We start from the raw sequence: 57,671 nt of genomic DNA on the forward strand, positions 1-57,671 counted from the left end.
GGGTGGGACGGTCGTGACGTGTGCGTCGACGAGTGGGTTCATGCACGAGTACGACAACCGGTATCTGTGGATGAGTCTGAAGAGGATCGTGGGGTCGCATTTCGCGAACTATCGGGAGGCGTGGGAGGCGAACCGGTTGGTGGCGCGGGGGTTGATCCATCCGACGTTGTCGAGGGTGTATGCGTTGGAGGAGACGGGGCAGGCGGCGTTCGATGTGCATCGCAACGCGCATCAGGGGAAGGTCGGGGTGTTGTGTCTGGCGCCGGAGGAGGGGCTGGGTGTTCGTGACGAGCAGACCCGGGCTCGTCACCTGACGGCAATCAACCGCTTCCGCGGCGTGTAGTCCGGAGTCCGGCGCATCGGCCGGAGTGGCCGGAGTGGCCGGAGTGGCCCTACACCGAGCCGGCCGGACCGCTCGCGATATCAGCGGTCCGGCCGGCCCTGTCGTCAGCGAGTGTCAGCCCTTGCGTACCAGGCCGTTGTTGGTCCAGCCCCTGACCACGCCCGCGCTGTCGGACACCAGGTAGTCGTCGCGGCCGTCACCGTTGTAGTCGGTCAGGTGGAGCTGGTCGCGGGTCGCGCCGACGCCGGTCGCGATCTCACCCTGGGTGAGCCACGTCGCGCCGCCGCCGCCGCGGTTGTTCCGCCAGGCCCAGATCCGTCCGCTCTCGCTGACGGCCAGGTAGTCGCCCCGGCGGTCGCCGTCGATGTCGGCGAAGGTGATCATCGAGGCGGGCAGGCCGACCCCCGCGGCGATCTCGCCCTGGGCCTGCCAGGACACCCCGCTGCTGCCGCCGGCGACGTTGCGCCAGGCCTGCACCTGCCCACCGGTGCCGACGACGAGGTAGTCGTCCCGGTTGTCGCCGTCGATGTCGCTGAACCGGATCGTGTCACGAGCCCCGGAGCCCGCGGCGACCACGCCCTTGGCCTGCCAGGACACGCTGTTGCCGCTGCCGGCGTTGAACCAGGCCTGCACCTGCCCTGATGTGCTGACCACGAGGTAGTCGTCCCGGTTGTCGCCGTTGAGGTCGGCGAAGCGCACCGACTCCCGCGGCCCGGCCCCCGCGGCGACCTGGCCCAGATAGGTCCACGGCGAGCCGCTGCCGCCACGGTTGTTCAGCCAGGCCCGCACCGCGCCCTGCTCGCTCACGACCAGGTAGTCGTCCTTGCGGTCACCGTTGAGGTCGGCGAACCGCACCTCGGGCAGGGTGGCGCCGACCCCGCTCGCGACGGTGCCCTGGTAGTCCCACCGGTCCTCCTGGCCGAAGACGTCGTTGCGCCACGCCGTGACCTGGCCGGTGCTGTTGACCACCAGGTAGTCGCTGCTGCCGCCGCCGGTGAGGTCGGCGAACTCGACGTCGGCCCGGGAGGCACCGACACCGCCGGCGATCTCGCCCTGGACCAGCCAGCCCGCGCCGGACTCGCTGAAGGTGTTCAACCAGGCCCGCACCTGGCCCTGGGCCTGCACGACCAGGTAGTCGTCGCGGCTGTCACCGTCGAGGTCGGTGAACCGCACCTCGTCGCGGGTCGCACCCACACCGGCGGCGACCACACCGGCGTAGCCCCAGGACATCCCGCTCGCGCTGCGGTTGTTGAGCCAGCCCTTCGCCACGCCCGCGCCGTCGAGGACGAGGTAGTCGTCGCGGCCGTCACCGTTGATGTCGGCGAAGCGCACCTCGTCGCGGGTCGCGCCGACACCGGTGGCGACGACGCCCTGGGAGTCCCAGGACACCCCGCCGCCCCCGCCGGGGACGTTGAGCCAGCCCTGCACCACACCCGCGCTGTCGACGACGAGGTAGTCGTCGCGGCCGTCACCGTTGATGTCGGCGAAGCGCACCGAGTCACGCGGGCCGGAGCCCGAGGCGACCTGGCCCCTCGACTGCCAGGAGATGCCACCGCTGCCACCGGGAGTGTTGAACCAGGCCTGGACCTGGCCCTGGTCACCGACGAGGAGGTAGTCGTCCCGACCGTCGCCGTTGAGGTCGGCGAACCGCACCTGCGCCCGCGGTCCGGCGCCGGAGGCGACGACCCCCATCGGGCTCCAGCCGTTGTCAAGGTTGGCTGACGGGTCGACGGCCCCGGTGGTGCCACCGGCGCCGCCCGTCGTCCCACCGCAGGCGTCGACGAAGAAGTCGGCCGGCTGCGTGACGCCGAACCCGCCCTTCGTCAGGATCTCGTTGATCGCGCCGTTGAAGGCGTCGCCCATCTTCCGGTAACCGGTCGCGTTGGGATGCAACGAGTCGGTCATGTCCCCGGGGGTGACCGCGCCCATGTCGACCACGTGGACCATCCGCCCGGTGGCGCGGAACTCGGCCGCGATCCCCGGGATGGCGGCGTTGTACGCCTGGATGCGGTTCATGGTCGCCGGTGTCGTGGACGGAATGAGCGTGGCGAGCATGACCGTCGTCCTCGGGGCGGCCTCGAAGATCCTGCGCAGCAGGGTGCGCAGCCGGTCCGGGGCACCGGCCACCGAGACGTTGCGCGCCATGTCGTTCGTGCCGATGTGCAGCGTGACGATGTTCGGCTGGTAGGTGCGGACCGTGCAGGCCGCGATCTGGCTGATCTGGCTGATCGTCCAGCCGGGGTGGCCCTCGTTGTCCGTGTCGGGCAGCTGGCCGGTATCCACCGAGCCGACGAAGTCCAGGTCGTCCACCCTGGGGTCGAGCAGGCTCCACAGCCTGGCCCGGTAGCTGGAGTTGTCCGACGTCCCCACGCCGTAGGTGATCGAGTCACCCAGCGGCAGCACGCGCAGGTTCGTCGGGTTGGCGCCCGCCTGTTCCACACCCTCCACGATGCCGAGCGCGATGTCGTCGGCGTTCGCGGCCAGGCCGTCACCAGTGCTGGCGATCGCATCCCCGGTCGCGGGCGCCCAGAATTTGATCTTCTGCCCGAGATTGCGCAGGACCCCACCGGCCGAGGCCATCCAGTTCGGGCCCTGCGCCTTGACCAGGGGGTTGAGCCAGCCTTCCCAGCCGTAGCCCAGAACGGCGGCCCCGACGGCGGCGCCCAGAACGATGGCCCATGCCTTCCAGTTGTGCAGCTGGCCGGTGACCGCGTTCCTGATCGCACCGCCGATGAGCGTCCCGAAGAATCCGCCGAGCGGCGTGCAGAGCACGGGGGCGGCCGCCCCCAGCGGTCCGGTGGCAGCGGCCATACAGGCGAAACGGATGGCATAGACCATCGCGGCGGTGGCGAGGAGGAGGCCGATGTCCCGCAGCCACTCGAGGTCGGTTGCCTGCACCTCGTTCACCTGAACCGTGAGCGACAGTCCGGAGCCCGTCACGGCGGCGGAGCCGTCGAAGTCGTGCCAGGTCTCGGTCGGCGCGCCCGGCAGGTCCGCCCGGTAGGCGTCCAGCTGCTCCTTGATCGAGTCGCTCAGGAGCGCGTGGCGGGTGTTGAGGTCGTCCGCCCAGGCCTGTGCCGTCGCGTGGTCCCAGTTGTCGGGGAGCGGGATGTCGACCGTGAAGCTGGCCGGTGGCGGGTCGGCGGCCATGGCGGGCCGGGTCGAGCCCATCACCACCGCGACGGCGACCAGCACCGCGACGGCGATCATCCCCCATCCGCGACGGACCGTCGCCGGCCCGACGCCATGAGCACTACCAGCGGCCACGCTTCCTCCGATTGCGCGAACAGCCCCCATCAACGGTTGTCGGGGGCAAAACGCATCAGACCACCGCAGGACCACTGGACGGTGTCCGCGACATGAACGTCGGCGTCAGACATAACGGCATCGTGCTGGACGCGGAGTAAACCTGCGACTGTCCTGGGCGGCGACAACCTGACCCGTCCCACCGCGGCGCCACTGGACAGTGCGCGAATTCAGCTGCGCAATTCTGCTGCGCCCGGATCCGGTTCGCAGTAGCGTTACTCGGCTCGGCAGTCCCGTTTGTATGCTCGGGCAAGTTCAGGGGGCGGGCGTGGCAGGGTATGTCTGGCGGCGTTCGGCGGCCGGGCTGTCGTTGTTGGGCGGCGTACTGATTGTGGGCTGCTGGCTGCTCACCTTCTTCACCCCCGTGCCTTTCCTCGTGCCGCTGGCCGTGGTGGCGGTCCTCGCCGTCGTGCAGTTCCTGGTGGGGCCGCGGCTGGTGGAATGGCTGGTGCCGGCGCACGAGCTGGCACGAGGCGAGGACGGGTATCTCAGCGACGAGCCGGTCGCCACGATGGTCGCCCGGCAGTGCCAGCTGGCCGGAGTTCCGCTGGTCCGGCTCGGCATCGTCGAGGACGGCGACCCGAACGCCTTCACCTTCGRCCACACGCGGCGGGGCGCCCGGGTGTGGATCAGCCGCGGGTTGCTCGACCGCCTTGACGACCGCGAGGTCGAAGCCGTGGTGGCGCACGAGATCGGCCACATCCGCAACCGCGACTTCGCGGTGATGACGGCGGCGTCGGTGGTGCCGGCCCTGCTGTACTACGTCACGGCCGGAGCGCGCGGTGGCGACCAGTCCGGCGGGAACGACCCGGTCAGGATCCTCGGATTCGTCGTCTACCTGATTTCCGAGCTGGCGCTGCTCGGCCTTTCCCGGGCCCGGGAGCTCGGAGCCGATCACGCCTCCTGCGCGGCGACCGGTGACGGGGACGCCCTGTGCTCGGCGCTGGTGAAGATCGTGTACGGGATGGGGGAGCGGGACCGGGCTCTCGCCGAGCGCGTCGCGGACCTCCGCGAGAACGACCACCATCGGGAGGCCCGGCGTCTGGCCCGTAAGGAGGGCCGGACCCGAGCGGTCGGCGCGCTCGGCATCGCCAGTGCCGGCTCGGCGCCGTCGCTGGACCCGGCCGGGCCGCAGCTGCCACCGGAGCGGCTGGTACGGGCGCTGCGCTTCGAGGTCACCAGCCCCTGGGCCCGCTGGCAGGAGCTGCTGTCCACCCATCCGCTGGTCGCGACCCGGATCGCGGCCCTGGAGGCGAGTGGCCTGCCCGGCGCTCCTCGGGTGTGGCGCGGGGTGCGGACCGCGGCGCAGGCGAGTGCCGAGGAGCGCCTGCGGGCCCGAGCGCAGTTCCTGGCGGAGCTGCCGGTGCACTTCGGCGGATGGCTCTGCCTGGGCGCCGCCTTCCTCGCCTTCAAGGGCGATCCTGGCCAGGCCAACCTGACACTGGTCTCCGCGCTGGTGGCGGCCGCCGGGGTGCTGCTGGTGATCCGCGCGACGCTGCGGGCGCCGCTGGGCACCCCGGAGCCGGTCGCGCGGGTCGCCGACCTGTTGGACCGCCTCGACGCCGGCCCGGTCTCCGCGATACCGGTCAGGCTGCGGGGGACGATTGTCGGCCGAGGCGGATTCGTGGCCTCATCGGATCTGGTTCTCGACGACGGCAGCGGGATCGTGACCCTCGAATACGACAATCCGCTGCCGGGGGCCGGCCTGCTGTTCGGAGCCACCCGTGCCAGCTCCTTCGTCGGCGAGGACGTCGAGGTGACCGGTTGGTATCTGCGCGGTCCCGAACCGTACGTCGAGCTGCGCGCGGTGAGCGGCACGGCGGCGGGCACCGTCCAGTGCTGGACGTTCGTCTCCCGCTACGTGCTCTCCGCCGCGGTGCTGGTCGCCGGCGCGCTGGCGCTCACTTTCACGCTCTGAGCACGGGACTCGCCTTCACCGGCCGAGTCCCGTGCTCCGAAACGTTCGCGGGCCGGAGGCGCTCGCGGGCCGGGGGTGTTCGCGGGCCGGGGGTGTTCGCGGGCCGGGGTGTTCGAGGGATCAGAGGCGTTCGAGGATGAGGGCCATGCCCTGGCCGCCACCGACGCACATCGTGATGAGACCGGTCGTCCTGTCGTGCCAGTCGAGGCTGTTGAGCATGGTGTTCTGCAGGCGGGCGCCGGTCATGCCGAACGGGTGGCCGACGGCGATCGCGCCACCGTTGACGTTGAGCCGGTCGATGTCGATGCCGAGGTCCCGGTAGGACGGGATCACCTGTGCGGCGAAGGCTTCGTTGATCTCCACGAGGTCGATGTCGTCGATGGTCATGCCCGCGTGGGCGAGTGCCCGCCTCGAGGCTTCCACCGGGCCGAGGCCCATGATCTCGGGTGAGAGGCCGGAGACGCCGGTGGCGACGATCCGGGCCAGCGGGGTGAGGCCGAGCTCGGCGGCCTTGCTGGCGGACATGACGACGACCGCCGCGGCGCCGTCGTTCAGCGCGCAGCAGTTGCCTGCCGTGACGGTGCCGCTCTCGCGGAAGACGGGCTTGAGCTGGGAGACGGCCTCGTAGGTCACGCCCGCGCGGGGGCCGTCGTCGGCGGTGACGACGGTGCCGTCCGGTGTGGTGACCGGGGTGATCTCCCGGGCCCAGAATCCGTCCGCGATGGCCTTCTCCGCGAGGTTCTGCGAGCGGACGGCGAACTCGTCCATCTCCTGGCGGGAGATGCCGCGCAGCGTGGCGACGTTCTCGGCGGTCTGGCCCATCGCGATGTAGACGTCGGGGAGCAGCCCGTCCACGCGCGGGTCGTGCCAGGTCTCGTTGGATTTGGCCGTCGCCGCGGTGCGTGTCTGCGCGTCGTCGAAGAGGTGGTTGACGGTGTCGGGGATGTGGTCGGAGGTGCCCTTGGCGAACCGGGAGACGGTCTCGACGCCGGCCGAGAGGAAGATGTCGCCCTCCCCGGCCCTGATCGCGTGGAAGGCCATCCGGGTGGTCTGCACCGAGGACGAGCAGTAACGGGTGATGGTGGCGCCGGGAACGGCATCCCACCCGTTGAGGACGCCGACCACGCGGCCCATGTTGTTGCCCGCCTCGCCGCCGGGCAGCCCGCAGCCGAGGAGCAGGTCGTCGATGCTGTTCGGGTCGAGCCCGGGCACCTTCTCGACGGCGGCCCGCGTGATGAAGGCCGCGAGGTCGTCGGGCCGGAGGTCCTTCAGGGACCCTTTGCCCGCGCGACCGATCGGCGTGCGAGCCGCAGCGACGATGACTGCCTCAGGCATGCGACCGTCTCCCATCCGTGATCAGCTTTGGTGGGCGCCTTAGGTAAGCGCCCGCTTAGGATGGCGCCGGGTGGCCGCGCTGTCCAGCGGTGCTACTGCTGCTTCGCAGGTCACGAATCCGCAGATGCGGAGCAAAACTGCTGCTAGAGTTCGCCTCTGCGGATATGGATCACCTGTGTCGTCGCAGCCGACACGTTTTCGGCCCGAACGGCACGCCTCGTCCGACCCGCCTGTTCCTGCGTGCCCTGATCGCGGGGCATGGCAGACCCGGCCCCTGGCGATGCCTCAGGAAAGGACGCGATGCCGCGAAACGTTCTGGTGACCGGCGGGTCGAGTGGAGTGGGGCTGGCCACCGTGGCGCGGTTCGCCCGCGCCGGGGACAACGTGTGGTTCACCTATCACTCCAGGCGGGACGCCGCGGAATCGATCACGAAGGACCTGCGCGGCGGCAGTGGCGGCGAGGTGCGTGCCTTCGAGTTCCGCCAGGGGGAGCGGGAAAGCCACGACAGCCTGCTCGCGGCGCTCCCCGGGCCGGTCGACGTACTGGTCAACAACGCGGCTGTGGGTACCCGCAGCATCGACCGGTACGTCGCGGATCCACTCGACCGGGACGAGGCGTTTCTGCGGATCAACAGCATCGGCCCGCTGTGGCTGATCCGGCAGGTTCTGCCGGGGATGCTGGAGCGCGGCCACGGGAAGATCATCAATATTTCCAGTGTCGGCGGCGGCCTGGCCCAGTTTCCCGGTTTCGACATCGTCGACGGAATGAGCAAGGCGGCGCTGACCTACCTCACTCGCCATCTCGCGGCCCAGACGGCGCATTCCCCGGTCGATGTGATGGCGGTCTGCCCGGGCGCGGTCGACACCCCGATGCTGCGGGAAAGCACGCTTGACGGGCTGTCGCCGCGGGCCCGGCTCGACCTCGAGGCGAATCTGCCGAAGGGCAGGCTGATCCGGCCGGAGGAGATCGCGGAGCTGGTGTGGTGGCTGTGCGCCGACGGCTCCGGTGTTCTGCACGGCGCGGTCGTCGACGCGTCGATGGGCCTGGGCGTGCATCCGGGGCTGCTCACCGGGCGGCAGCTCACCGGGCGGCACGCGGAGACGGGAGCGGAGACCGGAGCGGAAGCCTACGAGGCCCCGGGTCGACGCCCGGTGGGTCTGTGATGGTGTCGAGGCGCGCGGCGGCGCTGGCCGCCCAGCCACCGGCGATCGCCGTCGCCCACTTCCGCGCCGAGGCGTACCCCTACGACGCGCGGCTGCGCCCCGACGGGTACATCAACCTCGGGACGGCGGAGAACCGCCTGGTCTGGGACCTGCTGGCCCCGCGGCTGACCGCCCGCCGGCCGCTGACCGCCGCGGACACCCACTACGGCCCGCTGCACGGCACCGACGCCTTCCGTCAGGAGCTCGCCCGCTTCCTCACCGGCGTCTGCCGGACGGAGATCGACCCCGACCACCTCGTCGTCGTCAGCGGCGTGACCGGTGCCCTCGACGTCATCGCCACCGTCCTGTGCGACCCGGGCGAGGCGATCGTCGTGCCCGCCCCCTACTACAGCGCGTTCGACGTCGATCTGGTCGGGCGTTCCGGAGCCCGGCTGCTACCCGTGCCCGTGCGGGCTGACCAGGGCTTCCAGGTAGCGCCCGACGTGCTGGACGAAGCCCTGGCCGAGGCGCGGGCAGGTKGGGTCACCGTCCGTGCCGTGGCCCTCGCGTCACCCGGCAACCCGGTCGGTCACGTCCTGCCCCCGCGGGTCCTGCGCGAGATCGTGGCGGTCGCGGCGCGGCACGGGGTGGACGTCGTCGTGGACGAGATCTACGCGAACTCGGTGTTCGGTGACAACAGCGGGTTCGTGAGCGCCCTCGACCCCGAGGTGGGGGCGGCCGGAACCGGACGGGTCCACGTCGTGTGGGGCTTCGCGAAGGACTTCGGACTGCCCGGCCTCAAGATCGGCGTCCTGTGCAGCCCGGACCCGCAGGTCTGCGCCGCGGCGCGGGCGCTCGCCTACTTCGCCGCGACCTCGACCGACACCCAGGCCCTGCTGCGGGACCTGCTCGCCGACCGGGAGTGGGTGGCCKGTTTCCTCGCCCAGAGCCGTCGCCGGCTCGGTCGCGCCTACGGCTCGGCGGCTGGTCTGCTGACGGCCGCGGGCCTTCCCTTCGTCCCGGTGGAGGCGGGTTTCTCGCTGTGGGTCGATCTGCGCGGGTGGCTGACCGAGCCCACCTTCGCCGCCGAGGACGAGCTGTGGGCGCGGATCCTCGACGAGGCCCGCGTCAACGTGCTGCCGGGCCGCCTCTTCGCCAGCCCGGATCCGGGCTGGTTCCGGCTCTGCTTCGCGACCTCGACGGCGGTCGTGTCGCAGGGCGTCGACCGCATCGCCCGCCTGCTCGGCAGCCTGCGCGCATCCGCATCCGCATCCGCATCTGTGGCCGAGCCCGAGCCCGCTTTCGCGTCCGGTTCCGCCCCCGGCCGCCGGTATGAGCGCGCCGAGGGCCCGCGATGACGGCGAAGCCGCACCGATCGGGCGCGGGTGCGCCGATGAAGGACTGGTACGACGCGGCCGGGGTGCGCGGCGGAACCCGGCGGACCTTCCACCGGGAGCTGGAGGAGGGGCTGGTGTTCTTTCCCCCCGAGCTGGTTCCCTACCTGGCCCACGAGGCCGTCCGTACGCTGCCGGACTCCGCGTCGCGGGAACTCACCGTCCGGCATCTGTACCAGTTCCTGCTGTCGGCCACCGAGCTGGAAACCCGGGTCGTGAACCGCGGTGCGGAGCTGATCGCCGGTAACCGGCTCGGTTTCGAGGTGCCCCGTTCCCACCGGCTGGACGCCTACAGGATCTACTGCGACGAGGGCTATCACTCCCTGAACAGCCTCGACCTGGCCGACCAGATCGCCACCGTCACCGGGATCCCGATTCCCCGGTGGGACTACGGCGGTTTCGTCGAACAGCTCGACCTGGCCGCGGACACCATTCTCCCCGAAGAGCCGGTGCTCGCCCACCTGCTGCAGACGGTCGTGTTCGAAACGCTGATAACCGCGGTTCTCAACGAGGTTCCGACGAATCCCGCGGTGGTCACCGCGGTCCGGGACGTCACCCGGGACCATGCCCGTGACGAGGGTCGCCACCATCGTTTCTTCGCGGGCTTCTTCCACCTGCTGTGGTCTCAGCTGGAACCCGCCCTGCGGACCCGGGTGGGCCACGCGCTGCCACCCCTGATCGAGGCCTGCATCGCCTGGGACGCCGCCCCCGTCCGATCGTCCCTCCTGCTCGCCGGCCTCGACGAATCCACCGCCGACAGCGTGCTCCGGGACGTCTACGGCGGCACCGCCACCACCAGCCGGATCGGCACGGTCGCGCAGGCCACCCGGCGTATGTGCGAATCCGCCGGTGTTCTCGACCTTCCCGCAGTGAGAGAGACCTTCGCCGCCCATGGAATCGAGTGAGGACATCGCCATCGTGCAGCCTTCTGCCGGCCAGGTTTCTGTCGGCCAGGTTTCTGTCGATCAGGCTTCGGTCGGCCAGGACGACGGTCTCACGTACGCCGGCTATCTTCGTCTCACCGAAATGCTCGACCAGCAGCGCTGCAGGAGCCTTCCGGTCGCCCACGACGAACTGCTCTTCATCGCCGTTCACCAGGTGTACGAGCTCTGGTTCAAGGTTCTGCTGTTCGAGCTGGCCGATGTCCGGGACAGAATGCTCGGCGGCGACACGTACCGCGCCCGCCTGCGGCTGCGCCGCTGCCATGAGATCGAGCGCGTGCTGGTGAACCAGATCGATGTCGTCGACACGATGACCCCGCACGGTTTCCTGGAGTTCCGCGGCTCGCTCGGGACGTCCAGCGGCTTCCAGTCGGCACAGTTCCGTGAGATCGAGTTCCTTTCCGGCGCCGACGACCACGGCTGGCTGGCCCGGGCCGGCTGGCTGACCGCCGAGGACCACCGGCGGCTGAGCCGGCGGCTGGCCGAACCGGATCTGTGGGACGCCTTCGTCGTCCTGCTGACCAGCGCCGGCTTCCCCGCCGCCACCGCGTCGCAGCGATCCGCGGCGCTGTGCGAGATCGCCGCCGGCGGTGATCGGTACAGCGAGCTGTGGGAGCTCTCCGAAGCCCTGATCGGCCACGATCAGATGTGGTCGAGCTGGCGTCAGCGCCATCAGCTGACGGTGCTACGACAGCTGGGGGTGAGACCCGGGACGGCTGGCAGCGCGGGCGCGACGTACCTGGCGGGCCGGGCCCAGCTGAAGTTCTACCCGGAGCTCTGGGAAGCGCGAACCTGCTTCAGTGGCCCGGCCCCGGCATGACCGGCCCCCGTATGACCGACGCCGACGCGGCTGACTCCGACGCGGCTGACTCTGACGCGGCTGGTGAACGAGCCCTGCGCGACCGGGCGTACTCGCCCAGCCTCACCGTGCCGGACCTGCGGGCCTGCCTGCGCGGGTACGCGGACGGTTCGGCCCGGGCCCGCGCCGACCTGGCCTGGCGGGAGATCCCCTACGGCCCCGGCCCCGACCGGATTCTGCACTTCTTCCCCGCGTTGCCCGTGTTGCCGGCACTGCCGGCGGCTGTGCCCGGTCCCGAACCCGGAGCGCCGCTGCAGATGTTCATCCACGGGGGCTACTGGCAGGAGCTGAGCGCGGCCGAGTCGTCCTTCGCCGCTCCGGACTTCGTCTCGCGCGGCGCGGCCTTCGCCGCGCTCGGCTACGGTCTCGCGCCAGCGAACCGGCTGGACGAGATCGTCGCGATGGTCCGCGAGGCCGTGCTGTGGCTGTTTCGGAATGCCGCCCCGCTGGGTGTCGACCCTCGGCGGATCTTCCTGAGCGGTTCCTCCGCCGGGGCCCATCTCGCCGCGATGTGCCTGGTGGACGGATGGCTCCCCGCCCCGCTGCGCCCCACCGGCGTGATCCGTGGTGCCTGCCTGCTCAGCGGGATCTACGATCTGGAACCGCTGCGCCACACGTACGTGGGTGAGCAGATCAGGCTCACCGCCGCCGAGGCGGCCCGCAACAGCCCGGTCCACCGGCTCCGCGGAACCGGCTCCCTCCCATCGTTGGTCATCGCTCGGGGCGAGAACGAGACGTCCGCCTTCGCCGCCCAGCACCGGCAGTTCCTCTCGGCACTGACCGAATACGGCACCGCGCCGGTCGATCTCGTGGTGCCCGGCCGGAACCACTTCGATCTCCCTGAGACCCTCGGCGATCCAGGCGAGCCGTTGGGGCGGGCAGTTCTCRCACAGATGGGCCTGCCTCAGCGTGTCAGCGGGGTGCGATGATCGCTCTCGCCGGTGGGCGGCCCGGCCCGGTCGATGTCAGGGCGAGGCTCAGTGCCTCCCACAGATAGTCCGGACGCCCCCACACGGGGTCGATGGCCGTGACCTGGCAGGCATGACCCAGGCTCGCCACGGCGCGCCGGCTGCATCCGCCGCACATGCCGTAGAGATACTTGATGTCCGCATAGGTATGGCAGTTTCCGGCCCGAGTGAGTGGCATGCCGGCGCTGATCTCGACCGTGATTTCGGCGGGTCGCGCGGGCCGGATGCTCCTGTGCGTCGCCGACCATGCCGGGGGCCTGATGAGAAGAATGATGTCCGTGCCCAGCAGCATGCGGCTGACCGTCAGCGCGCGGGGTTCGTCGATGAACCCCTCGACAAACGCACGTCTGCCGTATCCGTCCGCAATGCGTTGAGCGGGCTGGGAGGCGAGGGTCACCAGGCCGCGGCGGTTGATCGAGGCCAGCCGTGGTGCGATTGTCCGGGTCTGTTCGTCCAGCGCCCCGCCGAAAGCGGGCCCGGTGGCGACGGTGCCCTCGAGCCAGCGTGCGGTCAGCTCGCCGAGATCGGAAAGATTTCGTGCGGTCAGCCAGTTCAGCGGTGCGACCCGCGTGGTTCTCGTCGGGTCGGCACCCCGTGTGGCGGGAGCTGCGTCACCCAGGGTCATCGGAATGTCCTCTCTGTTCGTCATCGCCGACGGGCAGCGAGTATTGGACTTCCCGTGGGCACGCGAAGGAAAGGGCTTCTCACAGAACTCTCACGCCGGCGCCGCGAATTTCAACAGACTTCTAACATCGCCGGCGTGCGGGTATGCCGAACGTGCGTGCTGTGCGCCGGAACCGGCGGCGCGAAACGGATCACCCGCCAGGCGTCACCCGGTACCTGCTCGATCGGTTCATCGGACTGGTTCGCATTGCAGCGCCTGTGTGCCCACGACGGTCAGCAGCGCGAGCTTCTCGGCGGTGTCGGTCCCGGCACGTGGGGTGAACCAGAGCAAACGCTGGCGGCCGTCCTCGCTGAAGAGGCTGAGGCAGTTGAGGTCGAGCAGGCCAACGGCGGGGTGGACGATTCGCTTGCGCTCGTCTCTGCGCACCTCCACGTCCTGGTCGGCCCAAAGCGCCTGGAACTCCGGCGACTGCTGCAGTAGCTCGTCCACCAGCCTGGTCGCCTCGGTGTCTCCTGGGCTGCGTCGCCCGACTGCCGCGCGCAGGTCGGCGACGAACGAGCGTGACTGCGGGGCGAGGTCCTCCCGCGGGTAGATCTGCCGCGCGGTCGGGTCGGTGAACCATCGGTAGATGAAGCTCGCCGCGCGGCCGTGGTGCGCGGACAGGTCGCCGAGCATCGCGATGGCGAGTGGGTTCTGGACCAGAACGGTGTGCAGGTCGGTGCTCACCATCGCCGGGGTCCCGTCGATTCGCGTCAGCAGGTCGAGCATCGCGGGGTGGACGTGTGCCGCCGTCCCGCCCTGGTGCGGGATCGGGCGGTTCGCCAACCGGTACAGATGGTCGCGTTCGTCGCGACTGAGGCGCAGGGCGCGGGCGAGCGCGGCGAGCATCTGGTCGGAGGGCTGCGAACCGGCACCGCGCTCGAGTTCGGTGTAGTACTCCACCGAGGCACCGGCGAGAACGGCGACCTCGTCGCGACGCAGACCGGGGACGCGGCGCCGCGGGCCGGGCGCGAGCCCGACTTCCTCGGGGCGGATCCGCTCGCGTCGCGAACGCAGGAAGCCACCGAGCTGGGAGTACCTCGCGTTCGCCATAACCGTAGCCTCCCTGGGCGACCCGCTGCCTGCCAGGGGATGGCGTCCCCACCTTTGGAAGCAACTGTCGGGGGTCCGCGCCGCGCCACAGAGTGGACGCCATGAGCACCTTCCTCACTGACACACTCACTGACTCGGGCGCATCGCCGGTCGCTGGAAAGACGGTCCTGATCACCGGTGGCACGAGCGGGATCGGCGCCGCGACCGCTCGGCTCCTGCTCGGGCGTGGCCACCGGGTCGCCGTCACCGGGCGCGACCCCGGTCGGCTCAAGGCCTTCCTAGACGAAGTCGGCCACGCGGACCGCGTGCTGGGTCTGATAGCGGATGCCTCCGACTGGGACTCCACGAACACGGCGGTCACCAGCACGGTGGAGCGCTTCGGGTCGCTCGACGCGGCAGTCGCGAACGCGGGCGGCGCGTCCGCGGATCATTTCCGGACGGGCGGTGCCGGCGTCATCGACGGCGGCGATCCGCGGCTTTGGGCACCGATGGTGCTCACCAACGTGCTCGGCCCGGCTCTGCTGGCCGAGGCGACCCTGTCCCACCTCGAGCGGTCCCGCGGCCGGCTGGTGCTCATCGGCAGCGTGGCCGGAATCAAGAACAGCCCGGGCAACCTCTACTCCGCCACGAAGTGGGCAGTGGTCGGCCTCGCCGAGAACCTCCGCCTGCACGCCACGACCCGCGGCATCGGAGTCACGGTCGTGAACCCAGGCATGATCGACACCGCGTTCTGGCACGGCCAGGCCCCCCCCATCGCGATGAGCCCGGATTCGGTGGCCGAGGCGATCGGCTTCGCGCTCGACCAGCCGGCAGGCGTCGACCTCAACACGGTGACGATCCGTCCGATCGGCCAGCCCGTCTGACGGTGGCGCTGGCGGCGGAGTCGGTGGACCTCCGTGACGGCCGGCGGGCGAATAGCATCGTGCCCGCGCTGGGTTAGCCACCACTTGCATCGCCTGCAAGAGTGAATGCATACTCAGCAACGCTGGCCAACTGAGGGGACGTCGTCATGCGTGATGCGGTGATCGTCGAGGCGGTGCGGACGCCGGTCGGCAAGCGGAACGGAGGGCTGTCGGGTGTGCACCCGACGGACCTGTCGGCGCATGTGCTGGCCACGCTGGTCGAGCGCGCGGGCGTCGACCCGGCTCTCGTGGAGGACGTCGTCTGGGGCTGCGTCGGCCAGGTCGGCGAGCAGACATTCGACATCGGCCGTAACGCGGCGCTCGGCGCAGGCTTCCCGGAGACGGTGACCGGTGTGACCGTCGACCGGCAGTGTGGGTCGTCCCAGCAGGCGGTGCACTTCGCCGCCGCCGGGGTGGTCGCCGGCCACTACGACTTCGTCATCGCCGGTGGTGTCGAGTCGATGTCCCGGGTGCCGATGGGCAGCGCGCTGATGGGCCAGGTGCCGTTCGGCGAGCGCTACCTCGCCCGCTACAACAACGCCTTCCCCGACCAGGGCGTCGGCGCCGAGATGATCGCCGAGCGCTGGGGCTTCTCCCGGGCGCAGTGCGACGAGTTCGCGGTCAGCTCGCACGAGAAGGCCGCCGCCGCCCAGGACGAGGGCCGGTTCGACGCGCAGATCGCACCGGTCACGCTGGCCGACGGCACGGTCATCAGCAAGGACGAGGGCATCCGCCGCGGCGGCACCGTCGAGGGGCTCGCGAAGCTGAAGACCGTGTTCAGGACGGTGGAGGACGGCGGCGTGATCACGGCCGCGAACTCCTCCCAGATCTCCGACGGCTCGGCGGCGCTGCTGATCACCACCAGTGAGAAGGCCGCCGAGCTGGGCCTCCGGCCGATCGCCCGGATCCACACCGCCGTCCTCGCGGGCAGCGACCCGGTGATCATGCTGACCGCGCCGATCCCCGCCACCCAGAAGGCGCTCACCAGGTCCGGGCTCAAGCTCGACGACATCGGCGCGTTCGAGGTCAACGAGGCGTTCGCCCCGGTACCGCTCGCCTGGCTCGCCGACATCGGCGCCGATGCCAAGGCGGTCAACCCGCTCGGCGGCGCGATCGCGCTCGGCCACCCGCTTGGTGGCTCCGGTGCCCGGATCATGACGACGCTGGTCAACCACATGCGTGACAACGGCATCCGCTACGGCCTGCAGACCATGTGCGAGGGCGGCGGCCAGGCCAACGCCACCATCCTCGAGCTGCTCTGACCCGTCGGGCCCTGCTCCACGGATGTCGGTCTTCCCGACGTCTGCCCCACCGGCCCCGCGTTCCGCCTCCTGGTCATCCGTGACCATGCGACGGCTGCGCGGGTGCTGGTGACGGGCGGAGATCTAAGTAGTGAGTATTTACTCTATGCCGGAGAGTCGGCTCAGTACCGCGTAGGCCTGTCGTGGCGTCGCGGGGCCGGTAGGAAGCGGGCCGCGGGCGGCCCCGGTGCGCAGGCCGTCCAGGAGGAAGGCGACGCTGCGCCGCCAGACGTCGGGGGCGGTGTCAGCGCCGGTGTTGGTCCCAGCGCTGGCACGGGCCAGGCGGGCGATGGCGCCGAAGGTGAGGGCGAGGTCCTCGCCGGTGAAGTCGGGGCGCAGCTCCCCGGCGTCCTGCGCACGCTGGATGATTCGCGTCGAATCGGCGCTCGCCCGGCTGCACAGGTCCATCAGGCGCTCGGCGCCGGGGTAGCGGCCGCTCAGCACGTCGGCGAGCGCGGGGTCGGTGGCCTGTAGCTCGCAGAGCTTCTCGATGTAACAGGCGAACCCCTCCCAGGCGTCCTCATGGGCCAGTGCGTCCCGGGCCGCCGCTGCGAGCCGGTCGGCGGCCAGGTCGACGACCACCTCATCGATGAGCGCCTCGCGGCTGCCGAAGAGGTTGTAGAGGGTGCCGTGGCTGACGCCGGCCCGGCGCGCGATCTCCTTCAGGGGTACCTGCAGGCCGCGCTCGGCGAAGAGCTCGGCGGCGGCTTCCCGTAGCTTGCCCGCGTTTCGTTGCGCGTCGGCCCGCATCTGGTCTCTCCCTGGTCCCGGCTGCCCCGGCACCGGGCTAACTTGGCACTACGGTCAAGTTCCATGCTACCGTTCGACCTGAAATTGACCCATGGGTCAACTTAGTCGAATGAGAAAGCAAGGAGAGTCGCCGTGTCCAAAGTGATTGCGATCTTCGGTGCCGGGACCGGGCTTGGTGTCTCGCTGGCGCACCGTTTCGGGCGCGAGGGCTTCCGGGTGGCCCTGGTGGCCCGTCGCCGGGACCGCCTCGACGCGCTCGCGGCGCGACTGGCCGACGAGGGCATCGAGGCGGCCGTCTTCCCCGCCGACCTGACCGACCCCGCCCAGGTGCCCGCGCTGGTCGAGGCCATCCGGGAGCGTTTCGGTCGCATCGACGTCGTGGAGTACGGGCCGGTACCGGCCGGTCTTGACTTCACCCCCGCGGCTGGCCTGGACGCGGCCACCCTGCGGACGCTGATCCCGTTGTTCCTGCTCACCCCGGTGGAGGTCGTCCAGGCCGTGCTGCCGGAGATGACCGAACGCGCGGACGGCGCGATCCTGCTGACACAGGGCTTCTCGGCGGTGCACGCGATGGCGAACCTCAGTGGTCCGGGGCCGGTGATGGCCGCCGCCCGCAACTATGTGTACTCCCTGCACGCGGAGCTCGCCGGCACCGGCGTCTACGCCGCCACGCTCGCCGTGGCGGCGGCCATCGCCCGCAGCGAGAACGCCCCGGCAGCCGACGCCACGGGCGACCTGACCGTCGACGGCATGCGGTTCCCCGTGGTGGACCCCGACGATCTGGCCGAGTGCTACTGGGAGATGTACACCCACCGCGACCGCGTCGAGCAGGTGTATCCGCCGGCTGTGATCCCGGCTGCCGCAGCAGTCTGAAGCGGTCGGCGGACGCTGCCCGCGGCCGTCCGGTCGCGCGATGATGGAGCCGTGACGGATCCGCGGCCGGGTGGGCCGGTGGTGCGCGTCGAGCCCCTCGGTGCCGAGCTCACGGTCGAACCCGGGGAGACGGTCATCGAGGCCGCGTGGCGGCTCGGGTACCACTGGCCCACGACCTGCCATGGGCAGGGGACGTGCACGGTCTGCCGCCTGGAGGTCGTCCGTGGCGCCGAGCATCTCGTCCCGCCCGACGACGCGGAGTGCGGCGCCCTTGAGCCCCTGCTCTCCGGCGGGCTGCCTCGCGGTCTCCAGGGCGTCGCGGGTATCGAGGGCGCCGCTGCTCCTGCGGACGTCGTGGACGCACCCGACCTCACGGGTGTCGGCAACCTGCGGCTCGCCTGCCGGGTCCGGGTGACCGGTGACGTCGTCGTCCGCAGGAGGGGCGTCCACCGCGTGCAGACCGTGACGTTGTCGGACGACGGCCTGCTCTGACCCGGCGTACCGCCCCGCCCGGCACTGTCGCCCCGTCGGGGCGACCTGACCGCACGGTCCTGCCCGTCGGCTGCAGCGGTGTATCGCCTGTCACTCGGCCTGATCTGACGTCGGCACTACATGTATGTACTATGCATACATTGCTTGTATCAAGTATGTAGGCGCGGACGAAAGTTGGATCATGTCGCTTGCCTCGGGTGCCAGGAAGGCGCCGCCGATCGTGTCGGTGATCGCGTTGTGCATCGGTGGGATGGCCACCGCCTTCACCCAGACGCTGGTGATCCCGCTGCAGACCGAGCTGCCCCATCTGCTGGGCACCTCGGCGTCCAACTCGGCCTGGGTCGTCACCGTCACCCTGCTGGCCGCTTCGGTGTTCATGGTGGTCGCGGGTCGACTCGCGGACCTGTTCGGCAAGCAGCGGGTGCTCATGGCGAGCGCGGGTGCGCTCATCGTCGGGTCGTTGGTGTGCGCGCTGTCGAGCTCGCTCACACCGATGCTGGTGGGCCGTGCCCTGCAGGGCATGTCGATCGGTTTCATCCCGGTCGGCATCTCGCTCATCCGGGAGATCACCCCGCCGCGGATGGCGCCGACGGCCCTGGCCGCGATGAGCGCCACCCTGGGTGTCGGCGGTGCGATCGGCCTTCCGCTGGCCGCCTGGATCGTCGACGTCGGTGGCTGGCACACCGTGTTCTGGGTGTCGACGGCCGTGGCCGCGGTCGTGTTCGTGCTCGCGGCTGTCGCCATCCCGCACATTCATGACGGCCACGAGGGGCGCTTCGACGTACTGGGCGCGCTCGGCCTCGCGGTGGGCCTGGTCGTGTTCCTGGTCGGTATCTCCAAGGCCACCGCCTGGGGCTGGGGCGACGCCCGCACCCTCGGTGCGATCGCCGGCGGCCTGGCCGTCCTGGTGCTCTGGGTCTTCGCCGAGCTGCGTCAGGACGAGCCGCTGGTCGACCTGAGGGCCACCGCGAAGCGGCCGGTGCTGATGACCAATATCGCGGCCCTGGCGGTCGGCTTCGGCATGATGGCGCAGTCCATCGTGATTCCGCAGCTGCTCCAGCTGCCGGCGGCCACCGGCTACGGTCTCGGCCAGTCGTTGCAGGCCACCGGGCTGTGGATGGCTCCGGCCGGCCTGATGATGCTCGCGTTCGCCCCGATCTCCAGCAGGCTGATCCGCAGTACCGGGCCGAGGATCACCCTCGTGATCGGCGCGCTGGTCCTGGCCGTCGGCTACAGCCTGGGCGTGGTTCTCATGGACGCCCCGTGGCAGCTGCTGATCGTCATGTGTGTCGGCTCCGCCGGTGTCGGCATCGGCTACGCCGCGATGCCCACCCTCATCCTGGACGCCACACCACCCCAGGACGCGGCGGCCGCGGTCGGTCTCAACGCCCTCACCCGCTCGGTCGGCGGCAGCGTGGCGGCCGCGCTCATGGGCACCGTGCTCGCCAGCAACACCACCGCGTTCGGGGGGATTCGGCTACCCAGCGAGGGCGCGTTCACGCTCTGCTTCGGCATCGGTGCCATCGCGGCGTCGGCCGGTGCCGTGCTCGCCGCGTTCCTTCCGCGCCGCCGGCGGTCGACCACGGCCACGGCCACGGCGGTGCCGGCAGCGCCGGCCACCGAGGCAGACGTCGTCACCGCCGTCTAGCGTCTGGTACTGCTTGTGTTCCACGTACTGGAGGATGCTATGGACGGCAGCCACACCGCCGGCCCGCCGCACCCTGACCACGGGGCCTGGTCGGAACCCGAGGTCTCGGGGGATCTGAGGTCGGCGGGGGGCCTGGGGGAGTCGATCGACGACGAGGCGCTGCGGGCGCTCGGGAACGAGGTTCTGCGGCTCAGCCGGCGGCGGGTCCAGCTACCCGAGGAGTCGACCCTCGACCGGTCGAGCTTCCGGATCCTCTGGGCGCTGGCGGAAACGGGCCCCCTCTCGATGCGGGAGCTGGAGGAGATGCTGCAACTGGAGCAGTCCACGGTCAGCCGCCAGGTGAAGGCCGCGATCGGCCGTGGTCTCCTCGAGTTCCTGCCGGCCCCCGGTACCCGGCGCCGCCTGCTGCGGGCGACCCCGGACGGCGAGCGGGTGTACGCGCATGAAGGCGCTCTGCGGGCCGAGGTCTTCAAGAAGGCGCTGGCCGAGTTCGGGCCGGACCGGGTGCGGGCCCTCGCCGCCGAGCTGGGCGCGCTCAACGACGCCGTTGACCGGCTGACCGCCGCCGAGCCCGCCCGGACGCCGGGACGTCAGTAGGCCTGCCAGGGGTCCGGGTCGATGCCGCCGGGAATGTCCACCCCGGGGTCGTAGGGCGTGCGGGTGAAGACGAAGGTGCCGATGTCCAGGTGGGCGGCGGTGCCGTCTGCCGCGCGGACGACGCGCAGGGTCTCGCCCGCGTAGTAGCCGTCCAACCCCGTCCAGGTGCCGTCCGGCTCGGCGCGGAAGCGGGAGCCGCGGCCCGTCTGGCCCTGCGGGATGAGCTCCAGCCCGCCGTCGGCGCGCAGGTACATCAGGTGCGGTGCCGGGCCCCAGTGCCACAGGCCGGTGAGCGCCAGCAGCTCCGGGTCGACGGCGGACACCGGGCGCCAGGGCTCCGGGATGCGCGGCTCGTGCTCGGCGACGATCCGGATCAGGTCCGCGGCGATCTGGGCGACCGCGGGCCCCGCCGTCGCGTTCGCCAGGACGACCGCGGCGACGTCGTCGCTTCGGCTCACCCAGACCCCGGCCAGGAATCCCGGCATCGAGCCGGCGTGGCCGTACAGCAGGCGGCCGTCGTGCCGCCGCAGCTGCAGGCCGAGCCCGGTGGCGGTGGTCCAGCCGTCGGCCTTGTCGGGGCCCGAGGTGGGCTGGCGCATCTCGGCCAGGGTGTCGGCGCTCAGGATGTCCTTGTCACCGCGGGTCAGGAACACCGCCCAGCGGGCCAGGTCGGCGGCGGTCGACCAGAGCTGGCCCGCCGGCGCCATCACACCGGTGTCCTGCAGAGGCTCGGGCAGCATCACATCGGCCCAGGGATGGACCGCGAAGCCACCGGCGTGCGGCGCCTGCGGGAGCAGCGTCGTCCGGCTCAGGCCGAGCGGTGCCAGCAGCTCCTGGTGCAGCGTGTCGCCCCACGGCTGCCCGCGCAGCCGGCTGACGAGCGCACCGAGCAGCGCGAACCCGGGGTTGGAGTAATGGAACCGGCGGCCCGGCGGATGGCGCAGCGGCGGCTCGTCGAGCACGTCACCGAGCCGCGGCCGCAGCGTTCCCGGGGTGCGCTCCCACCAGGGCCCGGGAGGTTCGGAGGCGAGGCCCGAGGTGTGGCCGAGCAGGTGGGCGATCGTCAGCGCTCCGGCGCCGCCTGTGGCCCCGGCCCCCGCCCCCAAGCCAGCCGCTGCCGCTGTCGCTGCCGCGGCAGCGGCTTCGGCTGTGGGCGTGGCCGCGAGGTCGGGCAGGTGCCGGGCCAGCGGGTCGGCCAGATCCAGCGCCCCCTCATCCCGTAGGCGCATGACCTGGACCGCGACGAAGGTCTTCGTGATCGAACCGATCCGGTACTGGACGTCCGCGTCCGGGCTGTGCCCGTCGATCATGCTCCGGCCCTCGGCCCAGACCAGTCGCCCGCCGCGTACGACGGCGCCGACCAGCGAGGGGGTGCGCCCCTGTGCCTGCCCGACGGCCAGCCGGTGCAGCAGGGCGCGGCGGGTGCCTGGCAGCAGCTCCTCGGCAGGCACAGCCATCGTCCGTTCCTCCAGGTCGCTGATCGTCCGGCGAATAATACGTCGTGCTCAGCCCTGGTCCGGATCGACGCCGAGCATCCGGGCGGCGGCGCGCAGGGTCGCGCAGACCCGGCCCTCGGGAACGCTCCACGGCCCGTTCTCGCCCTCGCAGTCGTGCTGGTAGCCGTGCAGCTCGACGATCTCGCGGGCGCCGGCGCACAGCGCGAGAACAGTGCTCGGGTTCCACCGGGCGACGTGCGTGGCGGTCGCGGGAGCGACCCCGGTCATGCCGGAGACCTGCCGCGGATTCCAGATCGACGGCCCGGGGACGGCCCGCGCGGTGCCTTCAAGCTGGTCAATGCGGTCGAGAACTCGGGCGCGTAGACGAGGCACGGTCTCTCCGGCTGGTCGGCGATATCCATCGTTTATTACCTCGCCGAAACGGGTGATCTCTGCCATGATCTGAGATCATGAACTTCTCCTCCGCGGAGCCCAGTTCCATAGCATCCGCGGTGGCGCGGAACTTCGGTTCCTGGGGCGGTGGCAGGGCGCGGCAGCTGCCGTTCGGCCACAACCTGACGCACTTTCTTCCCGGTGTCGCCCCGGTCCAGCAGCTTATCGGCGCGAATGCGGATACCGCGGTCGCCGTCGTCGGTATGTCCGCCTACCCGATGGGTGTGGAGATCACGCTGGAAATACGGCTGCGGCACGGCAGCGGGCCGGGTTGGGAGCCCACACTTCCGGGCGGCTGGGAGCACGCGGCGAGCATGATCGTGCCGTTCGCCGTCCGCTTCGCCGACGGTCGCACGGCGAGCAGCATGCCGTGGCCCCGGGAGTTCGCCTGGCCGGCACCCGGCCGCGACGGCGTGGGGCTCGTCGTGTCGGGGCGCGAGGTGCCGGACCCGGAGGCCGGTCTGCGGGCGGTGGTCCGCTACTGGCTCGCTCCGCTCCCGCCGCCCGGGCCCCTGACCCTGCTGGCCGCCTTCCCGGCACGTGGGCTGCAGATCTGCGAGACCGTCGTCGACGCCGCCCTCGTGCGTGCGGCCGCGGAGCGGGCCGTCGTCCTGTGGCCGGATGGGCTCGCGTTGCCGCGTCCCGGCGTCCCGCCGGCCGACCCGGAGACGGCGGCCGAGCAGATCCGAGCCGCCTTCACCACGGCGTTCACCGGTGGGCAGGGCGGCTCCGACCCGGACGCGGAGGCCGCGGCGACCACCGCGACGCTTGCGGCGATCGAGGGCGGAGAGGCGCTGCGCCCGCTGCTGGAGCGGGTGCGGTCAGAACATCCGGACATTGTGCGGACGGCTCGGCCGAGCATCGACGACATCGTCTTCATCGATCCGGGGCACGCGGCGGTCCGGTTCCGGGTCCATCTGGCGAACGGCCCGGATTTCGGGGAGCAGATCGGCTTCGCCGTCCTCACCGACAGCGCGGCGGGGGAGCGCGCCGCCTGGAAGGTCGCCGCCCGTACCTACCGAAAGGTGGTGGGCTGGGGCGGCGTTTATTGAGCCCTCACCCCGTCGACGAGGATGTCCACGAGCCCCCCGAGGTCGGGCCTGGGGTCGTCGGTGAGGCTGGAGAGCACCCGGTAGAGCATGGTGCCGAGGATGGCGTCGATGAGCGCGTCGAGGTCGGCGCCCTTCCGGAGCGTGCCCCGTTCCGCCTCCTGGGTGAGCCGGCTGAGAATCGCGGTGCGGATCGGGTCGGCGAGGTGGTCGTAGAGCCGGGTGGCATTGGTCTGGCTGTCCACCGCCGCCGCGACAAGCCCGCGAATCATCGCTGACACGACCGGATCGGCCAGCCACAGCCCGTACTGCAGCGCCCATTCCTGCAGGTCGGCGCGTAGGTCGCCGGTGTCCGCGGGTGGGGCGATCGCAACCCCGGACTGCGCGGCGAGGACGGCTTGCGCGACCACCGCGGCCTTGGAGGGCCAGCGCCGGTAGATCGTCTGCTTGGCCACGCCCGCCCGGGCGGCGATGCCCTCGACCGAGAGCCGCTCGTAGCCGACAGAGGTGAGCAGGTCCGCAGCGGCGCCGAGGATGGCGCGGTCGGCCTGGTCGCTGCGGGGTCTACCCCGGCGGGCATCGGTCACGGCGCCTAAGCCTAGACACAGACGTGCCGATGCATTAACAATACGCACCGTTGCGGAGACTTGTGAGGAAGTGGGCGCGCATGGTGGCCGGTGACTCCTGGAGGTCGAGATGGGCAGGTTGCCGTGTGCGGAACCCGGATCCAGCCGGGCCCCGCTGGTGGCCTCGGGCCCGGCCCGTCAGCCGAGGAGCGTGGTCCAGCCGATGGGGCAACCCGCGGGTCACCGGGAGGCCCGGCCAATGCCCGGCCGATCGCTACCGGTGATCGGCTCGCGGCCGGGAGCGCGCTGTATCTGATTAAAGGCGACGGAATCGGCTCCGGCGCCGAGACACTGGTTCAATTCATCAAGCCTTGCACATCGCATGGCGTTGCGAAGGGATTTCGGTCTGATGAGACGACACTTATCCTGGATATCCTCTGTCGTTGTCATCGCCGGCCTTCTGGTCGGCGCCTGTTCGAATTCGGGTGGTGAGAAGACCCCCGACACCCCGGTGTCGCGCGAGGCCAACGCCTCGCCGGGCGTCACCGCCGACGAGATCCACTTCGCCGCTATCGGCACGAAGACGAACAACCCGCTGGGCACCTGCCTTTACGACTGTTTCATCCAGGGCATCAACGCCTACTTCGACTACCGCAACAGCGAGGGCGGCCTGGACGGCCGGAAGCTGAAGCTCACCACGACGATCGACGACGCCCTTGCCAAGAACAAGGAGGGCTCGCTGCAGATCATCAACGACAATGACACCTTCGCGACCCTGAGCGTCCCGATGCTGGCGACCGGCTGGCCGGACCTGGCGAACGCGGGCATCCCGGTCTACTCCGTCCCGTGGTACCCGGATGACATGAACGGCCACGACTCGATCTACGCGAGCAACGGCGTCGAGTGCATCGCCTGCACCCGCCACTTCATGGCCTACGCACCCAAGGTCCTCGGTGACAAGAAGATCGCCACCCTGGGTTACGGTGTCTCGCAGAGCTCCAAGGACTGCGCGAACGCGGCGACCGACACCATCAAGCTCTACTCGAAGGAAACCGGCCAGCAGGTCGTCTACACCAACAACGGCATCGCCTTCGGCATCCCGAACGGGATCGGCCCGGAGGTCAGCGCGATGAAGAACGCCGGCGTCGAGTTCATCGTCAGCTGCTTCGACATCAACGGCCAGAAGACGCTCGCCCAGGAGCTCAAGCGGCAGGGCATGGCGGACGTCCCGATCCTGCAGTCGAACTCCTACGACCTGACCTTCATGAAGGGCGCCGGTGACCTGTTCGAGGGCGACGTCCTCGGTGTCGCCTTCCGGCCCTTCGAATCGAACGGGGAGGGCAACGGCCTCGCCCTGTTCAAGAAGTGGATGGAAAAGAGCGGGTCGAAGCTGACGGAGCTCGCCGAGTACGGCTGGATCGCCGCCGAGACCGCCTACCAGGGCATCAAGGCCGCCGGCCCCGGATTCACCCAGGCTTCCGTCGTCAAGGCGACGAACGCCCTGACCTCCTTCACCGCGGGCGGCCTCGTCCCGGCGATCGACTGGTCACGTCAGCACGAAATGCCGACCCAGGACGACCCGGCCACCCACGGGCCGAAGCAGGAGTGCATGAGCCTGCTGACCTACAAGGGCGGCAAGTTCGAGTTCATCGGTGGGGCGACCGCCGAGAAGCCGTGGCTGTGCTGGCCGGGCACGGACCGGAAATGGTCCGAGCCGGTTCCGACCGACTTCCAGTAAGTAACTCAGTACTCACGTACTCAGCACCCAGCGCTCGGAGCTTCGCGCCCCGCACGTCAGCGGGCCGGCCCCGTGCGCGACAGGCCTCCCGCGGTCGGCCTGGCAGAACAGCCTCCCGGATGTCAGGCCGGCCGCAGCGGAGGGAAAGCAGCGCCCCGTCACAGCGTCGTGACGGGGCGCTGCCCCGTTCTGGCTGGCCGCACTGCTGCCGCTCCACCGCGCCGGCCTGGGCGCCGAGGCTCGCCGCGGCGACGCGAAAACTGTATGTAGCCAGGTCGTTGCTTTTCGTGTGTCATGTCGGTGGACTCCGCTCATGAGGACGTGCCGGCGTTGATCCGCCTGACCGGCCGTGCGTGCACGGCGCTTCGCGCGGACGAGATGATCGTTTTCGACTGGGCCGGGCTGGGGCTGTGCTGCGGATGTGCCGGCCAGCCGTGGCTGCGCACGGCGCCGAGGGCCGTCACGCGCGGGTACCGCGGCTTCCGCCCGCTCGACACGGACCCGCCCGACAGCGCCGTGGCCCATCCGCGGGCCTACCCGTACCTGGTGGGCCGGGCGATCGCGGTGGACTGCCGCCGCCGGTTCGGGCTGCGGYGCTTCAGCTGCGATCTGCCGCCGGATGTCGGTCTCGCGGGTCTGTCCAGCGGGGCGATCAGGGATGGTGGCTCGTGACCGCGCATCGCGGCATCGTCGACACCGCCGGCAGGGCCGGACGGGTGCGGTCGATCGCCGTCTGGACCATCGTGGCGGTGGCCGGCGGGGTTGGCTGGGCTGTGCTCGCGCTGTCCCGGGGCGAGTCGGTGTCCGCGCTCTGGATGCTGGTCGCGGGCCTGGGCTCCTACGCCATCGCCTTCCGTTTCTACGCACGGTTCCTGGTGGACAGGGTGCTGCGCGTGGATGACACCCGGGCGACGCCGGCCGAGCGTCTCGCCAACGACGTCGATTTCCAGCCGACTGACCGGCGGGTGCTGTTCGGCCACCACTTCGCCGCCATCGCCGGGGCCGGCCCGCTCGTCGGCCCGGTCCTGGCCGCGCAGATGGGCTATCTGCCCGGCACGATCTGGATCGTCGTCGGCGTGATCTTCGCCGGCGCGGTGCAGGACATGATCACCCTGTTCTTCTCGGTGCGCCGTGACGGCAGGAGCCTCGGCCAGCTGGCCCGGGACGAGATCGGCCCGGTGGGCGGGGTGGCCGCGCTGGTCGCCGTCTTCGCAATCATGATCATCCTGTTGGCGGTGCTCGCACTCGTCGTGGTGAATGCGCTCGCGCACTCGCCATGGGGCACCTTCTCGATCGCGATGACGATCCCGATCGCGGTGTTCATGGGTCTCTACCTGCGGGCGATTCGGCCCGGACGAGTGGCCGAGGCGACCGCCCTCGGCGTCGCGGCGTTGTTCGCGGCGATTGTCGCCGGCCGCTGGGTACAGCAGTCGGGGCTCGCCTCCGCTTTCACCCTGAGCCCGAAAGCGCTGGTCATCTGCCTGGTCGGCTACGGTTTCGTCGCCTCGGTGCTGCCGGTGTGGATGCTGCTCGCGCCACGCGACTACCTCTCCACCTTCATGAAGATCGGCACCATCGGTCTGCTTGCCGTGGGCGTTGTCGTCGAGCTACCGGTGCTCCAGGCGGAGGCGGTCAGCCCCTTCGCGACCAGAGGTAACGGGCCGGTGTTCGCCGGCAGCCTGTTCCCGTTCCTGTTCATCACCATCGCCTGCGGCGCGCTGTCCGGATTCCACGCGCTCGTCGCGTGCGGCACCACCCCGAAGATGATCCAGAAAGAGTCCCAGATACGGCTGGTCGGCTACGGGGCGATGCTGGTCGAGTCCTTCGTCGCCCTGATGGCGCTGATCGCCGCGGCGGCTCTGACTCCTGGCCTCTATTTCGCCATGAACGCGCCCGCCGGAGTGGTCGGGCAGACGGCGGCCTCGGCCTCGGCCGCGGTCGCCCACCTCGGCTTCACCATCACCCCGGACGCACTCGACGCCGCGGCCCGGGCCGTGGGCGAGCCGACGCTGGTAGCTCGCACCGGCGGTGCCCCGACGCTCGCCGTCGGCATGTCCCACATTCTTTCCGGCGCCTTCGGCGGCGGCGGGCTGGCCGCGTTCTGGTACCACTTCGCCATCATGTTCGAGGCGCTGTTCATCCTCACCACCGTGGACGCCGGCACCCGGGTCGGGCGGTTCATGCTTCAGGACACGCTGGGGAACCTGTGGAAACCGATCGGCCGGGTGAGCTGGTGGCCCGGAGTCTGGCTGAGCAGCGCCCTGGTGGTCGGTGCCTGGGGCTATTTCCTCTGGGCCGGGGCGACTGATCCCCTCGGTGGGATCAACCAGCTTTTCCCGCTGTTCGGGATGGCCAACCAGCTGCTCGCGGCCGTCGCGCTGACAGTCGCGACCACCTTGCTCGTCAAGAGCGGGCGGGTGCGGTGGGCCTGGGTCACCGGTGCCCCGCTCGCCTGGGATGTCGCGGTCACCTTCACCGCGGCCTGGCAGAAGGTCTTCTCCGCGGACCCCAGGGTCGGGTTCTTCGCCCAGCGGGACCGCTACGCCGACGCGCTCGACGACGGCAGGATCCTGGCGCCGGCCAAAAGCATCGGTGACATGCACAGGGTCGTGCTGAACTCCACGGTGGACGGTGTCCTGGCGCTGCTGTTCGCGCTGCTCGCGCTCGTCGTGCTCGTCGATGCGGCCCGGGTCTGCGCACAGACCATCCGCCGCCGGGTGCCGGTGCCCACCACGGAGGTGGCGCATGTTCCCTCACGGCTGGTCGTGCCCCGAGGGCGGTCTGCGAGTGAGGCGGCTGTTCCGCCCCCCGCGCGCTCGGGGGTAACTACTGCTTCCAAGGCGGATTCACCGTTCTAGCCTGGCGTTCAACCTCGTTTCCGCACCCGAAAGCGCAGGTGAAGCACCCGGTTGCCCTGGATCATCACGTCAGGATCCTCCAGCAGGTGCTGCGCGTGGACCGACCCGAAGTAGCGCTTGCCGGACCCGAACACGACGGGTACGACGTCCATGCGCACCTCGTCGACCAGACCTGCGGCAAGCACCTGGCCACCGACCTCGCCGGCGGCGACCTCGACCACACGGTCGCCCGCAAGCTCCTGTGCCCTGGCAACAGCTGCCTCGACGCCGTCGACGAAGTGGAACGGCGCCTCGGGGTCCCAGCCCTCGGGCTCCGGCCGGTGTGTCACGACGACCACGTGGTCGATCCCGCTCGGAGGCTTCCCACCCCAGCCGTCCGTGATGTCGAAGACGTGGCGGCCRACGAGTGTCACCCCGATCTGGTCCCAGTACGGCCGGGTGTAGTCGTAGGACGTCTGCGACACCTTCACCTCGCCGCTTTCGTCCAACGGGACGTCACCGCTGGTCAACCAGTCGAACAGCGGTCCGGGCTGGTCATTCTCGTCCGCGACGAAGCCGTCCACCGACACCGAGCTGTACATGACCACCTTGCCCACGGGCACTCCTCTGCTTCCGGGTGGCCCCAAACTAGCGTGGCGTGAGCTGTCGCTCCGGTAGGAAACCAATCGGGCCGGCAGCGGCCAGCCGTCCAGCGCGTGGCCGGGATGTTCGCGCAGGAACCGCCGCAGGAACCGCTGCCGGGCTTCGACGGACCGTGTTGTTTCAGCCGTTCTCCTGAGGACGGCGCTGGCCTGCGGGCGTCTGCGCATGCCGACGGCGCCCCACTAGCATCTGTCGGAAGGTGGATCGGAAGGTCGAGGATGTGGTCCCGTGGTGAAGGGCGGCCTCGGGGTCGCGGCCGTGGCCCGGCGGGCGGGCGTCTCCACGGCGACGGTCTCGAACGTGATCAACCGGCCACACCTGGTGTCACCCGAGACGACAGCCAGGGTCCTCGCGGCGATCGAGGAACTCGACTTCGTGCCGAACCGGGCTGCCGCCACCCTGCGGCAGGGAGCGAACCGGCTGGTCGGCCTGGTCGTGCCGGACATCGTCAACCCGTTCTACGCGGCGATCGCGAACGCCGTGTCGGATGCCGCCGACCGTGAGCAGTACATGGTCGCGCTGTGCGTCAGCCACGATGACCCCGCCCGGGAACTGCGGCACTTCGACCGGCTGGCCGAGCAGCGCGCCGTCGGCGCCCTCGTCGTGCCGCTGAACGCCGACCCCTCACGGTTGTCCCAGCTGCGGATCGTGGGCGCGAGGCTCGTGCTCGTCGACCGTGTCGTCGCCGAGGACGAAGGATGCTCGGTCGCCGTCGACGATGTGGAGGGCGGGCGCATCGCCGTCGAGCATCTCGTGCGGACCACCAGCGGTCCGGTCAGCCTCGTCAACGGGCACCGATCGATTCCGCAGTGCGAGAACCGGCGGCGGGGAGCGTTCCAGGCACTCGCCCGGGCGGGCCTCGGCCCGGACCGGCTCGTCGAGTTCGAGGTCGACGAGATGTCGGTGGGCGAGGGCCGTCGGATCGGCCTGCGGATCGCCGAGACGGGCAGCCCGTTGAGCATCTTCTGCACGAACGACCAGCTCGCCGTGGGGGTGATACGCGGTCTCGTCGACCGTGGCATCACCCCGCCCCGGGACGCGCGGGTCGTCGGGTACGGGGATCTCGACCTCGCCGCCGGGGGCGCGCTGCCGCTCACCACCGTCGCGCAGCCGAAGCGCAGGCTCGGCGAGGTGGCTCTGGGCAAGCTGCTCGCGGAGCTCTCGGAGGGCGCCACGCACGTTCATGCCGCCACGATCCTCACGCCGTCGCTCGTGGTGCGGGACTCGGCCCCGGCGGTCCCCGGCTGACCGTGCTTTCTGGCTGACCGCCCGAGACCGGGGCCGACGAGGGCTGCTGGCGTTCCGGCGGTCCCACGGTGGCTGACCATCCCCGGAAGGCCCATGATGGGGGCGAGGCCTGTTTTAATCGATTAAATCCGCGGTGTGCGAGCGCCGAGCCCGAGCCGAAAGGGATCAACGATGACCGGACGAACCAGCGAGCTCGATGACCCTCTGCGGGTGCGGACCAGGAGGAAGACCCGGGTCGGGCTGGTCGCCGGCGGTCTCGGTACCTACTGGCCGCAGTTCCCCGGCCTGCTGCCACAGCTGCGGGAGTCCGCGCGCCACGTCTCCGAGCGCTTCCAGGGGATGGACGCCGACGTGATCGACGTCGGCTTCATCTCCGACGCCCAGGAAGGCGCGGCCGCGGCGGAGAAGCTGCGACGGGCCGACTGCGACCTCATCGTCATGTTCCTGACCACCTATCTGACCTCGTCGATGGTTCTGCCGATCGCCCAGCGTTCACACACCCCGGTGCTGGTGATCGACCTGCAGCCGACCGAGCGGATGGACCACGCCAGCTTCGACACCGGAGCGTGGCTGGCCTACTGCGGGCAGTGCTCCGTACCCGAGGTCGGCAACGTGTTCCGCCGGGCTGGCATCCCGTTCCGTTCCGTCTCCGGGTGGCTGCACCAGGAAAGCGCGTGGCGGCGGATCGAGCAGTGGATCACCGCGGCCCGCATCCGCGCCGCGCTGCGGACAGCCCGCCACGGGCTGATGGGCCACCTCTACCCAGGCATGCTCGACGTCTCGACCGACCTGACGCTCCTGCCGGCGACGTTCGGCTCGCACGTCGAGGTGCTCGAGTTCGACGACCTCCGGGTGCGGGCCGAGGCGGTTACCGACGCGGACGTCACGGACCGGATGACGCTCGCCCGTACCGTCTTCACGCTCGACGAGAGCGTGCGGGAGGAGGACTTCGCCTGGGGCGCACGGGTCTCGGTGGCCCTGGACCGTCTGGTTGACGACTTCGACCTCGACTCGCTCTCCTACTACCACCGGGGCCTTGGCGGTGAGCTGCACGAGCGGCTGGGGGCCGGCATGATCCTGGGAGCCTCCCTGCTCACCGGGCGCGGCGTACCCACGACCGGCGAGTACGAGCTGCGCACGACCGTCGCGCAGCTCGCCACCCAGGCCGCCGGGGCCGGCGGTTCGTTCTGCGAGATCCAGGCCCTGGACTTCGAGGACATGGTGGTCGAGATGGGGCACGACGGTCCCGCGCACCTCGCCGTCTCCTCCCGTGAACCGCTTCTGCGCGGCCTCGGCGTCTACCACGGCAAGCGTGGCTGGGGCGTTTCCGTCGAGTTCGACGTCCGGCACGGGCCGGTCACGCTGCTCGGGCTCGGGCAGGACGCGGACGGGAGCCTGTCGTTCATCGCCTCGCAGGGGTCCGTCGTCCCGGGGCCACTGCTCGCCATCGGGAACACCACGAGCCGGGTGGACTTCGGGCGTGATCCCGGTGAGTGGGTCGATGACTGGTCCGTGACAGGGGTCGGCCATCACTGGTCGCTTTCGGTGGGGCATCGCGCGGCCGACTACCGGGCCGCGGCCTCCCTGCTCGGCATCGACTTCAGGATCGTCTGATCGCACCCGCCGGTTCCCGGCCGTGCCACTGGTCTTTGCCCGTGCCGCTGGTCGTTGGCCCTGCCACTGGTGGTTCGCCGTGCCGCTGGTGCCCGGCCGTGCCGCTGGTGCTCGACGTCGACGAGCCCGTCAGGCGGCGGCGGTGTCCTCCGGCTGGGCGGCCTCCGCGAGGGCGCGGCCGAAGCGTTCGGCGCCGAAGGAACGGGTCGGGCAGGGGGTCATCGGCGGCATGATGATCGGGCAGAAGTGCACACCGTCCGGGCTGCGCACGGGTACCTGCCCGTCCTTCTCGCAGGCCTCGCCGGCCTCGCAGGCCAACCGCGGCATGAACAGGCCCTTGAAGGTGAGGACCTCCCCGGCCGGGGCCACCCGGACGTTCGTCCGCATGCTGGCGATGTCGCGCCACAGCCGGTCGAGCTCGGTCAGCCCGTCGGCCCCGACCGGCTGGTCCCTGCGGGGCGGGGAGTCGGTGAGAACGACCTCGACCCCGCGGCGGGTCAGGATCTCGACGGCCTCGGTGACGTCCGTGCGGTAGGCGGTGAGCAGGTCCCGGTCGCGCATGCAGTCGGAGCCGGTGTTGCCGGAGAACGAGAGCACGGCGACGGTCGGATCCCAGCGGCGGGCTTGTTTGCGCATGTCATCGAGCCAGTCGCAGGGGGCCGTGCCGCCCCAGGTCCGGGTGAGCGTCTTGCTGGAGCCATCCGCCTGCGCGGCCGCGACGAACGAGTCGCGGGCCTCCCAGGCCAGCGAGTCGCCCCAGAGCACGATCCGTGCCTCGTCCGGGTCCTGCCGGCCGGCGCTGAGCGCGATCCCGGCGAGGACGACGGCGCCCACGAACATCCAGCCGATGGCGCCCATGCGTGGGATGTTCAGCGCGACTCCCCTCCAAGTTCGCCGACGCGTGATCGCCGGGGCCTCGCCCCGGACCAGTATCACGTTCGGACACGGACAGACCACGCCGTGACATCGTCCTGCATCCGCGTGAGCGCGCCGCTTCCAGGGGTCACGATTGGTCGTCCGTAGGAGGTGGCTGTCGATAGGGGGCCACGACTGACGTCCATCGGAACCCCGGTGCTGCCGGCCATCGCGTTGCGGTGTCGAGTCGGGTCGCGGTGTCGAGCCGGACCCTGATGGCCTTGTCATTGTTACGCGCTGAGGGCGACCACCCCTCCTCCGGTGAACTTCGCAGGTGGAAATACACGTACGGTGGTGACGGAATGTGCGGGTCGCACGGAACGGCGACGATGCTGTGGCACAGTGTGCAGCGGGGGCTGGTCCGTCATGGGGGGCCCGACTGGCAGCGGCCTGGCCGGTAGCGGCGTGGCTGGGATGTGTCCTGTAACGGCGTGGCGTACGGCGGTGGGAGCATGCGGCGACAGGAAACGCGACGGGGCCGCGGAGCAGCGGGCCTCGCGACGGCGGGCGGCGGGCTCGTGGCGGCCGCCGCGCTGCTCCACGGCCTGCCGTCACTGGCGACGTTTCGCCGGCTGCGTACCGCGGTCACGCCCGCGCTGGCCGGGGTCGGCCGCTCCGACCATGTCGCGCTGACCTTCGACGACGGTCCCGACCCGGTCTCCACCCCGAACTTCCTCGAGGTGCTGGACGAGCTTGACGTCCGCTCCACGTTCTTCGTCCTCGGCGGGATGGCACAGCGCTCGCCCGGCCTGGTGCGGGAGATGGCAGCGGCGGGGCACGAGTTGGCGGTCCACGGGTGGGACCACCGCCCGATGCTGCTGCGGGGCCCGATGTCGACCTACGACCAGCTGGCGCGGACCCGTGACCTGCTCGCCGAGACGACCGGCCGGGCACCGCGGTACGTCCGGCCGCCGCATGGGGTGCTGTCGTCCGGGGTGCTCGCCGCCTCCCGCCGCCTCGGCCTCACCCCCGTTCTGTGGACGGCCTGGGGGCGGGACTGGACGGCGACCGCCACCCCGTCCAACGTGCTGGCGACGATCGAGCCCGACCTGCGGGGCGGCGCCACGGTGCTGCTGCACGACAGCGACTGCACCTCGGCGCCCGGGGCGTGGCGCAGCGCGCTGGGGGCGCTGCCCGAGCTCGCGGCCCGCTGTGACGACGCGGGCCTGCGGCTCGGCCCGCTCGCCGAGCACGGCCTACGTCCCTACGTCTGAGGCGCCCGGTGTCTGACGTGCCCGGTGTCTGACGTGCCCTGTGCCTGACGTGCGCCCTACGCCTGGGGCGTTCTACGGCTGAGCATCTGGCGCAGTTTCAGGCCGAGGTGCAGGGCGAGGCGGTCGTTTCCGTCGCGCAGGTCCAGGCCGGTGAGGTCGGCGATGCGGCCGAGGCGGTAGTAGAGCGTGGTGCGGTGGATGACCAGGCGCGCCGCCGTGCGGGCCGGGTCGCCGCCGAGGTCCAGATACGTCTCCAGGGTCTGGACGAGCGCACCGGACCGGTCCGCGGCGAGCAGGCGGCGCAGCCCCGCCGGTAGCGCACTGGACTCCAGGGATTCCAGCGGCAGCCGGGCGAGCAGCCCGTACACACCCAGTTGGTCGGAGAACGCCGTCTGGCCGAGCGACGGGACCAGGCGGGCGACCCGGGTCGTCTCCAGCGCCTCCCGGTAGCTGCCGGCGCCCTCCCGCAGAGTGGGGCGTTCCGGCCCGAGCCCCACCCAGACGGCGGACGCCGGCAGGTGCGCCGCGAGGTCCGCGTGGATCCGCTCGGCCTCGGCCCGCAGCGCCTCGCGCCGGGGGAGCCTGGGGTGCATCAGCAGCAGGACGCCGCCGGTGGCGCTGGTGGTCATGCCCAGCGCCCGTGTCGGGGTGAGGCGTTGCCGCGCCCGCCGCAGGGCCAGATCCAGCTCGACCGTCCCTCCCAGGCTGGCGGCGCCGGTTCGGTTGCCGTCGGTGCCGTCGGTGCCGTCGGTGCCGTCGGTGCCGTCGGTGGCGTCGGTGGCGTCGGTGGCGTCGGCATCGTCGGCATTGGTGGCGGACGCCCGTTGGTCGATCACGACGGCGACGGCCAGCACCCGGGCGTCCGGTGCGATGCCGTGGTCGGCCACGAGGCGGGCGGCGGCGTGCCGGCGCACCTCGTCGTCCGGGTTGAGGATGTCCCGCAGCAGCTCGCGTTCGGCGGCTCGGCGCAGGTCGTCGAGCAGGCGTTCGCGGAAGAGCTCCTCACCCGCGGCCGCGGCGGCCGCGCGCGCCGGCTCCAGATCGTCGTCCGGCACGGGCGTCGGTTCGTCGAACAGCCAGAGGTAGCCGAGCAACGTCCCGGAGCAGCGGACCGGCACGCAGACCCGCGCGAACGAGCCGAGCCGCGGGCTGGCGGGGATCCGCACCGGGCCGGTGGCCGTGTCGATGCCGAAGCTGCGCGCGTGCCGGGTGACCGTGTTCTCCGACCGTGGCCGGCGCAGCATGATCGAGTCGATCCGGAACTGGTCGACGGGCTCCTCGTGCGCGGTGTGCGCCAGCAGCCGGGCGTCCAGGTCGTCGATCGCGACCGAACGGCCCAGCCGCGCGGCCAGATCCTCGGCGATGTCCTGCAGTCCCACGGGCTGTTCGGTGCCGCCTCTCCGACCTGGCTCGGTTCGCCCTCGCCCACGCGCTCGGTTGGTTCAGCTGTCTCATCATGCTCCCCGTTCTTCCTACAGCGAGCGGAGGTGACGAGGGCGACGGCTGACTAGCGTCGGGACGGGCGCGGCGCGGGCGGCCTGTACGTACGCATCAGGAGGTGGCATGACCGGCGGACGAGTCGTGATCGTGGGCGGTGGGCTGATCGGTCTGTCGATCGCCCGGGCGCTGACCGCCCGCGGGGTGGGTGACGTGCTGATCCTCGAACGGGCGACGCTGAACAGCGGCGGCACCGGCAAGTCGAGCGGCATCGTGCGCTGCCACTACGGTGTGCCCTCGATCGCCGCGATGGCCTGGCGGAGCCTGCCGGTCTTCGAGGAGCTCGGCGAGGCCATCGGGTTCAGCCAGGTCGGCTACCTGGTCGCCGTCGGGCCCGAGAACGTCGAGCCGCTGCGGGCCAACACCGCGACCCACCAGGCGCTCGGGATCGACGTCGAGCTGATCGGCCATGACCGGGCCGGGGCGCTGTGGCCGTACCTGCGCCTCGACGACCTGGCCGCGTTCGCCTACGAGCCACGCGGCGGATACGCGGACGCCTCACAGCTGGCGACCCAGTTCGGTTTCCAGGCCCGCGACGGTGGCGCCCGCATCCGGCAGAGCACGCCGGTGACCCGGGTCCTGACCGCCGGCGACGCGGTCACGGGCGTCGAGCTGGCCGGTGGTGGGAAGGTCGAGGCCGACATCGTCGTCGTGGCGGCGGGCTGGTGGTCGGGCGCGCTGATGGCCGGCGTCGGCGTCGAGCTGCCCATCGAGTCGCTGCGCTCGGAGCTGCTCGTCGTCGACGCCGGTGTGCCGCTGCGTGACCTGCCGGTCCTCTCCGACCTGGTGAGCCTGCAGTACGCGCGGATCGAGGGCTCCGGTGAGCTGCTGGTCGGCAACAGCGACCACAGCCAGCCGACGTTCGCCGACCCGGACGACTACTCCAACCAGGCCAGCGAGGCCGGGCTGGAACGGGCCGCCGAGAAGGTGCTGCACCGCTTCGCGACGTTCCCCGAGCCGTCGGTCGCCCACACCTACGCCGGCTGCTACGACATCACCCCCGACTGGAACCCGGTCATCGCGCCGGTCGCGCCGGCCGGCCCGGCCGGCCTGTTCCTGGCGGCCGGTTTCAGCGGCCACGGGTTCAAGATCAGTCCAGCGGTAGGCACCCTGATGGCCGACCTGATCCTCGACGGCGACAGCCGCGACCCGGGCATCCCGGCGGCGGACTTCCGGCTCGGGCGTTTCGCCGAGGACGACCCGCTGACCAGCCGGTACCCGTACGTCGGCGCCGGCGAGATGCGATGAGCCGGGATGTCGCGAGCCGGGATGTCGCGAGCCGGGATGTCATGAGCCGAGATGCGATGAGTGGGGAGAGCGCGATGGAGAGCGCGGCGGCGGTCGAGAACATGCTGGGCGAGATCGCCGGCGTCGGGCGGGCCTCGACCGGGGGGTACCAGCGCTTCGCCTGGACCCGTGAGGACCACACCCTGCGGGAGTGGTTCCGCGGTGCCGCCGAGGCCGTCGGGCTGGACGTCACCGAGGACCGGGTCGGCAACCAGTGGGCCTGGTGGGGCGACCCGGACGCATCCCTGCGGGCCGGGCGGCCCGGTGTCGTCACCGGCTCCCACCTCGACTCGGTGCCGGGCGGCGGCAACTTCGACGGCCCGCTCGGCGTGGTCGCGGCGCTGCGGGCCGTCGACACGCTGCGCCGCGACGGCTTCACCCCGGCGCGCGCGATCGGTGTCGTGAACTTCGTCGACGAGGAGGGCGCCCGCTTCGGCGTGGCCTGCGCCGGCTCGCGGGTGCTGACCGGTGCGCTGTCGCCCGACCGCGCCCTCGCGCTGACCGACGGCGATGGCATCACGCTGGCGCAGGCGCTCACCGCGGCCGGCCGGGACCCGCGTGCGCTGGGCCGTGACGACGAGGCCCTAGCCCGGGTCGGCACGTTCGTCGAACTGCACATCGAGCAGGGCCGCTGGCTCGTCGACGAAGGGTCGGCGGTCGCCGTCGCCTCCTCGATCTGGCCGCATGGGCGGTGGCGCTTCGACTTCACCGGTGAGGCCAACCACGCCGGCACCACCCGGCTGGCCGACCGCGACGACCCCGCGCTCGCGCTCGCGTCGCTGATCCTCACCGCTCGCGAGGCAGCCGCCACGCTCGGCTGCGTCGCGACCGTGGGAAAGGTCCGGGTCGTCCCGAACGGGGTGAACGCGATCCCGTCGGCGGCGACCGGCTGGCTCGACGGCCGCGGCGCGGACGAGGCGGCCGTGCGCCGGCTGGTCCCGATGATCGAGCAGACCCTCGGGGCGCGCGCGGTGGAGGAGTCGTTCACCTCGACCACCAGGTTCGACCCGGCGCTGGCGGCCGACCTCGCCGGGCTGCTCGGCGGGGCTCCCGTCATCGGCACCGGCGCCGGGCACGACGCCGGTGTGCTGGCCGCGCACGGCGTCCGCGCCGCGATGCTGTTCGTGCGCAACCCGACCGGCGTCTCGCACTCGCCGGCCGAGCACGCCGAGGCAGCCGACTGCGCCGCCGGTGCCGCCGCGCTGACAACCGTGCTGCGCTCGCTCGCGGCGAGCTGACGGAACGGCTCTACGTCTCGGGGTAGAGGGAGTAGGACGGGAAGTTGCCGTAGAGGCGTTCGTTCGGGTCGGCGCCGACGGTGACGGCGTGGACGAGGTGCTCGCCGCCGACGAACGCGCCCTTCCAGGATGCGCCGCGCCCGCCGAACGGCTCGGCGCGGTCGCCGCGGGAGCGGGGCTTGTTGACCCCGACCTTGAACGCGGAGAGCTCGCCGGACAGCCGCCGTGCCGTGGCCTCGTCGTCGCAGGCCAGTGAGGCGACGAGGGCGCCGTTGGAAGCGTTCATGGCGGCGAGCAGCTCCGCCTCGGAGTCGACGATGACGATGGTGTCGACCGGGCCGAACGGTTCGGCGTGGTGCAGCGCGGCCGCGGGCGGCGGGTTGAGGATGGCCACCGGCGGGACGTAGGCGGCGCGGTCCTGGTCGGGCAGGAAGCGCCCGTCGGCGAGGTCGCCGCGGTACAGCGGAACACCGCCCTTGGTGATCGCCTCGTCGACCTTGCCGGCGAGTTCCGCGGCCTTCTCGGCGGTGATCACCGGGCCGTAGTCGAGGTCGGGCAGCGGGTCGGAGTCGTTCTCGACGGCGAGCGGGTGCCCGAACCGCACCGAGGAGACCACCGGCAGGTACATCTCGAGGAAGCGGTCGAAGAGCTGGCGCTGCACGACGTACCGGGGGTAGGCGGTGCAGCGCTGCTTGCCGTACTCGAAGCCCTTGCGCAGGTGGGTGGCCAGCAGGTCCCACTGCGAGAAGTCCCAGATGCCCCAGGCGTTGAGGCCTTCCTGCTCCAGGAAGTGCCGCTTGCCGGTGTCGACGAGGGCGGCGGCGACCTGGCCGCCGGCGGAACGGCCGCCGACGAAGGCCAGGCAGCCGATCTCCGGTGCGCGCACCAGCGCGGACGACAGCCGTGAGCCCGAGCCGGAGACCAGGGAGATCGGCAGGCCGGCGCGGCGGGCCAGGGCGGCGGCGAGCGTCAGGCAGGCGGCGCCGCCGTCGGTCGGTGTCTTGGCGATCGCGGCGTTGCCGGCCAGCATCTGGACCAGCATGGCGTGCATGAGCACGCTCATCGGGTAGTTCCAGCTGGCGATGTTGCTGACCGGGCCGGGCAGCGGGGTGCGGCCGGCGGTCATGGGCTCGATCTCGTCGATGTACCAGCGCACCCCGTCGAGCGCGCGGTCGACGTCGGTGCGGGCGAGGCGCCAGGGCTTGCCGATCTCCCAGACGAGCAGCAGCGCGAGCAGGTCGCGGTGCTCCTCCATGGCCTCGACCGCGGCGGTCACCCGGGCCCGGCGGTCGGCGAGCGGGACGTCGCGCCATTCCTTGTGGTCGTCGAGGGTGGCGCGGATGGCTTCGCGGGCCTCGTCCGGGTCCATCATCGGTGGCCCGGCGATGGGGGAGCCGTCGATGGGTGAAAGACTGTGCAACGGGCTACCACTTCGGTGCCACCTGCCGCCCCAGAGATTGAGCAGGCGGTCCTCGTCGAATGCTTCGGGGGCGACCTGGCGGGCACGTCCGTAGGCATCGGCCCAGGCGGTGCCCTGCTTGAGGCGCAGGCGGGTCGGTGGCGTGCTGGCTGAGGCGTCCATCTGCCGAGGGTCTCTCTGATCGGATCGTCGCGCCACCAAACAGACTTCAATGCCGTCTTGCACCCGGTGTTATCCAGTGCATCCAGTTGACCTGGATAACTGGTTATGAAGTCGCCGTTACGTGGACGTGCGGGTTACTCGGCCGGGTTGCCTGGTTCTGGTATGCATCGAGATGAATGGTGTTCCAGTCCGTGGTGCGGCCGGCGGCGAGCGCCGGCGCCTGTGCTGTCGATCCGGTCCGATCCGACGTCGACGCAGGTGGTGGGGTGTGTGGTGGGCAGGCGCGGTGCCGGTGGTGGGGCTGATGCAGGGGTCTGGGCGGCGCTGGGATGTGCGCGAAAACTGCCGAGAAGGAGGCAGTTGATCTGAATGCGCGTACTCTTCCGTCTATGTCGGATATGTTAAGGCCGCGAGAGTGAGAGGTGACTTCCGCGTGCCTGCGACCTCGGGTGTGTGGTGCATCACGTAGAGTGGGCGGGTGTCCGAAACGGCATTCGTTCGCGGCGGCGAAGCCGCGAGGCAGAATAATCGAACCCGATTTCCGGATGTGTGATGACGGCCAGTGTGGTGCCGCCGTCGGCCGCTGATGCCGACCCGACCCGTAACGGGGCGCCGATACGGGTCCTTGTCGTGGACGATCACGAGCTCTTTCTTCAGGGCCTGCAGGTCGTCCTGGACACCGAGGACGACATCTCGGTGGTGGGGCGAGCCGCCGACGGGCAGGAGGCGCTCGTGCTCGCGTCCGGCACCGCGCCGGACATCGTCCTGATGGACGTCCGGATGCCGGGTCGTGACGGCATTGCCGCCGCTGGCGCGATCAAGCGATCGGTGCCGCGGGTGCGGGTTGTGATGCTCACCGTGTCGGACGAGGAGTCCGACCTGTTCGAGGCCATCAAGGCCGGGGCGGTCGGCTACCTGCTGAAGTCGATTCCCCCGCACGAGGTGGCGGACGCGGTGCGCGCCGTCCACAGCGGGCAGAGCCTGATCAGCCCGTCCATGGCCTCGAAGCTGATGGTCGAGTTCGCCACGATGGCCCGTGGCGGAGGTGAGGACCGGCCCCGGGCGCACGCGCCCCATCTGACCGCGCGTGAGCTGGAGGTCCTCAAGCTGGTGGCGGAAGGGCGCGCGAACCGTGAGATCGCGCGCAAGCTGTTCATCAGCGAGAATACCGTGAAGAATCACGTCCGGAATATTCTCGACAAACTTCAGCTCCATTCGAGGATGGAAGCAGTGATGTACGCGGTCCGGCAGGGCCTGTTCGATATCGAATAAACAGGCCCGGTCCGTTCGCGCAGGCGCGGTGTCCACAGGGCCCTGCCGTTCGTGCGAGGTGCCGGGGTGCCGGGGGCACCGAGGTCCCGAGCCTCGGTACCGAGGGCGCCCCGGGCAGGGGCGTCGCCGGGCCCGAGTGGTGGCCGGCGCCGAAACGACGGGCAGGGTGCCCTGGTGGCTGGGGACGCGGGCTGGCCGTCACCGCGCGGATTCCCCGGCACGGATGTCACGGCGTGGACGTTGCGGACGGCGTCAGGTGGTTGTGCGGCGTCACCACACGCTGGAGCCTCCTGACGGTGAGATCCATGTCTCGATGGCCTCGCGCGGAAGGTCCGGTGGGATAAGGCCGTTTGGCGGCCGTCGGTGATTTTCCGGGTTCCCCTTGGAGGCTGCGCCGCCGGGGGAATTGCTGCCGGGAAATCGAGGAGCGGGCGGCTGGGAATGGCGTTGTCCGCGCCGGGCTGGGAAAGAGGCCCAGGTAGGAAGCGTCGGAACGGTGGCCGGGAGTGCCGCTGGTGAACCGGGTACGGCGCGGCCGCACCGCGCCGGTTGGGCCGGGACGTCCGGTCACCGCCGCGTTGTCGGGTGGGCGCGGACAGGCTATCGGGTGTCCGGAAATGGCCGGTCGGTGCGCGGCCGGTGAGGGAGTGCGGCTCTTTGCTGCATTCCGGCCCATACGATGTCGACGTTGGCTAGCGTCATCGGGCGACCAGGCAGTCCGCTGTTCCGGCGGTGACGGATGGTCGGGAGGTGAGCGAGTCCGGTCCTTGTGGGGCCGGCGGCCAGGGCCGGTACAGCACCTGGCGCGCGTCCAGCCGGTGGCGAGAGCACTGGGCGGGCGAGGCGCCGCACGCTGACCGGCCGGAGGATGCGGTCCACGGTTGGTCCTGACCGGGGAGGTGGGTACATCGGTGACGACAGCGGAGCAGCCGTCCGGGGCGCATACCAGCCCGGAGCGGGTGAACGTTATCAACCAGATCTGTCTGACCTGCCGCGGTGGGCGGGCGGTGTTCGAGCTTCGTGCCGCGGACCAGGGCGGGACTGCTCCGCATCTGGAGCCCTGCCGCCACTGCGCAGGCAAAGGCCGGCACATCGGCCTCATCCCACCAGTGTGATCATATAGCGAGTCGATCCCGGCTCGGGACGGTCGGGTGACGACAGGTGACGCCTTGGCCGTCAGGCCGCCGGGACCGTGGTGCACACGGTCCCGGCGGCGTCTGCGCGGGATCGTGAACCTGCCGGGTGCTGACCGCAGCGGAGCGCCCCGGCCCGTAATCCTGGCCATTCTCCGGGTGGGAGCAGCCAGGGCCACGGGAAAGCCGGGGAAGTACTTCTTCACTAGGGCGCGGACCTGCCAGCGGAAACAACCTGCCAACGGTGACGCCACGGGCGTTGGGTCTGGAGCAATCCCAACCTGCACGCCTGTGCCGTAGCTGCCTACCGTGCCCTTTACCGGTCGCCAGATCGGCTGCCGTAGCCCTCAGATCATCGGCTCCGGCTCCGGCACTGGGGTGGCGGAGCGGTGGGGCCGGCGGGTGCCTGCTGAGGCGGGCGGTCCGGTGCTCCGTCGACGCTCTCCAACGAGATCATTTCCTGGGCGCGGATAGGGCGCGCAACCCGATGACCATGTTTCGTGCCGCCCAACCGGCCCTACCTAGCCAAATGGGCCAGGTAGGGCCGGTTGGAGCCATGGGGTGAGTGACGGGATTTGAACCCGCGACACCCGGGACCACAACCCGGTGCTCTGCCAACTGAGCTACACCCACCATGCCGGTATCAACCGGACCCGACCTCGACCGGGCTGGGCCATCGTACCGGTTGAACACGCCACCGTGACGCCCGGGGTGGCGTTCGAACGGAAAAAATGCCGATCAGCGTTGATCGGCCGAGCTGCGCCCGGGCGAGCTGTGCTCGTTCGACCGGTAGCCCGTGCGACCTGGCCTCCGGCGCCCTCGGGGAGGTCAGCTGGCGCGGATCGCGGCGGCTGCGGCGCGGGCGGCCTCGGTCGTCGGGCCGGGCTGGGGTACGAAAAGGATCTCCCGGTAGTACCGCAGCTCCTCGATGCTCTCCTGGATGTCGGCGAGCGCGCGGTGACCGCCGGCCTTCACCGGGGCCGCGTAGTAGGCCCGCGGGTACCAGCGCCGCGCGAGCTCCTTGATCGAGGAGACGTCGATCATGCGGTAGTGGAGGAACTCGTCCAGCTGGGGGAGATAGCGCGCGATGAAGGTGCGGTCGGTCGCGATCGAGTTGCCGCACAGCGGCGCCTTGCGTGAGTCCGGCACGAAGCGGCGGATGTAGGCGAGGAGCTGCTTCTCGGCCTCGTCGACCTTGAGCTCGGAGGCTCGTACCGCGGCTGTGAGCCCCGAGGCCTCGTGCATCTCCTTCACTACGGGGAGCATCTGGTCGAGCGCTGCGTCCGGCGCGCCGAGGACGAGGTCGATGCCCTCATCCAGGACGTTCAGCTCGCTGTCGGTTACCAGGCAGGCAACTTCGAGTAGCAGGTCGGAACCGGCGTCGAGGCCGGTCATCTCGCAGTCGATCCAAACCAGACGATCCATCCCGTTCACATTAGGGAATTCCGTCGCTGTCGTCACGTACGCCCCTCCACTTACCTCTACGCCCCAGCCTGCCTGCGCCGAGCAGGCGAATGCCGCACCCACGGTGCCGGGCAGCCGGAAGCCGGGCATCGGCGCATCGCGGGCGAGCCTGGCCACACCATGACACTGTGCGCACACTGCGCGGTGACCGGGTGCCACCCGGTTCTGGTCCGGCCGGGCTGTCCATACTCGCCGGGCGGCGGTGCCGTTGCCAGGGGAGGGCCAGGCCGGCTCATCCCGGCAGGCACGGCCGGCCAGGTCCGCCGGGATGAGCCGCAAGCCAGGTCCGCCGGCCAGATCCGCCGGTCAGGTCGGCTGGTGGCTTGGGGTGGCGGCGGCGTTCTCGATCCGGAAGCGGATGGTGGCGGGCGCGATCCCCGGGTTCGCGGCGGCGGCCCTGAGCGTGTAGAGGCCGTCGTCGACCTCGCTGGTGAGCCAGCCGCCCGGATGCGGGTTGAACAGGTAGGGAGCGGCCTGCGCGTCGAGGGTGTAGGAGAAGTCGCCCGGCCCGGTCAGGGTGTACCTGATCCCGCCGACCTGGCCTGTGGTGCTGAGCGTGATCCGCTGGAAGCCATGAATGATCGTGCCTTCGGCCACGCCCTCGAACCGCGTGAGAGTGCCCGGCGGCGCGCTCGTCGGAGCGACGATCATCCCGGTCTGTTCCGGCTGCGAGCCGGCCGGAGTTGTCTGCTGTGCGGCAAGGTCATCGGCGGCCTCGGATGCCCTGGACGCGTCGTGCTGGAACTGCACGACCAGCACGGGCATCAGGACGAGGGCGGAGAGGAACAACGCCAGACCAACCCAGCCTCGCCGAAAGGCGTCCACGTGGGCGCACCCTTCGTCACGGCCTGCGTAGAGACGCCCACTCTAGCCCGCCGGCCCGCACCGCCCGCACTCGGGCCCGATCACTGCCCGGGCCTGATCGGCCCGCCGCCAGATCAGCGTGGACGCCGACCCGGTGGACGGGTCGGGGTGCGCCCCGGCCCGCGATTGTCCCGCGGGCGCTGACGGCCCCGTAGTCGACTCACTGCCAGGATGCGCTCCTGTGCGACGCGCTCCTGCCGAAGACACCGGCCACGATCCACACCCCGAAGGTAGCTGCCCGAGCGCCGTTTCGTGGGTGGCGTCACAAGGTGTTAACCGAACGCCCGGCGTGTCGCCGATGTCGGGCGTTGCGTCCCATCGGTTCCTGCGGCGTGCCGTTGTTGCTGCTGGACACCGACAGACAACGTGACACCGGTGTTCACCAGCTGCTCTGCGTGACCCAGCCCAACCGGCGCCGCGGCACCTGACAGACCCCCCTCGGGTGGGCCCGTTCAGGTGCCGCGGCGGCCGAACCCCCTGCGGGGGCGCCGATTCAGGCGGCCAGGGCTGTCCTGGAGCGCCCGGCCTCGAAGGCCGGTTCCAGCGCGAGCTCCAGCCCCTCGCGGACGTCCGCGACCAGGTGCACCGTGAGCGCCTCCCGCACCGCGGCCGGGACGTCGTCCAGGTCGGGCCCGTTGCGGGCGGGCAGCAGCACGGTGGTGATGCCGGCCCGGTGCGCGGCGAGCAGCTTCTGCTTCACCCCACCAATGGGCAGCACCCGCCCGGTGAGCGACACCTCGCCGGTCATGGCGACGTCCGCGCGCACCGGCCGCCCGGAGAGCAGCGACGCGAGCGCGGTGGTCATGGTGACGCCGGCACTCGGGCCGTCCTTGGGCACCGCGCCGGCCGGGACGTGCAGGTGGATCCCGCGGTCACGCAGGTCCCCGACCGGCAGCTCCAGCTCCACCCCCCGTGAGCGCAGGTAGGACAGCGCGATCTGCGCCGACTCCTTCATGACGTCGCCGAGCTGGCCGGTGAGCGTCAGGCCGCTCGCGCCCGTCTCCGGGTCGGCCAGCGACGCCTCGACGAACAGGACGTCCCCGCCGGCGCCGGTGACGGCGAGCCCGGTCGCCACCCCGGGCAGCGCGGTGCGCTCCGCGGACTCCGGAGTGTGCCGCGGCCGGCCCAGGTAGCCGGTGAGATCACCGACGCCGACGGTGACCGGCAGCGCTGCCTCGCCCAGGGCGACCTTGGCGACCACCTTGCGCAGCACCCGCGCGGTCGCCCGCTCCAGGTCCCGCACGCCGGCCTCGCGGGTGTACTCGCCGGCCAGCTGCCGCAGCGCGTCGTCGTCGACGGTGACGTCCGCCGGGGTGAGCCCGGCCCGCTCGATCTGCCGGGGCAGCAGGTGGTCGCGGGCGATGGTGACCTTCTCCTCCTCGGTGTAGCCGTCGAGCAGGATCAGCTCCATCCGGTCGAGCAGCGGCGCGGGGATCGCCTCCAGCACGTTCGCGGTCGCCAGGAACAGCACGTCCGACAGGTCGAGCTCGACCTCCAGGTAGTGGTCGCGGAAGGTGTGGTTCTGCGCCGGGTCGAGCACCTCCAGCAACGCCGCCGTGGGGTCGCCGCGGTAGTCGGAGCCGACCTTGTCGACCTCGTCCAGCAGGATCACCGGGTTCATCGAGCCGGCGTCGCGGATCGCCCGCACGATCCGCCCCGGCTGCGCGCCCACGTAGGTGCGCCGGTGACCGCGGATCTCCGCCTCGTCCCGGACGCCGCCGAGCGCCACCCGGGCGAACCTGCGGCCCATCGCGCGGGCCACCGACTCACCCAGCGACGTCTTGCCGACCCCGGGCGGACCGGCCAGCGCGAGCACCGCCCCGCTGCGCCGCCCGCCGACGACGCCGAGCCCCGCATCGGCCCGGCGCCGGCGGACCGCCAGGTACTCCACGATCCGGTCCTTCACGTCTGCCAGGCCCGCGTGGTCGGCGTCGAGCACGGCACGCGCCGCGGTGATGTCGTAGGTGTCCTCGGCGTGCTCGTTCCAGGGCATTTCCAGGACGGTGTCGAGCCAGGTGCGGATCCAGCCGCCCTCGGGGGACTGCTCGGACGTCCGCTCCAGCTTGTCGACCTCCTTCAACGCCGCCGCGCGGACCTTCTCCGGCAGCTCGGCGGCCTCGACCCGGGCCCGGTAGTCCTCCTTGTCCCTGTCGGCGGACTCGGAGGTTCCATCCAGCTCGGCGAGTTCCTTGCGCACGGCGTCGAGCTGGCGTCTCAGCAGGAACTCGCGCTGCTGACGGTCCACCCCCTCCTGGACGTCCCGCCGGATGGTCTCGGCGACGTCCACCTCGGCGGCGTGCTCCCGCGTCCACGGGATGAGCTTCGCGAGCCGGGCGGTGACGTCCAGGGTGCGCAGCAGCTCCAGCTTCTGCTCCGCCGACAGGTAGGACGAGTAGCCGGCGGTGTCGGCGAGGGTGCTCGGGTTCTCCAGCGCCGCCACGGTGTCGGCGACCTGGTCGACGCCCCGGGTGCGCAGCAGGCCGGTGACCAGCGTGCGGTACTCGAGCGCGAGCTCGACGAGGCGGGCCACGGCACCGTCGGCGTCGTCATGCCCGCTGCGCAGCGGGGCGCTGAGGGTGCCGGTGAAGCCGGCGGGCACGGCCGACTCGAGGATCGTCGCCTCGACCCAGCCGACCTCGACGCCGCTGCCGCCGTCGCCGGCGCTGTCGCCGATGGCGGCTTCACCATCGCCGGCGATGCCGGGGCCGTCAGTCGCCAGCTGGGCGCGGGACCTGGCGCGGACGACCGCGGCCGCCTCACCGTTCGGCAGCCGCCCGATCTGTTCGACGACGGCCACCACGCCGACGTCGGCGCGGACCCCGTCCACCCGGGGAACCAGCAGGAGCTCGGGCCGGCGCTGATCGGAGCGGCTGCTGATGCCGGGCGCGCGCGGCTCGGGCACGAAGCCGGGTCGGCCGCCCCGGGCCGCGTCCACGACGGCGCGGGTCCGGGCGTCCGACAGGTCGAGCGGAACCACCATGCCGGGCAGGAGCACCGTGTCGTCCAGTGGCAGCAGCGGCAGGAGCCTGGTCTGTGACATACGACCTTCATCCCTCGATTGGAGCGTTCATGACCCACGAACCTTGAGTACGAACCACTCAAGCTATTGGAGCCGCAGGTTGTTCCCGAGTCCGATCGCTCTGAGCGAACCGCGGTCGGGCGCTGTTCCGGTGGCGTTCGCGCCGCATGCCCGGGGCGGTCGGCCCCGGCCGATCTACTGTCACGACGCCTCAGCCGAGAAGCTCCACGCCTGCCCGAACCCCACGTCGGATCGCCCAGGTGAATTGGTCGTGGTTCGCGGCTACCGCCACTGGTCCGCGTGGTCGGGCGGCGGGAAGTTACCGGGCGCTCGGCGGGTTGGGAGGGGTGGTTGCGTGCGCAACTGCCTCTGCCGCTGCCTCGCCGAGCCTTGGTTCTCGGGGGTGGCCAGGTGCCGGTGGCCGCGCACGGAAGGCGTGCCCTCGCCCGGATCACCCCGTCCGGATGGGGCACGATGACACGGGAACAGAGTCACCTGGGAGGTCACCATGCCAGCCGTCACCGCCGACACCCTCACCCTGCCGAGGCTGTCCGCGCCGGGGCTCGGCGATGTCGAGCGGCCCGTCAAGAAGGTCGTGACCGCCCCGACCGGGTTCGAGGGAGAGGGCTTCCCCGTCCGCCGGATGTTCGCCGGGGTAAGCCTCGCCGACCGTGACCCGTTCGTGCACGGTGACCAGATGGGCGAGGTCGACTACGCCGCCGGTGAGCCGAAAGGCACTCCCTGGCACCCGCACCGCGGCTTCGAGACCGTCACCTACATGATCGACGGGACCTTCCAGCACCAGGACTCCCATGGCGGCGGTGGTCTGATCACCGACGGCGCGACCCAGTGGATGACGGCGGGGTCGGGCATCCTGCACATCGAGACGCCACCGGAGGCGCTCGTTGTCAGCGGTGGTCTCTTCCACGGAGTGCAGCTGTGGGTGAATCTGCCGGCCAAGGACAAGTTCAGCCCGCCCCGGTACCAGAGCATCGAAGGCGAACAGGTCTCTCTGGTCGCCTCGCCGGACGGCGGGAGCCTGGTTCGGATCATCGCCGGTGACGTGGGTGGTTTCCGTGGTCCCGGATCGACCCACACGCCGATCGCGGTCGTGCACACGACGGTCAGCCCGGGAGCGCGCGTCAGCGTCCCGTGGAACCCGGAGTACAACGCGCTGGTCTATGTGCTGGCGGGGGAGGGCACCGTCGGAGCCAAGGACACCCCCGTGCAGCTCGGTCAGACGGCGGTGCTCGGCGCGGGGGACCGCATCAGCCTCGCGGCGGGCCCGCGCCAGGACGGCGACACCCCGAACCTGGAGGTACTGCTGCTCGGCGGCCGTCCGATCCGGGAGCGGGTGGAGATGTACGGGCCGTTCGTGATGAACACGCGGGCTGAGCTCCAGCAGGCGATCGAGGACTACCAGGCCGGACGGCTCGGCGTCATCCCCGAGAACGCGCTGATGCCGCACCGCGTCTGACCCGGCCGCACCGCGTCTGACCCGCGGACCGCGTCTGACCCGGCCGTACCGGGCAGATCCGGCCGTACCGGGCCTGATCCGGCCTGCGGCCCGGCCGCACCGCGGGCCGGATTCGGGCCGCGGTGCGGGTGTGATCGTGGCTTGCTGCACCCAAACCTTCACCCCCAGGCGCCGACGTGGTGATATCAACCGTTACGGTAGGCGGCTGCCTGGAGTGCGATCGGTGAGGTGAAGGAGCGGGTGATGGTTCCGGTGGTGGGCCCGGCTGGGCCGGACCGCCAGCGTCCGCGTCGTATGGACTGGCCGGCGAACAGCCTGCTCGGCATGTTGGCCGAGCCGACCCGTGCGGAGTTCGTCGCGCTCGGCAGTTACCGGGAGTTCGCCAGCGACGAGGTCCTGCTGCGGGAGGGTGACGCCACCAGCTTCGTCGTCCTCCTGCTCAGCGGCTGGGTCAAGGTCACCGCGACCACCGAGAACGGTGGCTTCGCGCTCCTGGCCATCCGGCACGGCGGTGATCTCGTCGGTGAGCAGGCCGGGCTGGACGGGGAGCCTCGTTCCGCGACGGTCACCGCGGCCGGGGCCGTTCTCGCGAAGGTCGTGTCGTTGGAGGCCTTCCTGGCCTTTCTGCGGGCGAACCCGGATGCGAACAGGCCCGTGCTGCAGTCGGTGAGCGCCAAGCTGCGCAACTCGACCCGGCGGCGGGTCGAGTTCAGCGGGTGCACGGTCGCGATGCGGCTGGCCCGGGTCGTCTGCGAGCTGGAGCGTTCCTACGGCGCCGGCGCGCCGGACGGCACGGGCCGCCGGGTGCAGATCGCGCTCACCCAGCCGGAGCTCGCGGCGCTGGTCGGAGCCGCGGAGCCCACCGTGCACAAGGTGCTGCGCGAGCTGCGCCAGCAGGGCATCGTGGACACCCGTTACCGGGCGATCGTGATCCGTGACGTCGACGCGCTCTACCAGGCGGCCGGAATCACCCGGGACCCGTGAACCCGCGGCCGCTACGGGATGTGGGGCCACTGCGTTGTCCGGTCGACACCGTGGGCGCAAACCCGTCACATGAGGATGTGTTCGGCGTGCCACCGGTGATTCGGTGTTCCGTAGATGAACGGTAAATTCCGCTGGAACGTCGCCATCGGAGGCTGAGCGTGAACGAAGTGGTTCCCGGCATCCGGCGCCTGTGCATTGCCGTCGCCGCGGACAGGTCGCTGGGAGGGATTCTCGACGAGGCCTGCCTTGCCGCCGATGTCCAGTGCGCACACTGGTTTGCCCGGCCCGAGGGCGACGAGTTCGCGGTTTTTCCGCCCGGAATCGACGAGGTGCGGGTCGTCGGCGATCTCGTCCGTGGGCTGCGGCTCACGGTCGGCCGGATGAATGCGGGTGCCGCGGCACGAACACGGCTTCGGGTGGCGCTGCACCAGGGAATCACCCGATGTGACGAGCGAGGGTTCGGCGGGCGCGCGGTCGAGAAGGCCTGCGGCCTGCGTGACGCCGACATCGTCGAGCGCGAGCTCGCGGAACATCCGCACGCTGATTTCGCGCTCATCATCTCCGCCGAGCTGTTCGACGACGTGGTCGGCGACGACGGTGCGGAAGGCCTCGACCTCACCGCCTTCCGGCAGGTGGTCGTGCCCGGTTCGGGTTTCCTCGCGTGGGTGTCGATGTCCGCGGCCCTTCCGCTCCCGCTCACATTTCCCGCGGTCGCCGGCCCGCGGTAACGCCCCCAGCCCCAGCTTCAGCTCCAGCCCCGCCGGGCACGGGCCCGTGTCCGCGTTCGTGTCCGTGCCCCGCTCCGTCCGCTCCGGTGGCCGGCGGGCATGCTGGGGGATGTGCTCCGTCATGTTCGCGCCGTTCGCTATGCCACACCGCTGCGGGAGGGAGGCAGCCTTCCCGGGCTGATGGAGGGCGACGACCTCGGCACCTGGGTGGTCAAGTTCACCGGCGCGGGCCAGGGCCCGAAGTCGCTGGTGGCGGAGGTCGTCGTCGGTGAGCTCGCCCGCCGCCTCGGCTTCGCGGTGCCAGAGCTCGTGGTCATCGACGTCGATCCGGATCTGGGCCGCACCGAGCCGGATCAGGAGGTCCAGGAGCTGCTCCGAGCGAGCCCCGGCAGCAACCTCGGCATGGACTACCTGCCCGGGTCGATCACCTACGATCCGCTCGCGTTCGCCGTCGAGCCGTCGCTCGCCGCCCGCGTGATCTGGCTCGACGCGTTCACCCTGAACGTCGACAGGTCGTGGCGGAACCCGAATCTGCTGGTGTGGGGCGGGCGCCTGTGGCTGATCGATCATGGGGCCGCGCTGTATCCGCACCATGACTGGGCCGGCATCGAGGCGGCGGTGGACCGCGCCGCGCCCGGCTTCACCGACCACGTCCTGCTTCCGGTGCTCGGCGCGGACGCGCCGGAACTGCTCTCGGCCGCGGATGCCCAGCTCGCGCCGGCGGTCACCGCCGGCCTGCTCGCCGATGCCGTCGGCCTGGTGCCGGGAGAGTGGACGGACGCCCCGGGCTCGGCCTACGTCGACTGGCTGCTCGCCCGGGTCTCCGGGCGCCGCCCCTGGCTCGCGGAGCTGCTGGTCCCGGCCCCGTCGACCGTCCCGGACCGCTCGGCGGGCACCCGCGGCGGACGTCCCGACTGGCTGCGCGGAGGCCTGGGTGCCTGATCTTTTCGAGTACGCGATGGTCCGGGTGATGCCCCGGGTCGACCGGGGCGAGTGCGTCAACGTCGGGGTGCTGCTGTGGTGCCAGGCGGCGAACTATCTCGGGTCGCGGTGCCTGGTCGATCAGGCCCGCCTGGTCTGCCTCGACCCGTTCGTGGATCTCGACGCGGTGGCCGCGCACCTCACGGCGCTGCGGAAGGTCTGTGCGGGCGGCCCGGACGCCGGCCCGGCCGCGCGGCTTTCCGGCGGGGAGCGGTTCAGGTGGTTGACCGCTCCCCGCAGCACGGTGGTGCAGACCTCACCGGTCCACACCGGCTTCACCGACGACCCCCCGGCGGAGCTGGACCGGCTGGTCGAGCTGCTGGTGGCTCCGCCGGGTCCGATCGTCCGTTGACGCAAGGCGACGTCGCTCGCGGGTCCCCCACGTTCCCGCGAGCGACGCGCCGCTCCGAGGGCCTCCCGCTAGGGGCTGCTCCACAGATCGGTGTAGAGCAGTGCGGCGGCGTTGTTGATGAACAGGCAGTGATCATCAGTGGGGCGATACAGGTTCGAGCCGACGTTCGGTGGCTCGCAGGTGCTGTAGTAGTTCTCGTAGTACAGGCCCTGCCCGGCACGCTGCTCCATCCAGTCACGCATGAACCGGATGTAGTTGGGGTTGTCCCCGGCGCCGTTCTCGTCGCGCCCGCTCACCACTCCCCACTCCCCGATGCCGAAGAGCTTGTTGTGGGCGCGGGCGAAGTTGTAGAGCCAGGTGACTCCACCGATGGCGTTGGCCTGGTTGTTGAACTCCGCCTGGGTCCGTGACGGCGGGTAGTGGTCGTAGGCGTCGATTCCGATGATGTCCACCCAGTTGTCACCGGGGTAGAGGTCGAGCGGGTTGTGGCTGGACGGGTTCTGCGAGTAGTGCGCGTTGATGGTCCAGTCGAGCAGCGGATCCGGATCGGACGTCGCGTTGATCGAGTCGGCGATGTGCCGCCAGCAGCCGATGTAGGCCGACGGGTTGCTTCCGGACCACTGGTACCAGTCGCCGTTCGCCTCCCAGGCGATCCGGATGATCGAGTTCTGCCTGCCGGTGGTGTTGAGGGTCTGTCCGAAGGTGCGCCAGTAGCCGTCATAGGCGCCCGCGGCACAGGCCGTGAGTGTGCTCCCCGAGTTCTCGGGGAAGGGAGGTACCGAGATGACGAGACGGCCCGGCCAGTTGGCGAAGTTGGCCTGGGTCCACGACGGCTGGACGATGTTCTGCCAGTTGTTCCGGCTGACGAACACATGGGCGAGGTCGCAGGGGCTGCCCCGGCGGTCRCAGAAGGCGTCGACGTTCGCCGCGTTCTGGATGGGATCGCCGTTCGCCCCGGAGTACCACGGCTGACCGGACCGGTTGCCGGGGTTCCCRCCGCTTTGTTCGACGAAGACCTGCGCCCGGTCGAACGTGATCTGGATTCCCCCCGATGCCGGTTCCCGCCAGCCGACGTTCACCAGCACCGCGGTGTGGATGCCGGGATTGAGGAGGGCGGACTGGTAGATGCGGGCCACCGACGGCGTGGCGGAGTAGGTGTTGACCGCGGTCGGCGTCCCGCCGTCGACGCTGATGGTCGCGATGCCTCCGTTGGGCGCGAGCACACCGTAGATGTCGACCTGGGTGCCGGAGAAACGGAGCACCGCGCCGCTGGAGGCGTCGGCCGTACGGGAGTAACGCCCGTTGGGTGTGCTCGGCGAGCAGCCCACGCAGGCCGTCCAGTCGCCGAAATAGCTGATCTGGGAGACCCCGGAGCCGACGGAGTTGTCCTCGATGACGACGCTGGGCACCGGCACCGCCTGCGCGCCGAGGTCGGCGATGGTCGTGCCCGCCAGCAGGACCGGCACGAGGACCGCAAGGCGCAGCAGCGCGGTGCGCCGCCTCGACCGCCGCCGCCGCCGACCCGCCATGGCGTGCGCGCCGTGTTGATCGCCTGCACCGTGTTGACCGCCGGCACCGTGTTGATCGCCTGCACCGTGTTCACTGCCGGCACCGTGTCGACCGCCGGCGTGGATGTTTTCACTCGTGAAGCTGTGCTCCCCCCCGCTGTGCCTGCCCACGCTCTGCTTGCCCGCGCCGTGTGGCCTGGCCGGCCGGATCCGCCAGGTCGCGGATCGTCGATGCCGACCGTGCCGACCGTGCGTCGGGCTGATTTCGCCGGAGTCGGTTGCCTCCTGCGGCGAAATCCCCCGATCCGAAGTGGTTTCCTGTGGCACCCCCGCGCCTCATCCCTTCGTCAGGACCCGTGGTCGGTCGCACTCGTCGACCAGGAGCCGCTCGTAGCAGATGACGCAGCGATGCTATACGGAGGGTAACCGGAAGTTACTCTCTGCAACCTTTGAGTCGGAGATTCGGCCTACCGTGCCGGACTTGCGTCCGCGGGGGCGGACGTTGCCGGTCGCTGGCGGCGTCGGGCCGCGAGGGTGATGACCGCCTCGGCGGCCAGCAACAGGACGGCCAGCCAGGAGATCGCGGCGACCTTGTGGAACGCGGCCACCCAGGACCCGTTTGACGGGAGGTCGAACCGGCCCTGTGCCTGCAGCACGTAGAGCGCGCTGACCGCCAGGCACACCATGGGCGCCAGACGCAGCACGATCCGGGCTCGGGGCACCCGTGCAGCGGCGGCGGTGCACAGCGCGACGATCAGACCGACCAGCGGACCGACCAGCACCACGCTCACCGCGCCGAGAGCCAGCGCCAGAATCACGGTCGACCGCCCGGAGACGGCCGGTGCCGCGTCCCGCCACGGTTCGGCGGTCGGCAGCTCGGCCAGGCTGGCGGCGCCCGGACCGGGCCGACCCGAGCCGGGCAGGTTCGCCGCGCCCGGTACCGCGGGCAGGCCCAGGTCGCGCCAGGTCCGCCCGCGGCGGCGCCGGTAGGTGCTGGCGATCAGCACCGCGAGGCTCAGCACCCCGGTGACGACCGAAAGCTTCAGCGCCAGGCCGACCACGTGCTGCGGCGCCCAGTCGATGACGACACTGAAGCTGCCGCTCGTCGGGTCGACCCGCCAGCCGTTGGCGTAGGCGTCCACCAGCCGGGGCTTGCCGAGGTCCTGGCCGCCGGTCTTCGCCGTCCAGCCGGGGGACTGGCTCTCGCCCAGCACCAGCCAGAACGGCTTGCCCGGTGTCGCCCCGGTGACGTCCACCTGGAACGACGTGTCGCTGGTCGCCTTGACCTTCAGCGTGGGCAGGGACGCGCCCCCGCCGCTGCCCGTACCGCTGGTCGCAGTGGTCGCGGCCGCGGCCGCGGGCGCGGTTGCGGGCGCCGAGGTTCCGCCGGTGGTGATCGCGGCGGCGTCCGTGCTGTCGCCGGTGGCGTCGAGCCAGGCGCCACCGCCGGCCTCGGAGGCGAGCAGCAGCCGGTCGATGTCGATGCCGGTCACGGAACCGTTCGCGGTGCGTATCACGTGGTCGCCGGCGCTGAGGGTCACCGGCGTCCCGCAGGCTCGCAGCGAGAGGCCGTCGCGGCCGCTGGCGTCCTTTATGGTGCCGGTGACCTGGACCCCGATCGGGGCGCCGTCGATGGTCAGCAGATCGGTGCGACACGGCGCGGGAATGTCCTGCGCGGCGGCGGCGACGAACCCGGTGCCGGCCGGGCCGGCCGGGCCGGCGGTCCCGGCGGTGCTCGCCGGGACCGCGTTGATCGTGTCGCCCGCGGCGGTGGCGGTGGCCCCCGTGGAGCCGGCGGCGCCGGGTGCCGTGGTGGCCGCCTCGTTGCGGCCGGTCCCGCCGGCGGTGCCGTCAAGCCCGGGGACGGACAGCTCCGCGATACCCACCGGGAGGTTGGTGATCGCGCCGCTGATCGTGTCCGTGCTGGTGACCGTGCGGACGTCGTCGACGACGAACCGGATGGTGTTCCCGGTGACAGCCGGGAAGCTCAGGCTCACGGTCTGGGTGGCGTCCCGGGTCTGGGAGGTCACCTTGGTGTCGTTGATCGGTGGGACGGTGACGGCGCCGACCCGGCGCCCGTCGACCACGATGCCGATCTTCGTCGGCACCGAGTGCCGCCCGTCGGCCACGACCGTCAGGTTCATCGTGGAGAACGTGACCGGCGTCGGTGCGGCGATCTGCAGCCAGGTCCCGACCTGGTCCCCGAGGCCCGGGCTCCACGCCGTGGTGGCCTTCCCGTCGAACGCGCTCGACGCACGCGCGTCGAGGTCGCCCGGCAGCCGGCCGGACGAGGACACCGTCGGCGCCGCCGCGGCGCGGCCCAGCGTCGCGTCGATGAGCTGGTCCGGCGCATAGGCGGAGATCCGGGCCGTGCCGGTGACCGCGAACGTGCGCGCCGTGGGCAGGTTGAACGTGCGCTTGATCGTCGACTCGGGGTCCATGCGGAACGGTTCCGCCGGGTTGGCGCGGTCACGCGACATCTGCAGGCTCAGCCGGTGCTCCAGCGAGTCCGCGCCGGCGGCGTCGAGGGTGTCGGTGGGCAGGCGCAGCACCTCGTCCGCGGTGAGCGGCCTGCCGTCCGGGCCCGGGATCTCCACCTCGGCCAGGCCCACCCCGGACAGACCGTCGTAGGTGCGCTGCTCGCCGTAGTTCGTGGCGTCGACGTGCACCCGCAGGGTGGTGAAGGTCCGGGACGGGAAGTCGATGACCTGGCCCAGCTCGGTGCGGGAGGATTCCCGCAGGTCGACGGTGACGGGGGAGCCGCCGTCGAAGGTCAGCGTGACGCGGGTGATCCACCGGTTGCGCGGGCCGTTGATCGGCTGCACGAGCCGGAGGTGGTCGGCGGTCGTCGCCTTCGTGAGCTGCACCTGCCAGGCGGCGCCGGTCGGGTCGGTGAACGCCCCCACCCGCCAGGCGGACTTCATGTCGCCGTCGATCGCCTGGGTCGGCCGGTCGGCGACACCGTAGGAGAACGTGTTGCCGTAGTCGGTGGCCCGCACGTTCGCGACCTGCGCCGCGGAGCCGGGCGGGGACGTCTGCATGATCGTCTCGGACGCGTGCCCGGCGTCGGGGAAGAGCACCAGCCGGTTGTCGTTCGGATCCTTGGTCAGTGGCGTGACGCCTGGCTGCTCGACATACCCGAAGTTCTCGCGGATGCCCGTCCACCGCTCGGCCCGCAGCCGGTTGGTGTCGCTGACGAGCAGCTCCGCGCCGTCGTTGAGAGCCTGGCGCATCTTGTCGGGGTCGGAGACGAGGTCGCCCGCGTAGAGCACGGTGCGCCCGCTGTCGAGCACGGCGTCGAGCTGGCCGGTGGCGGCCGCGTCGACGAGGGCCTCACCGTTGCCGCTGACCAGCAGCGGTGCCTCGGTGCTCTCGGCCCGCACGATCGAATGTGGGTCGTCGACGGCGAAGTCGGCCAGCGCCGGCGGGTCGATGACGTCCGCGTCGGTGCCCAGCGTGATCTCATCGGTGTAGGGGATGCCGGGGTCCTCGAGGGTGGGCGGCCCGAAGGTGCGCGGCTCGCTCAGCCCGTCCGGCCGGTTGTCGGCCACCAGGTCCCAGGTCGCGCGGGGGCGCGGGGTCCGGAACCGCTCGTAGGCGAGGTTGCTGCGCAGGACGACGTCGCCGGCGCTCATCAGCCGGGCGATGTYCGGGATCGACTCGGAGTCGAGCACGCCTTCCTGCATCCGCCGGTCCAGCGCGCGCACCAGGTCCACGGAGCCGGCGTCGCCGTAGGGGATGAGCTCGCGGACCACCGACGGCCGGTCCATCAGCCCGTAGGTGACCGGGTCGAGCGTGGTGYCCCACCGGTAGTGGGCGAAGTCGGCTCCGGGCAGCTCCAGCACCCGGGTCTGCTGGCCGGTCGTGTCCGGGGCGACGGCATCGAGGGCGCTGGCGAGCTCCTGCTCGTAGGCCGGGATGTCCTCCGGGCGGTCCAGCAGCGGCTCGATGAACTGCCCGCGGAACAGTGGCGACATGTTCAGCACGAGCATCAGCGCCGCCCCGCCGAACGCCAGGGTCGGCACCAGCGCGGGCCGTCGGCGCGCGGAGGCCGCGCCTGCCGTG

General features: G+C 71.1%; 45 protein-coding genes, 1 tRNA gene and 1 pseudogene (1 of these 47 running past the window's edge). 29 read left to right on the forward strand and 18 right to left on the reverse strand.

Annotation, left to right across the window (positions count from 1 at the left end):
* Window positions 1-343: pseudogene (locus CcI49_RS00005) on the forward strand (zinc-binding dehydrogenase); the annotation flags it as partial.
* Between the two features lie 114 nt (window positions 344-457).
* On the opposite strand, the gene CcI49_RS00010 reads toward CcI49_RS00005, so the two are convergent.
* Window positions 458-3,553 carry an FG-GAP-like repeat-containing protein gene (locus CcI49_RS00010; protein ID WP_076823585.1) on the reverse strand — a complete coding sequence of 1,032 codons (3,096 nt, stop codon included), beginning with the start codon at window positions 3,551-3,553 and terminating at the stop codon, window positions 458-460.
* A gap of 364 nt (window positions 3,554-3,917) precedes the next feature.
* Between CcI49_RS00010 and CcI49_RS00015 the strand changes: the two genes are divergently transcribed.
* Window positions 3,918-5,567 carry a zinc metalloprotease HtpX gene (locus tag CcI49_RS00015; protein ID WP_241839828.1) on the forward strand — a complete coding sequence of 550 codons (1,650 nt, stop codon included), beginning with the start codon at window positions 3,918-3,920 and terminating at the stop codon, window positions 5,565-5,567.
* Window positions 5,568-5,687: 120 nt separating this feature from the next.
* Here CcI49_RS00015 and CcI49_RS00020 read toward each other — a convergent pair whose 3' ends face one another.
* On the reverse strand, window positions 5,688-6,902 hold the full coding sequence (locus CcI49_RS00020) for an acetyl-CoA C-acetyltransferase (protein ID WP_076823587.1): 1,215 nt from the start codon (window positions 6,900-6,902) through the stop codon (window positions 5,688-5,690).
* A 300-nt stretch (window positions 6,903-7,202) separates the two neighbouring features.
* Here CcI49_RS00020 and CcI49_RS00025 point away from each other — a divergent pair, with 300 nt between their 5' ends.
* Genes CcI49_RS00025 through CcI49_RS00045 form a run of 5 tightly spaced genes read left to right on the forward strand, consistent with a single transcriptional unit; the run spans window position 7,203 to window position 12,168 of the window.
* Window positions 7,203-8,066, forward strand: coding sequence for an SDR family oxidoreductase (locus tag CcI49_RS00025; protein WP_076823666.1), 864 nt, complete (start codon window positions 7,203-7,205; stop codon window positions 8,064-8,066).
* Window positions 8,066-9,403 (forward strand): aminotransferase class I/II-fold pyridoxal phosphate-dependent enzyme, encoded by a 1,338-nt coding sequence (locus tag CcI49_RS00030; protein ID WP_083749219.1) that lies wholly within the window; start codon window positions 8,066-8,068, stop codon window positions 9,401-9,403. The genes CcI49_RS00025 and CcI49_RS00030 overlap by 1 nt, the downstream gene beginning before the upstream one ends.
* Window positions 9,400-10,344 (forward strand): diiron oxygenase, encoded by a 945-nt coding sequence (locus CcI49_RS00035; RefSeq protein ID WP_241839829.1) that lies wholly within the window; start codon window positions 9,400-9,402, stop codon window positions 10,342-10,344. Before CcI49_RS00030 ends, CcI49_RS00035 begins: the two co-directional genes overlap by 4 nt.
* Window positions 10,331-11,200, forward strand: coding sequence for a tryptophan 2,3-dioxygenase family protein (locus CcI49_RS00040; protein ID WP_083472965.1), 870 nt, complete (start codon window positions 10,331-10,333; stop codon window positions 11,198-11,200). The genes CcI49_RS00035 and CcI49_RS00040 overlap by 14 nt, the downstream gene beginning before the upstream one ends.
* Before the next feature lie 11 nt (window positions 11,201-11,211).
* Window positions 11,212-12,168: an alpha/beta hydrolase gene (locus CcI49_RS00045; protein WP_076823588.1), complete on the forward strand. Its 957-nt coding sequence runs from the start codon at window positions 11,212-11,214 to the stop codon at window positions 12,166-12,168.
* On the opposite strand, the gene CcI49_RS00050 is transcribed toward CcI49_RS00045, so the two are convergent.
* Complete coding sequence (locus tag CcI49_RS00050) at window positions 12,152-12,832, reverse strand: hypothetical protein (RefSeq protein WP_054564414.1); 681 nt, start codon at window positions 12,830-12,832, stop codon at window positions 12,152-12,154. The genes CcI49_RS00045 and CcI49_RS00050 overlap by 17 nt on opposite strands.
* Before the next feature lie 228 nt (window positions 12,833-13,060).
* Window positions 13,061-13,924 carry a helix-turn-helix transcriptional regulator gene (locus tag CcI49_RS00055; RefSeq protein WP_054564413.1) on the reverse strand — a complete coding sequence of 288 codons (864 nt, stop codon included), beginning with the start codon at window positions 13,922-13,924 and terminating at the stop codon, window positions 13,061-13,063.
* A gap of 101 nt (window positions 13,925-14,025) precedes the next feature.
* On the opposite strand from CcI49_RS00055, the gene CcI49_RS00060 reads away from it, so the two are divergent.
* On the forward strand, window positions 14,026-14,787 hold the full coding sequence (locus CcI49_RS00060) for an SDR family NAD(P)-dependent oxidoreductase (RefSeq protein ID WP_054564412.1): 762 nt from the start codon (window positions 14,026-14,028) through the stop codon (window positions 14,785-14,787).
* 146 nt (window positions 14,788-14,933) lie between these two features.
* Entirely contained in the window at window positions 14,934-16,088 is a 1,155-nt protein-coding gene (locus CcI49_RS00065) for an acetyl-CoA C-acyltransferase (protein ID WP_076823589.1), read from the forward strand.
* Between the two features lie 138 nt (window positions 16,089-16,226).
* Here the strand turns inward: CcI49_RS00065 and CcI49_RS00070 are convergent, their stop codons facing one another.
* Complete coding sequence (locus CcI49_RS00070; RefSeq protein ID WP_054564410.1) at window positions 16,227-16,877, reverse strand: TetR/AcrR family transcriptional regulator; 651 nt, start codon at window positions 16,875-16,877, stop codon at window positions 16,227-16,229.
* Window positions 16,878-17,009: 132 nt separating this feature from the next.
* On the opposite strand from CcI49_RS00070, the gene CcI49_RS00075 reads away from it, so the two are divergent.
* The 4 genes from CcI49_RS00075 (at window position 17,010) to CcI49_RS00090 (ending at window position 20,487) form a co-directional block, all read left to right on the forward strand.
* Entirely contained in the window at window positions 17,010-17,750 is a 741-nt protein-coding gene (locus CcI49_RS00075; protein WP_076823590.1) for an SDR family NAD(P)-dependent oxidoreductase, read from the forward strand.
* A gap of 51 nt (window positions 17,751-17,801) precedes the next feature.
* Window positions 17,802-18,242: a 2Fe-2S iron-sulfur cluster-binding protein gene (locus tag CcI49_RS00080; protein ID WP_054564408.1), complete on the forward strand. Its 441-nt coding sequence runs from the start codon at window positions 17,802-17,804 to the stop codon at window positions 18,240-18,242.
* A 181-nt stretch (window positions 18,243-18,423) separates the two neighbouring features.
* The gene (locus CcI49_RS00085; RefSeq protein ID WP_054564407.1) at window positions 18,424-19,890 is read left to right on the forward strand and encodes an MFS transporter; all 1,467 of its coding nucleotides are present in this window, start codon (window positions 18,424-18,426) and stop codon (window positions 19,888-19,890) included.
* A gap of 39 nt (window positions 19,891-19,929) precedes the next feature.
* Window positions 19,930-20,487, forward strand: coding sequence for a MarR family winged helix-turn-helix transcriptional regulator (locus tag CcI49_RS00090; protein ID WP_054564406.1), 558 nt, complete (start codon window positions 19,930-19,932; stop codon window positions 20,485-20,487).
* Here CcI49_RS00090 and CcI49_RS00095 read toward each other — a convergent pair.
* Together CcI49_RS00095 and CcI49_RS41365 are read right to left on the reverse strand one after the other, a co-directional pair.
* Window positions 20,481-21,944 carry a serine hydrolase domain-containing protein gene (locus CcI49_RS00095; protein WP_076823591.1) on the reverse strand — a complete coding sequence of 488 codons (1,464 nt, stop codon included), beginning with the start codon at window positions 21,942-21,944 and terminating at the stop codon, window positions 20,481-20,483. The two genes, CcI49_RS00090 and CcI49_RS00095, sit on opposite strands and share 7 nt — an antisense overlap.
* Window positions 21,945-21,992: 48 nt before the next feature.
* The gene (locus CcI49_RS41365; protein ID WP_076823592.1) at window positions 21,993-22,316 is read right to left on the reverse strand and encodes a DUF6221 family protein; all 324 of its coding nucleotides are present in this window, start codon (window positions 22,314-22,316) and stop codon (window positions 21,993-21,995) included.
* A gap of 77 nt (window positions 22,317-22,393) precedes the next feature.
* Between CcI49_RS41365 and CcI49_RS00105 the strand changes: the two genes are divergently transcribed.
* On the forward strand, window positions 22,394-23,428 hold the full coding sequence (locus CcI49_RS00105) for a hypothetical protein (protein WP_076823593.1): 1,035 nt from the start codon (window positions 22,394-22,396) through the stop codon (window positions 23,426-23,428).
* On the opposite strand, the gene CcI49_RS00110 is transcribed toward CcI49_RS00105, so the two are convergent.
* A complete protein-coding gene (locus CcI49_RS00110) occupies window positions 23,422-24,012 on the reverse strand; it encodes a TetR/AcrR family transcriptional regulator (protein WP_076823594.1) in 591 nt (196 codons plus the stop codon). The genes CcI49_RS00105 and CcI49_RS00110 overlap by 7 nt on opposite strands.
* 388 nt (window positions 24,013-24,400) lie before the next feature.
* Between CcI49_RS00110 and CcI49_RS00115 the strand changes: the two genes are divergently transcribed.
* From CcI49_RS00115 to CcI49_RS00125, 3 genes are all read left to right on the forward strand, one after another.
* Window positions 24,401-25,729, forward strand: coding sequence for an ABC transporter substrate-binding protein (locus CcI49_RS00115; RefSeq protein ID WP_054564401.1), 1,329 nt, complete (start codon window positions 24,401-24,403; stop codon window positions 25,727-25,729).
* Between the two features lie 294 nt (window positions 25,730-26,023).
* Window positions 26,024-26,401 (forward strand): hypothetical protein, encoded by a 378-nt coding sequence (locus CcI49_RS00120; RefSeq protein ID WP_076823595.1) that lies wholly within the window; start codon window positions 26,024-26,026, stop codon window positions 26,399-26,401.
* Window positions 26,398-28,587, forward strand: coding sequence for a carbon starvation CstA family protein (locus tag CcI49_RS00125; protein ID WP_076823596.1), 2,190 nt, complete (start codon window positions 26,398-26,400; stop codon window positions 28,585-28,587). Before CcI49_RS00120 ends, CcI49_RS00125 begins: the two co-directional genes overlap by 4 nt.
* A gap of 8 nt (window positions 28,588-28,595) precedes the next feature.
* On the opposite strand, the gene CcI49_RS00130 is transcribed toward CcI49_RS00125, so the two are convergent.
* A complete protein-coding gene (locus CcI49_RS00130) occupies window positions 28,596-29,183 on the reverse strand; it encodes a dihydrofolate reductase family protein (protein ID WP_054564398.1) in 588 nt (195 codons plus the stop codon).
* A gap of 274 nt (window positions 29,184-29,457) precedes the next feature.
* Between CcI49_RS00130 and CcI49_RS00135 the strand changes: the two genes are divergently transcribed.
* Together CcI49_RS00135 and CcI49_RS00140 are read left to right on the forward strand one after the other, a co-directional pair.
* A complete protein-coding gene (locus CcI49_RS00135; RefSeq protein WP_083749222.1) occupies window positions 29,458-30,477 on the forward strand; it encodes a LacI family DNA-binding transcriptional regulator in 1,020 nt (339 codons plus the stop codon).
* 171 nt (window positions 30,478-30,648) lie between these two features.
* Window positions 30,649-32,091 carry an L-fucose/L-arabinose isomerase family protein gene (locus tag CcI49_RS00140; protein WP_076823597.1) on the forward strand — a complete coding sequence of 481 codons (1,443 nt, stop codon included), beginning with the start codon at window positions 30,649-30,651 and terminating at the stop codon, window positions 32,089-32,091.
* A gap of 129 nt (window positions 32,092-32,220) precedes the next feature.
* Here CcI49_RS00140 and CcI49_RS00145 read toward each other — a convergent pair whose 3' ends face one another.
* Window positions 32,221-32,949 carry a hypothetical protein gene (locus CcI49_RS00145; protein ID WP_054564395.1) on the reverse strand — a complete coding sequence of 243 codons (729 nt, stop codon included), beginning with the start codon at window positions 32,947-32,949 and terminating at the stop codon, window positions 32,221-32,223.
* A gap of 509 nt (window positions 32,950-33,458) precedes the next feature.
* Here CcI49_RS00145 and CcI49_RS00150 point away from each other — a divergent pair.
* Entirely contained in the window at window positions 33,459-34,220 is a 762-nt protein-coding gene (locus CcI49_RS00150; RefSeq protein ID WP_054564394.1) for a polysaccharide deacetylase family protein, read from the forward strand.
* A gap of 56 nt (window positions 34,221-34,276) precedes the next feature.
* On the opposite strand, the gene CcI49_RS00155 is transcribed toward CcI49_RS00150, so the two are convergent.
* The gene (locus tag CcI49_RS00155) at window positions 34,277-35,599 is read right to left on the reverse strand and encodes a helix-turn-helix domain-containing protein (RefSeq protein ID WP_076823598.1); all 1,323 of its coding nucleotides are present in this window, start codon (window positions 35,597-35,599) and stop codon (window positions 34,277-34,279) included.
* 184 nt (window positions 35,600-35,783) lie between these two features.
* On the opposite strand from CcI49_RS00155, the gene CcI49_RS00160 reads away from it, so the two are divergent.
* The gene (locus CcI49_RS00160; protein WP_076823599.1) at window positions 35,784-36,965 is read left to right on the forward strand and encodes an FAD-binding oxidoreductase; all 1,182 of its coding nucleotides are present in this window, start codon (window positions 35,784-35,786) and stop codon (window positions 36,963-36,965) included.
* 56 nt (window positions 36,966-37,021) lie between these two features.
* Window positions 37,022-38,242 (forward strand): allantoate amidohydrolase, encoded by a 1,221-nt coding sequence (locus CcI49_RS00165; RefSeq protein ID WP_241839830.1) that lies wholly within the window; start codon window positions 37,022-37,024, stop codon window positions 38,240-38,242.
* 10 nt (window positions 38,243-38,252) lie between these two features.
* Here the strand turns inward: CcI49_RS00165 and CcI49_RS00170 are convergent, their stop codons facing one another.
* Entirely contained in the window at window positions 38,253-39,824 is a 1,572-nt protein-coding gene (locus CcI49_RS00170; RefSeq protein WP_076823601.1) for an aldehyde dehydrogenase family protein, read from the reverse strand.
* A gap of 552 nt (window positions 39,825-40,376) precedes the next feature.
* On the opposite strand from CcI49_RS00170, the gene CcI49_RS00175 reads away from it, so the two are divergent.
* The gene (locus CcI49_RS00175) at window positions 40,377-41,096 is read left to right on the forward strand and encodes a response regulator transcription factor (protein ID WP_006543981.1); all 720 of its coding nucleotides are present in this window, start codon (window positions 40,377-40,379) and stop codon (window positions 41,094-41,096) included.
* A gap of 911 nt (window positions 41,097-42,007) precedes the next feature.
* Window positions 42,008-42,211 carry a hypothetical protein gene (locus tag CcI49_RS00180; protein ID WP_076823669.1) on the forward strand — a complete coding sequence of 68 codons (204 nt, stop codon included), beginning with the start codon at window positions 42,008-42,010 and terminating at the stop codon, window positions 42,209-42,211.
* Between the two features lie 575 nt (window positions 42,212-42,786).
* Here CcI49_RS00180 and CcI49_RS00185 read toward each other — a convergent pair.
* From CcI49_RS00185 to lon, 4 genes are all read right to left on the reverse strand, one after another.
* A tRNA-His gene (locus tag CcI49_RS00185) sits at window positions 42,787-42,862 on the reverse strand.
* Window positions 42,863-43,057: 195 nt separating this feature from the next.
* Window positions 43,058-43,654, reverse strand: coding sequence for an oligoribonuclease (gene orn, locus CcI49_RS00190; protein WP_198955422.1), 597 nt, complete (start codon window positions 43,652-43,654; stop codon window positions 43,058-43,060).
* 345 nt (window positions 43,655-43,999) lie between these two features.
* Window positions 44,000-44,518: a hypothetical protein gene (locus tag CcI49_RS00195; protein WP_063792964.1), complete on the reverse strand. Its 519-nt coding sequence runs from the start codon at window positions 44,516-44,518 to the stop codon at window positions 44,000-44,002.
* Window positions 44,519-45,050: 532 nt separating this feature from the next.
* A complete protein-coding gene (lon, locus tag CcI49_RS00200; protein ID WP_076823602.1) occupies window positions 45,051-47,597 on the reverse strand; it encodes an endopeptidase La in 2,547 nt (848 codons plus the stop codon).
* 487 nt (window positions 47,598-48,084) lie between these two features.
* Between lon and CcI49_RS00205 the strand changes: the two genes are divergently transcribed.
* The 5 genes from CcI49_RS00205 (at window position 48,085) to CcI49_RS00225 (ending at window position 52,098) form a co-directional block, all read left to right on the forward strand.
* The gene (locus tag CcI49_RS00205; RefSeq protein ID WP_054564386.1) at window positions 48,085-49,053 is read left to right on the forward strand and encodes a pirin family protein; all 969 of its coding nucleotides are present in this window, start codon (window positions 48,085-48,087) and stop codon (window positions 49,051-49,053) included.
* Between the two features lie 243 nt (window positions 49,054-49,296).
* Window positions 49,297-50,037 (forward strand): Crp/Fnr family transcriptional regulator, encoded by a 741-nt coding sequence (locus tag CcI49_RS00210; RefSeq protein WP_054564385.1) that lies wholly within the window; start codon window positions 49,297-49,299, stop codon window positions 50,035-50,037.
* A gap of 158 nt (window positions 50,038-50,195) precedes the next feature.
* Window positions 50,196-50,765, forward strand: a complete 570-nt coding sequence (locus CcI49_RS00215) for a hypothetical protein (RefSeq protein ID WP_054564384.1) — start codon at window positions 50,196-50,198, stop codon at window positions 50,763-50,765.
* 99 nt (window positions 50,766-50,864) lie between these two features.
* Window positions 50,865-51,707, forward strand: a complete 843-nt coding sequence (locus tag CcI49_RS00220; RefSeq protein WP_054564383.1) for a HipA family kinase — start codon at window positions 50,865-50,867, stop codon at window positions 51,705-51,707.
* Window positions 51,700-52,098, forward strand: a complete 399-nt coding sequence (locus CcI49_RS00225; protein ID WP_054564382.1) for a DUF3037 domain-containing protein — start codon at window positions 51,700-51,702, stop codon at window positions 52,096-52,098. Before CcI49_RS00220 ends, CcI49_RS00225 begins: the two co-directional genes overlap by 8 nt.
* Window positions 52,099-52,166: 68 nt before the next feature.
* On the opposite strand, the gene CcI49_RS00230 is transcribed toward CcI49_RS00225, so the two are convergent.
* On the reverse strand, window positions 52,167-53,627 hold the full coding sequence (locus tag CcI49_RS00230) for a glycosyl hydrolase (protein ID WP_054564381.1): 1,461 nt from the start codon (window positions 53,625-53,627) through the stop codon (window positions 52,167-52,169).
* A gap of 446 nt (window positions 53,628-54,073) precedes the next feature.
* Window positions 54,074-57,671: the 3' portion of an alpha-(1->3)-arabinofuranosyltransferase family protein gene (locus CcI49_RS00235; protein WP_076823603.1), read on the reverse strand. The gene runs 1,445 nt beyond the window's last position; only the last 3,598 of its 5,043 coding nucleotides appear in the window; the start codon falls outside the window, past its right edge; its stop codon occupies window positions 54,074-54,076.

It is taken from the genome of Frankia sp. CcI49 (assembly GCF_001983215.1).
Taxonomy (GTDB): domain Bacteria; phylum Actinomycetota; class Actinomycetes; order Frankiales; family Frankiaceae; genus Parafrankia; species Parafrankia irregularis.

Bases quoted from the DNA above. Each gene is read 5' to 3' on its own strand.
- CcI49_RS00210 (WP_054564385.1), top strand. From the start codon at position 49,297: ATGGTTCCGGTGGTGGGCCCGGCTGGGCCGGACCGCCAGCGTCCGCGT.
- CcI49_RS00055 (WP_054564413.1), bottom strand. From the start codon at position 13,924: ATGGCGAACGCGAGGTACTCCCAGCTCGGTGGCTTCCTGCGTTCGCGA.
- orn (WP_198955422.1), bottom strand. From the start codon at position 43,654: ATGGATCGTCTGGTTTGGATCGACTGCGAGATGACCGGCCTCGACGCC.
- CcI49_RS00020 (WP_076823587.1), bottom strand. From the start codon at position 6,902: ATGCCTGAGGCAGTCATCGTCGCTGCGGCTCGCACGCCGATCGGTCGC.
- CcI49_RS00085 (WP_054564407.1), top strand. From the start codon at position 18,424: ATGTCGCTTGCCTCGGGTGCCAGGAAGGCGCCGCCGATCGTGTCGGTG.
- CcI49_RS00095 (WP_076823591.1), bottom strand. From the start codon at position 21,944: ATGGCTGTGCCTGCCGAGGAGCTGCTGCCAGGCACCCGCCGCGCCCTG.
- CcI49_RS00040 (WP_083472965.1), top strand. From the start codon at position 10,331: ATGGAATCGAGTGAGGACATCGCCATCGTGCAGCCTTCTGCCGGCCAG.
- CcI49_RS00115 (WP_054564401.1), top strand. From the start codon at position 24,401: ATGAGACGACACTTATCCTGGATATCCTCTGTCGTTGTCATCGCCGGC.
- CcI49_RS00205 (WP_054564386.1), top strand. From the start codon at position 48,085: ATGCCAGCCGTCACCGCCGACACCCTCACCCTGCCGAGGCTGTCCGCG.
- lon (WP_076823602.1), bottom strand. From the start codon at position 47,597: ATGTCACAGACCAGGCTCCTGCCGCTGCTGCCACTGGACGACACGGTG.
- CcI49_RS00090 (WP_054564406.1), top strand. From the start codon at position 19,930: ATGGACGGCAGCCACACCGCCGGCCCGCCGCACCCTGACCACGGGGCC.
- CcI49_RS00145 (WP_054564395.1), bottom strand. From the start codon at position 32,949: ATGGGCGCCATCGGCTGGATGTTCGTGGGCGCCGTCGTCCTCGCCGGG.
- CcI49_RS00220 (WP_054564383.1), top strand. From the start codon at position 50,865: ATGCTGGGGGATGTGCTCCGTCATGTTCGCGCCGTTCGCTATGCCACA.
- CcI49_RS00035 (WP_241839829.1), top strand. From the start codon at position 9,400: ATGACGGCGAAGCCGCACCGATCGGGCGCGGGTGCGCCGATGAAGGAC.
- CcI49_RS00050 (WP_054564414.1), bottom strand. From the start codon at position 12,832: ATGACCCTGGGTGACGCAGCTCCCGCCACACGGGGTGCCGACCCGACG.
- CcI49_RS00070 (WP_054564410.1), bottom strand. From the start codon at position 16,877: ATGCGGGCCGACGCGCAACGAAACGCGGGCAAGCTACGGGAAGCCGCC.
- CcI49_RS00160 (WP_076823599.1), top strand. From the start codon at position 35,784: ATGACCGGCGGACGAGTCGTGATCGTGGGCGGTGGGCTGATCGGTCTG.
- CcI49_RS00150 (WP_054564394.1), top strand. From the start codon at position 33,459: ATGCGGCGACAGGAAACGCGACGGGGCCGCGGAGCAGCGGGCCTCGCG.
- CcI49_RS00140 (WP_076823597.1), top strand. From the start codon at position 30,649: ATGACCGGACGAACCAGCGAGCTCGATGACCCTCTGCGGGTGCGGACC.
- CcI49_RS00060 (WP_054564412.1), top strand. From the start codon at position 14,026: ATGAGCACCTTCCTCACTGACACACTCACTGACTCGGGCGCATCGCCG.
- CcI49_RS00170 (WP_076823601.1), bottom strand. From the start codon at position 39,824: ATGGACGCCTCAGCCAGCACGCCACCGACCCGCCTGCGCCTCAAGCAG.
- CcI49_RS00105 (WP_076823593.1), top strand. From the start codon at position 22,394: ATGAACTTCTCCTCCGCGGAGCCCAGTTCCATAGCATCCGCGGTGGCG.
- CcI49_RS00025 (WP_076823666.1), top strand. From the start codon at position 7,203: ATGCCGCGAAACGTTCTGGTGACCGGCGGGTCGAGTGGAGTGGGGCTG.
- CcI49_RS00010 (WP_076823585.1), bottom strand. From the start codon at position 3,553: ATGATCGCCGTCGCGGTGCTGGTCGCCGTCGCGGTGGTGATGGGCTCG.
- CcI49_RS00065 (WP_076823589.1), top strand. From the start codon at position 14,934: ATGCGTGATGCGGTGATCGTCGAGGCGGTGCGGACGCCGGTCGGCAAG.
- CcI49_RS00165 (WP_241839830.1), top strand. From the start codon at position 37,022: ATGAGTGGGGAGAGCGCGATGGAGAGCGCGGCGGCGGTCGAGAACATG.
- CcI49_RS00175 (WP_006543981.1), top strand. From the start codon at position 40,377: ATGACGGCCAGTGTGGTGCCGCCGTCGGCCGCTGATGCCGACCCGACC.